Annotated in this window: 50 protein-coding genes and 1 pseudogene (2 of these 51 cut by a window edge); 28 read left to right on the top strand and 23 right to left on the bottom strand. The window is 46.2% G+C overall.

What is annotated here, in order from left to right; genetic code table 11:
• A protein-coding gene (locus QUA97_RS07390; RefSeq protein ID WP_194067958.1) for a DUF6999 family protein crosses the window boundary here: on the top strand, positions 1 to 239 show its 3' portion. 688 nt of this gene lie to the left of the window's left edge; only the last 239 of its 927 coding nucleotides appear in the window; its start codon lies off the left edge, out of view; it ends in the stop codon at positions 237 to 239.
• A 331-nt stretch (positions 240 to 570) separates the two neighbouring features.
• Here the strand turns inward: QUA97_RS07390 and QUA97_RS07385 are convergent, their stop codons facing one another.
• The gene (locus QUA97_RS07385; protein ID WP_255515882.1) at positions 571 to 705 is read right to left on the bottom strand and encodes a hypothetical protein; all 135 of its coding nucleotides are present in this window, start codon (positions 703 to 705) and stop codon (positions 571 to 573) included.
• A gap of 317 nt (positions 706 to 1,022) precedes the next feature.
• On the opposite strand from QUA97_RS07385, the gene msrA reads away from it, so the two are divergent.
• The 4 genes from msrA to QUA97_RS07365 all read left to right on the top strand — a co-directional run bounded on the left by msrA (position 1,023) and on the right by QUA97_RS07365 (position 3,232).
• Complete coding sequence (gene msrA / locus QUA97_RS07380) at positions 1,023 to 1,676, top strand: peptide-methionine (S)-S-oxide reductase MsrA (RefSeq protein WP_333117722.1); 654 nt, start codon at positions 1,023 to 1,025, stop codon at positions 1,674 to 1,676.
• Between the two features lie 173 nt (positions 1,677 to 1,849).
• A complete protein-coding gene (locus QUA97_RS07375) occupies positions 1,850 to 2,155 on the top strand; it encodes a hypothetical protein (protein ID WP_194067960.1) in 306 nt (101 codons plus the stop codon).
• A 38-nt stretch (positions 2,156 to 2,193) separates the two neighbouring features.
• Entirely contained in the window at positions 2,194 to 2,535 is a 342-nt protein-coding gene (locus tag QUA97_RS07370; RefSeq protein ID WP_194009036.1) for a YtxH domain-containing protein, read from the top strand.
• A 118-nt stretch (positions 2,536 to 2,653) separates the two neighbouring features.
• Positions 2,654 to 3,232, top strand: a complete 579-nt coding sequence (locus QUA97_RS07365; RefSeq protein ID WP_194067961.1) for a DUF948 domain-containing protein — start codon at positions 2,654 to 2,656, stop codon at positions 3,230 to 3,232.
• 211 nt (positions 3,233 to 3,443) lie between these two features.
• Here the strand turns inward: QUA97_RS07365 and QUA97_RS07360 are convergent, their stop codons facing one another.
• On the bottom strand, positions 3,444 to 3,872 hold the full coding sequence (locus QUA97_RS07360; RefSeq protein ID WP_228050041.1) for a helix-turn-helix transcriptional regulator: 429 nt from the start codon (positions 3,870 to 3,872) through the stop codon (positions 3,444 to 3,446).
• Between the two features lie 227 nt (positions 3,873 to 4,099).
• Here QUA97_RS07360 and QUA97_RS07355 point away from each other — a divergent pair, with 227 nt between their 5' ends.
• The 4 genes and pseudogenes from QUA97_RS07355 to QUA97_RS07340 all read left to right on the top strand — a co-directional run bounded on the left by QUA97_RS07355 (position 4,100) and on the right by QUA97_RS07340 (position 7,971).
• A complete protein-coding gene (locus QUA97_RS07355) occupies positions 4,100 to 4,312 on the top strand; it encodes a hypothetical protein (protein WP_190738034.1) in 213 nt (70 codons plus the stop codon).
• A 191-nt stretch (positions 4,313 to 4,503) separates the two neighbouring features.
• Positions 4,504 to 5,646 carry a dynamin family protein gene (locus QUA97_RS07350; protein WP_333194177.1) on the top strand — a complete coding sequence of 381 codons (1,143 nt, stop codon included), beginning with the start codon at positions 4,504 to 4,506 and terminating at the stop codon, positions 5,644 to 5,646.
• A 113-nt stretch (positions 5,647 to 5,759) separates the two neighbouring features.
• Positions 5,760 to 6,710 (top strand): annotated as a pseudogene (locus tag QUA97_RS07345) (ISAs1 family transposase).
• Positions 6,711 to 6,813: 103 nt separating this feature from the next.
• The gene (locus QUA97_RS07340; RefSeq protein WP_194067962.1) at positions 6,814 to 7,971 is read left to right on the top strand and encodes a tetratricopeptide repeat protein; all 1,158 of its coding nucleotides are present in this window, start codon (positions 6,814 to 6,816) and stop codon (positions 7,969 to 7,971) included.
• A 110-nt stretch (positions 7,972 to 8,081) separates the two neighbouring features.
• On the opposite strand, the gene QUA97_RS07335 is transcribed toward QUA97_RS07340, so the two are convergent.
• Positions 8,082 to 8,603, bottom strand: a complete 522-nt coding sequence (locus tag QUA97_RS07335) for a hypothetical protein (RefSeq protein ID WP_333194174.1) — start codon at positions 8,601 to 8,603, stop codon at positions 8,082 to 8,084.
• A gap of 315 nt (positions 8,604 to 8,918) precedes the next feature.
• Here QUA97_RS07335 and QUA97_RS07330 point away from each other — a divergent pair, with 315 nt between their 5' ends.
• Positions 8,919 to 9,536 (top strand): esterase/lipase family protein, encoded by a 618-nt coding sequence (locus QUA97_RS07330; RefSeq protein ID WP_194067964.1) that lies wholly within the window; start codon positions 8,919 to 8,921, stop codon positions 9,534 to 9,536.
• Positions 9,537 to 9,538: 2 nt separating this feature from the next.
• Complete coding sequence (locus QUA97_RS07325; protein WP_333194172.1) at positions 9,539 to 10,150, top strand: esterase/lipase family protein; 612 nt, start codon at positions 9,539 to 9,541, stop codon at positions 10,148 to 10,150.
• A 120-nt stretch (positions 10,151 to 10,270) separates the two neighbouring features.
• Here the strand turns inward: QUA97_RS07325 and QUA97_RS07320 are convergent, their stop codons facing one another.
• On the bottom strand, positions 10,271 to 10,702 hold the full coding sequence (locus tag QUA97_RS07320; protein ID WP_194067966.1) for a VOC family protein: 432 nt from the start codon (positions 10,700 to 10,702) through the stop codon (positions 10,271 to 10,273).
• 18 nt (positions 10,703 to 10,720) lie between these two features.
• Between QUA97_RS07320 and QUA97_RS07315 the strand changes: the two genes are divergently transcribed.
• Complete coding sequence (locus tag QUA97_RS07315) at positions 10,721 to 11,533, top strand: TIGR00297 family protein (RefSeq protein ID WP_333194169.1); 813 nt, start codon at positions 10,721 to 10,723, stop codon at positions 11,531 to 11,533.
• Positions 11,534 to 11,833: 300 nt separating this feature from the next.
• Here QUA97_RS07315 and hetR read toward each other — a convergent pair whose 3' ends face one another.
• The 3 genes from hetR to QUA97_RS07300 form a co-directional block, all read right to left on the bottom strand.
• Positions 11,834 to 12,742 (bottom strand): heterocyst differentiation master regulator HetR, encoded by a 909-nt coding sequence (hetR, locus tag QUA97_RS07310; RefSeq protein WP_194067978.1) that lies wholly within the window; start codon positions 12,740 to 12,742, stop codon positions 11,834 to 11,836.
• Between the two features lie 615 nt (positions 12,743 to 13,357).
• Positions 13,358 to 13,585, bottom strand: coding sequence for a heterocyst-inhibiting protein PatX (patX, locus tag QUA97_RS07305; protein WP_194011834.1), 228 nt, complete (start codon positions 13,583 to 13,585; stop codon positions 13,358 to 13,360).
• A 94-nt stretch (positions 13,586 to 13,679) separates the two neighbouring features.
• Positions 13,680 to 15,566 carry an FAD-dependent oxidoreductase gene (locus QUA97_RS07300; RefSeq protein WP_333194167.1) on the bottom strand — a complete coding sequence of 629 codons (1,887 nt, stop codon included), beginning with the start codon at positions 15,564 to 15,566 and terminating at the stop codon, positions 13,680 to 13,682.
• 290 nt (positions 15,567 to 15,856) lie between these two features.
• Here QUA97_RS07300 and cysC point away from each other — a divergent pair, with 290 nt between their 5' ends.
• From cysC to QUA97_RS07260, 8 genes are all read left to right on the top strand, one after another.
• Positions 15,857 to 16,381 carry an adenylyl-sulfate kinase gene (cysC, locus tag QUA97_RS07295; protein ID WP_333194165.1) on the top strand — a complete coding sequence of 175 codons (525 nt, stop codon included), beginning with the start codon at positions 15,857 to 15,859 and terminating at the stop codon, positions 16,379 to 16,381.
• Between the two features lie 37 nt (positions 16,382 to 16,418).
• Positions 16,419 to 18,149: an SLBB domain-containing protein gene (locus QUA97_RS07290; RefSeq protein WP_194067970.1), complete on the top strand. Its 1,731-nt coding sequence runs from the start codon at positions 16,419 to 16,421 to the stop codon at positions 18,147 to 18,149.
• 142 nt (positions 18,150 to 18,291) lie between these two features.
• Positions 18,292 to 20,619, top strand: a complete 2,328-nt coding sequence (locus QUA97_RS07285; protein WP_333194162.1) for a GumC family protein — start codon at positions 18,292 to 18,294, stop codon at positions 20,617 to 20,619.
• Between the two features lie 371 nt (positions 20,620 to 20,990).
• Entirely contained in the window at positions 20,991 to 22,358 is a 1,368-nt protein-coding gene (locus QUA97_RS07280; RefSeq protein WP_333194160.1) for an NAD-dependent succinate-semialdehyde dehydrogenase, read from the top strand.
• A 138-nt stretch (positions 22,359 to 22,496) separates the two neighbouring features.
• Entirely contained in the window at positions 22,497 to 24,134 is a 1,638-nt protein-coding gene (locus tag QUA97_RS07275; protein WP_442922490.1) for an acetolactate synthase large subunit, read from the top strand.
• Between the two features lie 433 nt (positions 24,135 to 24,567).
• A complete protein-coding gene (locus QUA97_RS07270; RefSeq protein WP_194067979.1) occupies positions 24,568 to 26,517 on the top strand; it encodes a long-chain fatty acid--CoA ligase in 1,950 nt (649 codons plus the stop codon).
• 393 nt (positions 26,518 to 26,910) lie between these two features.
• Positions 26,911 to 27,351: a YlqD family protein gene (locus tag QUA97_RS07265; RefSeq protein WP_194011841.1), complete on the top strand. Its 441-nt coding sequence runs from the start codon at positions 26,911 to 26,913 to the stop codon at positions 27,349 to 27,351.
• A gap of 179 nt (positions 27,352 to 27,530) precedes the next feature.
• Positions 27,531 to 28,817 carry a dihydrolipoamide acetyltransferase family protein gene (locus QUA97_RS07260; protein WP_194067974.1) on the top strand — a complete coding sequence of 429 codons (1,287 nt, stop codon included), beginning with the start codon at positions 27,531 to 27,533 and terminating at the stop codon, positions 28,815 to 28,817.
• A gap of 234 nt (positions 28,818 to 29,051) precedes the next feature.
• Here the strand turns inward: QUA97_RS07260 and QUA97_RS07255 are convergent, their stop codons facing one another.
• The gene (locus QUA97_RS07255; protein WP_442922491.1) at positions 29,052 to 30,485 is read right to left on the bottom strand and encodes a DUF3370 domain-containing protein; all 1,434 of its coding nucleotides are present in this window, start codon (positions 30,483 to 30,485) and stop codon (positions 29,052 to 29,054) included.
• Positions 30,486 to 30,584: 99 nt separating this feature from the next.
• On the opposite strand from QUA97_RS07255, the gene surE reads away from it, so the two are divergent.
• Together surE and QUA97_RS07245 are read left to right on the top strand one after the other, a co-directional pair.
• Positions 30,585 to 31,262, top strand: a complete 678-nt coding sequence (gene surE, locus QUA97_RS07250; protein ID WP_333194155.1) for a 5'/3'-nucleotidase SurE — start codon at positions 30,585 to 30,587, stop codon at positions 31,260 to 31,262.
• 1,090 nt (positions 31,263 to 32,352) lie between these two features.
• Positions 32,353 to 33,225 (top strand): pentapeptide repeat-containing protein, encoded by an 873-nt coding sequence (locus QUA97_RS07245; protein WP_194067127.1) that lies wholly within the window; start codon positions 32,353 to 32,355, stop codon positions 33,223 to 33,225.
• Positions 33,226 to 33,504: 279 nt separating this feature from the next.
• Here the strand turns inward: QUA97_RS07245 and QUA97_RS07240 are convergent, their stop codons facing one another.
• From QUA97_RS07240 to QUA97_RS07200, 9 genes are all read right to left on the bottom strand, one after another.
• Complete coding sequence (locus QUA97_RS07240; RefSeq protein WP_333194152.1) at positions 33,505 to 34,719, bottom strand: FAD-dependent oxidoreductase; 1,215 nt, start codon at positions 34,717 to 34,719, stop codon at positions 33,505 to 33,507.
• A gap of 335 nt (positions 34,720 to 35,054) precedes the next feature.
• Complete coding sequence (locus QUA97_RS07235) at positions 35,055 to 36,587, bottom strand: phytoene desaturase family protein (protein ID WP_194067125.1); 1,533 nt, start codon at positions 36,585 to 36,587, stop codon at positions 35,055 to 35,057.
• Between the two features lie 777 nt (positions 36,588 to 37,364).
• Positions 37,365 to 37,850, bottom strand: coding sequence for a CRR6 family NdhI maturation factor (locus tag QUA97_RS07230; RefSeq protein WP_333093443.1), 486 nt, complete (start codon positions 37,848 to 37,850; stop codon positions 37,365 to 37,367).
• A gap of 267 nt (positions 37,851 to 38,117) precedes the next feature.
• Complete coding sequence (locus QUA97_RS07225) at positions 38,118 to 40,076, bottom strand: DUF3685 domain-containing protein (protein WP_333194149.1); 1,959 nt, start codon at positions 40,074 to 40,076, stop codon at positions 38,118 to 38,120.
• Between the two features lie 40 nt (positions 40,077 to 40,116).
• Positions 40,117 to 42,369, bottom strand: coding sequence for a hypothetical protein (locus QUA97_RS07220; protein ID WP_333093445.1), 2,253 nt, complete (start codon positions 42,367 to 42,369; stop codon positions 40,117 to 40,119).
• Positions 42,370 to 42,712: 343 nt separating this feature from the next.
• Positions 42,713 to 42,862 (bottom strand): hypothetical protein, encoded by a 150-nt coding sequence (locus QUA97_RS07215; protein WP_333093446.1) that lies wholly within the window; start codon positions 42,860 to 42,862, stop codon positions 42,713 to 42,715.
• 79 nt (positions 42,863 to 42,941) lie between these two features.
• Complete coding sequence (locus QUA97_RS07210) at positions 42,942 to 43,406, bottom strand: Fur family transcriptional regulator (protein WP_194067121.1); 465 nt, start codon at positions 43,404 to 43,406, stop codon at positions 42,942 to 42,944.
• 362 nt (positions 43,407 to 43,768) lie between these two features.
• Entirely contained in the window at positions 43,769 to 44,740 is a 972-nt protein-coding gene (locus QUA97_RS07205; RefSeq protein ID WP_333117753.1) for an Hpt domain-containing protein, read from the bottom strand.
• A 181-nt stretch (positions 44,741 to 44,921) separates the two neighbouring features.
• Positions 44,922 to 45,176, bottom strand: a complete 255-nt coding sequence (locus tag QUA97_RS07200) for a hypothetical protein (protein WP_333093449.1) — start codon at positions 45,174 to 45,176, stop codon at positions 44,922 to 44,924.
• A 194-nt stretch (positions 45,177 to 45,370) separates the two neighbouring features.
• Here QUA97_RS07200 and QUA97_RS07195 point away from each other — a divergent pair, with 194 nt between their 5' ends.
• Together QUA97_RS07195 and QUA97_RS07190 are read left to right on the top strand one after the other, a co-directional pair.
• Positions 45,371 to 46,054: a DUF1345 domain-containing protein gene (locus QUA97_RS07195; protein WP_333093450.1), complete on the top strand. Its 684-nt coding sequence runs from the start codon at positions 45,371 to 45,373 to the stop codon at positions 46,052 to 46,054.
• Between the two features lie 895 nt (positions 46,055 to 46,949).
• The gene (locus QUA97_RS07190; RefSeq protein WP_194010446.1) at positions 46,950 to 47,609 is read left to right on the top strand and encodes a SanA/YdcF family protein; all 660 of its coding nucleotides are present in this window, start codon (positions 46,950 to 46,952) and stop codon (positions 47,607 to 47,609) included.
• Between the two features lie 129 nt (positions 47,610 to 47,738).
• Here the strand turns inward: QUA97_RS07190 and QUA97_RS07185 are convergent, their stop codons facing one another.
• Positions 47,739 to 47,963 (bottom strand): hypothetical protein, encoded by a 225-nt coding sequence (locus tag QUA97_RS07185; RefSeq protein ID WP_194010447.1) that lies wholly within the window; start codon positions 47,961 to 47,963, stop codon positions 47,739 to 47,741.
• 531 nt (positions 47,964 to 48,494) lie between these two features.
• Here QUA97_RS07185 and QUA97_RS07180 point away from each other — a divergent pair.
• Complete coding sequence (locus QUA97_RS07180; RefSeq protein WP_333194145.1) at positions 48,495 to 49,133, top strand: transaldolase family protein; 639 nt, start codon at positions 48,495 to 48,497, stop codon at positions 49,131 to 49,133.
• 258 nt (positions 49,134 to 49,391) lie between these two features.
• Here the strand turns inward: QUA97_RS07180 and QUA97_RS07175 are convergent, their stop codons facing one another.
• On the bottom strand, positions 49,392 to 51,452 hold the full coding sequence (locus tag QUA97_RS07175) for a serine/threonine-protein kinase (RefSeq protein WP_333194143.1): 2,061 nt from the start codon (positions 51,450 to 51,452) through the stop codon (positions 49,392 to 49,394).
• Between the two features lie 725 nt (positions 51,453 to 52,177).
• Positions 52,178 to 53,299 (bottom strand): calcium/proton exchanger, encoded by a 1,122-nt coding sequence (gene cax / locus QUA97_RS07170; RefSeq protein WP_194067117.1) that lies wholly within the window; start codon positions 53,297 to 53,299, stop codon positions 52,178 to 52,180.
• A gap of 346 nt (positions 53,300 to 53,645) precedes the next feature.
• Between cax and QUA97_RS07165 the strand changes: the two genes are divergently transcribed.
• From QUA97_RS07165 to QUA97_RS07155, 3 genes are all read left to right on the top strand, one after another.
• Complete coding sequence (locus tag QUA97_RS07165; RefSeq protein WP_194067116.1) at positions 53,646 to 54,185, top strand: GrpB family protein; 540 nt, start codon at positions 53,646 to 53,648, stop codon at positions 54,183 to 54,185.
• Positions 54,130 to 54,477 carry an antibiotic biosynthesis monooxygenase family protein gene (locus QUA97_RS07160; RefSeq protein WP_228049908.1) on the top strand — a complete coding sequence of 116 codons (348 nt, stop codon included), beginning with the start codon at positions 54,130 to 54,132 and terminating at the stop codon, positions 54,475 to 54,477. Before QUA97_RS07165 ends, QUA97_RS07160 begins: the two co-directional genes overlap by 56 nt.
• A 480-nt stretch (positions 54,478 to 54,957) precedes the next feature.
• Positions 54,958 to 55,899, top strand: coding sequence for a GNAT family N-acetyltransferase (locus tag QUA97_RS07155; protein ID WP_194067115.1), 942 nt, complete (start codon positions 54,958 to 54,960; stop codon positions 55,897 to 55,899).
• A 377-nt stretch (positions 55,900 to 56,276) separates the two neighbouring features.
• Here QUA97_RS07155 and QUA97_RS07150 read toward each other — a convergent pair whose 3' ends face one another.
• The 3 genes from QUA97_RS07150 to QUA97_RS07140 all read right to left on the bottom strand — a co-directional run.
• Positions 56,277 to 56,738 (bottom strand): hypothetical protein, encoded by a 462-nt coding sequence (locus QUA97_RS07150; RefSeq protein ID WP_194067114.1) that lies wholly within the window; start codon positions 56,736 to 56,738, stop codon positions 56,277 to 56,279.
• A gap of 115 nt (positions 56,739 to 56,853) precedes the next feature.
• Positions 56,854 to 57,192: a hypothetical protein gene (locus QUA97_RS07145; protein ID WP_333194137.1), complete on the bottom strand. Its 339-nt coding sequence runs from the start codon at positions 57,190 to 57,192 to the stop codon at positions 56,854 to 56,856.
• A gap of 151 nt (positions 57,193 to 57,343) precedes the next feature.
• Positions 57,344 to 57,671, bottom strand: the 3' portion of a protein-coding gene (locus tag QUA97_RS07140) for a hypothetical protein (protein WP_333194134.1). 32 nt of this gene lie beyond the right edge of the window; only the last 328 of its 360 coding nucleotides appear in the window; its start codon lies beyond the right edge, outside the window — the gene reads right to left on this strand; the stop codon is at positions 57,344 to 57,346.

Below are 57,671 nucleotides of genomic sequence, written 5' to 3'. Positions count from 1 at the left end.
TGACTAGCGACGAATTTGCGCGAGCAGTGATGTCGCTTCAGTTAGATGAAAACTTCGGAGTATACGTCAGCGAAATTACGGAAAATTGCGATTGGAATCATGTAATTGTGAACCGCCATCCGCTAGCGCCAAACAGTCCGTTTAATGCAGCCCGCGACTTGTTTTTGCACGGGATAATTTCGGAATATCTCTATCGGTACTTGGAACTGCGAAAAGAGATGAGCAATGCTGAAAATTAGAATTCATTAGCTCTCGCATAAAAACAATTATAGCCTTTCTCAGAAAGATGAGGTGATGTCGGGGATTGGGCGGAGCGAAGCGGAGGGATTGGGTATACCTCACTTTTTTGATAACCGCTATAAATAGGTTCGTAGTGAGGACTTTAATCCGCATAAAACCCAAAATAATAAAGGAGAGCATCTCAGTTTTGTAAAAATGAAATGCTCCCAATTTTACTCGGAACAATTGCTCGATATGATAGGATTTGCTTAATCATCGAAAACCTCTAAGCTTATGTACCCAAGGAGTTGCCAAACATTGTTGATTTTTAGCTCGAATCACAAAGAAATATCAAGCTGCTGCTAGCTGTGAATTTTCCGCTACTTTCGACAATTCCTGAACCACAATCCACTTACCTGTAATCGGATCGCGGTAAGTAATAAACGGATTAGATTTTAAAGGTTCACTGCAAGATTTAATTGCCATTTTTCCACACTCCTTAGAAATTGTTTTCCATAACTTCTACTACAACCCCATAATTTAATAATCGGCTATTTTGCCTAAAATCTGCGTGATTTATTTCTCAAGAATAAGTGATATTTTAGGTTATTTTGGGTGATACATAACACGGCTTAATGTGATTGAAAGCTGCATTGGATGTGAGCAGTATCACCAACACTCGGAAAAACAACTCAGCCTTATGCTCCTTAGCCTTTACCTTCAAAAGTGCCACTATTTTCAGTGAATATCTGATATTATTAAGTAAGGTAAAGACGTTTATCAGAGATCGCCCTCACAAATTTATGGTGCTATTTGGATTTGGCAAAAAGTCGAGCCTGCCCTCTCCCCAAGAGGCCTTACCGGGACGGGCAGAGTCGATGTCGGTACCGGCAACTCATTTTGTTAACGGCAATCCGCTCAAACCTCCCTTTCCAAACGGCATGGAGATTGCCCTGTTTGGTTTGGGCTGTTTTTGGGGCGCGGAACGGAAATTTTGGCAGCAAAATGGAGTTTTTTCGACTGCTGCGGGTTACGCGGCGGGGATTACTCCGAATCCTACTTATAACGAAGTTTGCAGCGGGATGACGGGACACAATGAAGTTGTTTTGGTTGTGTTCGATCCGAAAGTAGTTAGTTACGAAACGCTGCTTAAAGTTTTTTGGGAAAGTCACAATCCGACTCAAGGAATGAAGCAGGGTAATGATTCGGGTACTCAATATCGATCGGGCATTTACACCTATTCAGCCAACCAAAAACAGCTAGCTGAAGCTTCGCGCGATGCTTACCAGCAAGCTCTGACGGCGGAAGGTTACGGCAAGATTACCACGGAAATTCTGGAGGCTCCTGAGTTTTATTACGCAGAAAGCTATCACCAGCAATATCTTGCTAAAAACCCGAACGGTTATTGCGGTTTGGGCGGTACTAAGGTTTGTTTGCCTGCTATGTCTCAGGCTTAAAATTTTACGCGCCTTATGGATAGGGACAAATAGATTGGGACACCACAATGTTGCGTCTCTACAACATATTTTATGACACAACATTGTGGTATGTCTAAAAAATATTTGGCGGGCTGTTGCTGCTAGCCCGCCACAAATATCCGGGTAGATTAGTAGTTGAAAATAGGTGAGAAATGCTGACGGGTGTTGTAATTATCAATCTACTAATATCTCTGGTGTGTTTTTATATAGCTGCGAGAGTGTGGAAAATTAGGCGGACGATCGCACTTTTGGAGTTTCGGATTGCAGCAATCGATCGCTGCAGCAGCAATGTCCTCGGTAAATCACCGAATTTTTTTGCTAAAAGGCAACAAGGTGCTCATCAACTGCGACGGAATTATCAACAACTGGAATTGCAACTGCAACAGGTTCGGCAACTTTTGGGATTGGTGGGTTTGGGGCGAATGCTCTGGTCCAGGCGCGATCGAGCTTTGAGGTAAGCTATCCTAAAACCTATGGAGAGAGAGTAGTTATAAAAATGTCATCTAAACGTTCAGGATTATTTATTGGCGGTCTGTTGGTGGGTTCTGCGATCGGGGCCGTGACTGGGTTGCTGATGGCGCCGCGACCTGGTAAGGAGACGCGGCAGATATTGAAAAAATCGGCCGAGGCAATGCCTGCGTTGGCGGAGGATTTATCGAGTAGCGTGCAGTTGCAGGCCGATCGACTTTCGGAAACTGCACTGCGTAATTGGGACGAAACTTTGGTTAGACTCAAAGAGGCGATCGCGGCCGGTTTGGAAGCAACTCAGCGGGAACGCCAAACACTGTCGGAAACTGAAGCCGAAGTCAGTCCTGCGTCGCGCCCTCCCATCCGCTAATTGACTTAGCTGTTGGGGACGGGCAGGATACCCGTCCCACAAGAATTTCATCAAAATTGACGGTAAAATTAGATCCACATTTCCTGATGAAATCCCAAACCCTCCATCCCAGATACAAGTGAGCGATCCCATCTTTTGGTTAGGACTTTCGATTTTGCTAGTGGCAGTTAGCCTGACTGCTGTATTAGTGACTTTAATACCTGCGGTGCAAGCATTGACACGGGCAGCGCGCAGCGTGGAAAAGCTGGCTGACACGCTTTCTCGCGAGTTTCCGCCGACTTTGGAGGCGATTCGGTTGACGGGGCTGGAAATTAGCGAGTTGACGGATGATGTTAGCGATGGGGTGCAAAGTGCGGGGGAGGTTGTCAAACAGGTCGATCGCAGTATTGGTAGCGCCAAGAAGCAGGCGCACAACGTGCAGGTGACAACTCGCAGCGTCGTGAGTGGGATTAGGGCTGCTTGGAAAACTTTAACTCGCAGGCCGTCGATTTCTGGGACAAATCGCCGTTCAGATCGGTTGTCGGCGAGTCAAAAAAGTGCGATTTCGCTGAGGGATTCGGGTTTGGATGACAGGTATTCTGGGAGTTACGGTGCGGCTGCGGGTAATGGGGAATCGCCACGGTTGAGGAATGGCGAGGGTTCTGGTTTACCGGGGGATGCTGAGGATTTTGAGCAAGTGCGATCGAATGATTCTTGATGTTTTGGATAGATTCTTGATGTTTTCGATAGAAGCCTCGGCGGTTGAAACCGCGGCTACACAAACGATGTCCGCCGGACGCCGACGCAAGAGAATATAGAATTGATTGGGATTTGTTTGGGTTGTGCGATCGCACATCTAATCGTTTTTATCTAAGTCTTCTTTTTTCGGAGTTTCTGAAGTTGAGGGGAATTCTAGTCTAATGTTAATATCAATTGATATTGTATTTTTCTCGATCGCACCTATACCAACTATTTTTACTAATGCTTCTCGGTAAAGAATTATTCATTTTAAATTCAGAAGAAGACAGAGTTTTAAATCCTGCTTCCTGTAGCCGATCGCACACATTTCTCCAATTACCCACAGGTTCATTCGGTAAATCTGCGAGTTTTTTAACATATTGGTATAAAGTCTTACACAGATAAACCTCTGCACTTTTGGGAGTCTGAAACATTTTTTTAGCTATTTCGGCGGGACTGCAACCGGAAAGCAGTCCTCGGAGATAGAGCTTTTCAGTGTCTGTGAGTCCCCGGCGCGATCGGGGAGAGATTTGCCGTTTAGCTTCTGCGAAAGCTTCGTAAAGCCTTTCTAAGTCCCAGTGTTTCGCAGCTTCGGCAAATAAGTCTTCTTTTGATGCCATTGTCGGGTGTGGTGAGATGTGACTAACGATAGCATAACCGAAATTGCTAGCGTTTGTTAGTTGTTTGCTAACAATAGGTAGTTTAGTATTAAATTACCGACTCATTGTCTAAGTGCAAATACTTAGATAAGCGGGAAAGTGCGATCTCAATATTTCAAATTTTGCCTGTTTAATTAACTTTCGTTAGTCAAACAGTTAGTTTTTGTTCCTTACACTGAGGTATTTCAATGGCTAAAGGTGATGAAATAGCGAAAGCGGCAGGTTCCGCTGCTGCGGGTGGTGCTGTGGGTGCTGGTGTGGTAGCTGCTACAGGTTTGACGGCAGTTGGTGCCGTTGGCGGAGGTGCTGGTATTGGTGCTGCTGCTGGGCCCGTTGGTGTAGCCGTAGGTGCGTTGGCTGGTTTGGCATTTTACGGGATTAGCAAGGCTTTTTCTGATTAAAGCTTGAATCGCGCCAGGGACTTAAGTCCCTGGCTAATAACTAGGTTGTTGATATTTAGCGCTTGTTCCACGAGTCCGCCAGGAGTTTAAACCCCTCGCGGATAGGTTGGTAAGCGCACAATCTATATCAATTTTAACCGCGAATTTCTAGCTCTAATTTAGCCCGTCTCTCAACTAAAAAGTTTCAATTTATGTCTTCTCAAGAATTTCAAACAGCATACAACAGCATTTACAGTACAGGCACTTTCCTCTTAAAATATCTCAAAGAATTCCGTGACGGACTCCGCATTCAGGGAGATGAAAGTCAAGGGCTACAAAGCATTGAAAACGAGATCAACAAAGCTTTAAATGCTTTGCAACATCAGAAGTATCAAGTAGCCGTCATTGCGGCAATGAAAGCTGGCAAAAGCACCTTCTTGAATTCTATCATCGGTGCTGATGTGCTGGCGAGTGAAACGGCCGCCTGTACCATCTGCCGTACAGATCTCCGACACATTAAACAGGGCGAAACTCCCAAACTTTTAGAGTATCGAGAAGGAGAAAGAAAACCAGTCATTCTTGTTGAGGGTGACGCTGGCGAAATTCAGCAAAAATTCCTGCTGCGTACCCGTGAAATCCGAGAAAAAGGCAATCCCGATCACACTACACGCTTTGAGATAGAGCATCCGATTGAAGCAATTAGCCAATTATCTTCTCTCACAGGCTTTACCTTAGTTGATACTCCCGGCCCTAATGAGTGGGAGTCTGCAAACTTCAACATTAATGAACTGAAGCAAACAGCACTAGAAGCACTCCGAACCTGCAATGCCATTCTGTTTATTTTAAACTACGCTTCCTACAAAGATAATGCGGTTGCCGATTTATTTAAAGATGTTGTCGAAAATCGCAAAGACTTTATAGCCGAGAACACGGGTAAAATTTACTTTATCCTGAATAAAATTGACCAGAAGACAGAGAGAGACAAAGAAATTGCTGATGTCATCAAGGATTTAGAACGAGAGTTGACTGGCTTTGGGTTTCGCAATCCAGTTATTTACCCTGCTAGTTCTCGACAAGGACTTTTAGCGAAACTGATTCAGCAAAGAAAAGCAACTCAAAACGAGATAAAAGATTTTGAGGATTTCTTTAGTGCCAAATATGCTGAGAGAGATGAAAAAGGCAGGAGAGTAATTCCTTTACCTGAAGAGATTGCACCAAGAGCTTTGCAAGATAGCGGTATCCCGACCATTCAAGAAGCAGTAATTCAAAGGATTACTCAAAATTCAGGCTGGAATCTATTGAGTGAGGTGGTGGCAGAAATCGATAAAGCTGCTAAGCAGGGTAAGCTCATCTAATTTGGTATAAATTGTACTTGACAAAAATACGACTATAGAAGATGGGGGATTTAGGTATTAGGGATTCTATAATGTCTTAAAAGCTAAGTCGCCGGCTCGGTGGGTAAAACTCAATGAATCAAGGATTCGCGCCAGTTGTAGGAACGCCTAAATCAAAGCAACCACAAAACCCGCCCCAACCTATTTCCCTGCAAGAGTTACAAGGGAGCTTGTCAAGTTATTTTGACGACGTACCCGACCCAAGAGTGAACCGAACCAAACGCCACCTACTTAAAGACATTCTCGTCATTGCCATATTATCTACAATAGCTGGAGGTGATGGATGGGAAGACATGGAAAATTATGGAATCAGTAAGCAGCAATGGTTGCAAAAATTTTTAGACTTACCCAATGGCATCCCGAGCGATGATACCTTCCGACGAGTTTTTGAAAAGCTAGACCCGAAAGTTTTAGAACAGAAGTTGACTCAATGGGTTAAACAATTAATTGGGCCAGTGTGCCAACAAGTTATCCCGATTGATGGCAAAAGCCTCCGAGGTTCTTATGACCGAAAAAACGGCGTAAATAATTTACATTTAGTGACAGCGTGGGCGAGTGAAAATCGGTTGGTACTCGGAAAAGTTAAAGTGGAAAACCATTCCAATGAAATCACAGCTATCCCAGCCGTATTGTAATTAATTGATGTCACCGGAGCGATTATTACGATGGATGCAATGGGGACTCAAACCGATATTATTCGGCTGATTCGTCAGAAAAAAGCCCATTACATTAGTTTTACCTAAGTTCTTTACCCGTAGATGCTAAAGCGGAATGGTCGCGCTATTCGCCAACATTGGAGTATTGAAAATCAAGAACATTGGGTTTTAGATGTCACTTTCAATGAAGATCGATGTCGCATTAGGTCGTTGAATAGCCCTCGGAACTTGGCTGCGATCAGACGGATGTCCCTGAATGCTGTCAATCAAGAAAGCACTCTCAAGCTTAGTTTGCGACAGAAAAGGAAACGGGCTGCAATGAATGATGAATACATGATGCTTCTTCTCAAATCCTTTTGTCAAGACTGATTGAGATGCTCTTACCCTGAACATAAAAGCCAAACCTATTAACCACTAGCCAAAGCAACAAAACATCAGCCAAGATAGAAACAACCCCATTCCCGCAACCGCCATGACAGACATCCAGGAAATAGTCGCCTCCCTAGAAAGCCAAAACTACAAACAAGCCGCCCAACTCATCAAACAACTGCAAAAAAAATCCCCCGAAAACCCCTGGGTGCAATACTACATCGGTCGCTACTACGAACTCACCAACAACCTCGACAAAGCCCAAAAAACCTACAAACTAATACTCCGCGACATCACCAACCCCAAAATCGTCACCCAAGCCCGCCAAGGCATTCAACGCATTGAAACCGCACAACAAAACCTCCGCCAACAAGCCATCGAAACCGCCAAAAACGACCCCAGCAGCCTCGAACCCGGACTCCTGATCCTCGAACCCGTGAGTCCCGAAGACAAACCCGCAGCCGTCCAAAATATCAGCAGAATCTTCAAAATCGACGCCTACACCACCCGGATGCAAATCCAAAGCCGTGGCTGGAGACTCTACAAAACCGGCCCCATCGCCGAACTCCGAATTTACGGCCAAGAACTTCTCAACGCCGGGATTCCCGTATTTTGGACAACCCTAGCCGACATTCAAAAAATCCAAATTTTCCGCGTTCAACACTTCCAGTCTCTCTCTTCCCCAGCCGTTGTTTGCAAAGATCATCTAAATCGACTCGGTTCTATAGAATTCAAGTGGTCAGAAGTCAGCCAAAGAGTAGAAGGTTTGTTACCGATGTTCATGGAAATCATGGACTACTCGCCCAACCGCAGAACCGATCAATTTCGCCACAAAGAAATTACCCAAGATTACGCTCAAATCTGCGACTTGCACATTCCCAGCCGCAACTGCATCCTGCGAATTTGCGACCAAAGTTACGAATTTAAAGCAGGGGTTGACTTCACCCAAATTTCAGCAGCTATCCCAGCTTCACCGAACCTGAAAAACCCAACTTCCAGAGTCAAAAAATCCCCACAAATTCCTCAAAGTACCACCAGAATTAACTGGAATCGCTTACTGGAAATATTCGATCGCCAGCTTGACGTTACAGTGTGGTCAGAATTTACGCCCTTTGCTGAGACAGTCCTCGATTACACGCATATGTTGAGCAAAATTAAATCTCACGTAGAGGTCGATCGCAAATCCGAAACTCCTTGGGACCCCGCTTTCCAGCTATACAGCGCCCTAGCCTTTCTCAGAAACAAAGGAGATAGGGAATAGAACAAAAAAAAGAGTTAAAAATTAAAAATGAGCAATAGCATTTTTAAATTTTTAACCCCAGCATTTGCAATTGTCAAATGCCCAATTCCCTATTACCAATTTTCTAAATTCTACTTCATTTTCACTTGACGGGCCATTTCGCGGAAATTGTTCATGCTAGGGCCCGGGCTGCGACGAGTGGTAGTTGGTATCGGCATTAAATTATTAGGAGCAAAAGTGCGATCGGATTCAGCTTGACTCGGCACTTTCCCGTTAGTTACAGCAGCAGGAACCTTCGCGGGTTCCGAAGTCTTAGCAGGAAGGCTAGCGACTGCTTCCTTTTCTTTCTTCTTAGACTTTTTCTCTACCTTAGCCTTCTTAGCTGGTTCAGACTTGTCTGACATAACAGCCTCAACTTTTGCAGGTACGGCCGCAACAGCATCCTCTACCTTCGCAACAGCATCCTCTACCTTCGCAGGTGCAGCCTCTACCTTCTTCGCAACAGCAGACTCTACCTTCGCCGCTGCAACCTTAGCGGGTTCCTTCGCGGAAGATTCGCCTAAATCCATGAAATATTCAGACTTTTTCAAGCCCAACAGTCTGCCGAAAAATCCGAAAATACCGCCGAAGAAATTTTTGATAAAACCAAACATTAGATTTACTCCTTTTGTTCTTTTAGAGAAATTTGTACAAGCTTGTCAACAAGGTTAGCCTACGAGGTTGGGCAACTTTTGTCTATATTTCTTAATCAAAATTTACAATTATTTGATTAAAAACAGGGACATTCTAGTAATTTTTACTCAATAATCCTAATCTTACTTTGCACTTGTTTACTATTATCTCAGAATTTATGAGATATTGCCTACTAGCCTGGGATACATCGAGCCGATTCGCTAGCTGTCCCAATATGGGTAAAATTACCTAGGCGATCGATTTATGCTTTAATATGCCAGCAATTTTTTAGTAAAATGAACAGTACGCTCGATCGCAATCCCGTCATCCTGATCCACGGAATCTGGGACACAAAGGCTATTTTCAGCAAAATGTCCGCCCGCCTCACCCAACTCGGATGGTGCGTCCACAGCCTCAACCTCACCCCCAACGACGGTAGCCTCAGCCTCGACTCGCTAGCCAAACAACTAGCAGACTACATCTCTCAAAACTTCGAGCCACAACAGACTTTAGACATAGTAGGCTACAGCATGGGAGGCATCGTCAGCCGCTACTACGTGCAGCGACTCGGAGGAATTAACCGAGTACAGCGTTTCATCACCATATCTGCCCCTCACAGCGGCACCCTCACCGCCTATTGCCTATCTTTACCAGGATACCTGGATATGCGGCTCAATAGCGACTTGCTGCGCGATTTAAATCAAGATGTGATGGATCTCAGACGCATAAATTTTACATCAATTTGGACACCGTTTGACATCATGATTGTACCGTCGAAGAGCTCCAAAATGCCCGTAGGTAAAGAAGTTAAACTCAATGTAATGCTGCACCGACAAATGGTGACAGACGACCAAAGTATTAACGCATTAATTGAAGAACTAAAAGCACCCATTAAAAATAAAATTTCCCATTAAAAATGAATAGCAATTTCAGCCGCAACCCAGTCTTGCTAATTCACGGAATCTTCAGAAAATCGGGAATTTTTCACAAAATGTCTGCCTACCTCAGAGATTTAGGTTGGTCAGTCTACAGCCTAGATCTTTCGCCCCACTGGGGCAATGCCAGCATCGACGAATTAGCCCAACAAATGGCAGATTATATAGACAAAAACTTCGAGCCACAACAGCCTTTAGATATAGTAGGATTGAGCATGGGCGGCTTAGTAACTCGCTATTACTTGCAAAGGTTAGGCGGAATTAACCGAGTCCAGCGCTTTATTGCGATATCTTCCCCTCACAACGGTACTTGGACTGCCTACACTCTCTGGGGAAAAGGCTGCGTTCAAATGCGTCCTGGCAGTGCTTTTCTGGAAGATTTAAATCGAGATGCTGAATTGTTGGCAAAGCTAAATTTTACTTCGATTTGGACTGATTGGGATTTTATCATCGTCCCAGCTTCTAGTTCCCAAATATCCGCCGCCAAAGAAGTAAAAGTTTCAGTGTTCGCCCATGCTATGATGGTGAGACATTCGAGCAGTTTACAAGCGGTCGCCGCAGCACTTTCAGAACCTTTACAAAATCCTAATTAACTTCTGTTCTCAACGCAAAATGCGGATGTCACTTACGAGGCTGAACTTGTAGGGTGCATCAGCAGAAATACGCTCAATTACAGAAAAAATAACACTATGCTGACGCACCCTAGGAGGTGGCTAAACTGCATCGCCGACTTCAGCATATTCGCCCAGGCCAAAAATTGCTTCTGCTTCGCAGTAATACTTGAACTCTAGTATATTGTGGAAAGGGTCTTCTAAGAAGAAGGTGCGGTGCTCTGTAGGCAAACCGACAAATCGCCTTCTGGCTTCTTGATAGAAATTTAAGTTGTTTTGCTGTGCTTTTTCTAGCAATCCTTCCCAGTCAGCTTCTGAAGTGAAAATTAACCCAAAATGCCGGGGATAGATGCCTCGCTGAGGTGTCAAGGGTTCGCGGCTGACGTGGGCGACAATTTGATGGCCGCACAAACCCAAAATCGCAGAATTGGGGGATTCGCGACCTAATTTGCAGCCGAGCCCGTCTACGTAGAAGGCTTTTGTTTGGGCAAGATCCGTTACGGGGAAGGCAAGATGAAATAAGATTTGGCTCATGGAGGTTTAAAGGTTACTGTGCAGAATTCAGAATTGTTCTTTAATTATTTATCTTGGTCTAATCCTTGGTTGGTGGCGATCGCCCTTAATACATTTTTACTCGCGATCGCCACAATTGCTCCCAAAAAATTGCTCACACCCGCCGGACAATTTCACGGCTGGCTGCTAGGTGTGATTATCTGGGCGAGTTTGGGATGGCGGGGCTATGCGGTGGTGATGTTTTACTTTCTTGTGGGATCGGGAGTTACCCGCATCGGTAAAGCCCAGAAAGAAGCAGAAGGGATTGCTGAAAAGCGATCGGGCGCACGAGGCCCGGAAAATGTCTGGGGCTCGGCTTTAACAGCTACTTTTTGTGCTGTGGGAGTTTTGGCATTATCTATTTTCGGAGATACGGGCAATATACCTGTGCCACAAGAGGTGATTTCCCTGTTGTTGCTGGGTTATGCCGCGAGTTTTTGTACCAAACTTTCCGATACCTGCGCTAGCGAAATCGGCAAAGCTTACGGTAAACATACGTTTTTGATTACTACGTTGCAGCCTGTACCTAGGGGTACGGAAGGGGCGGTAAGTCTGGAAGGAACGATCGCGGGCATTGTCGGATCGATCCTGATTGCGCTTTTGAGTTGGGCTGTGGGTTTAATTGACTTGACAGGAGTTGTTTTTTGTATTATTGCAGCTTTTATTGCTACCAACATCGAGAGCGTGATTGGCGCGACGGTGCAATCAAAGTTTGAATGGCTGACGAATGAGGTAGTGAATTTTTTTAATACGCTGATCGGAGCGATTTGTGCGATCGTCTTGGCCTATGTCTGGAAAGCTTTTTTAGTTTAGTAATTTTTGAATGTCGCAAACTCAAGAAACCGGGTTTTTTACGAGCATTCAAGGCATTAACGCAGTATTTGCGGAAAACAACCCGTTTTCTGCCTGCACTATTAGTTATTAATCATTAATCATTAGTTTCGAGCGATCGACTAATAACTAATGACTAATGACTGAATTGTTAGCTGTTGACTGTTGATTGTTGACTGTTGACTGTTGACTGTTGACTGTTGACTACCAACTACCAACTAAGAGGGCGGGCACGGGGGCACCGCCCCTACAAATTGCCAACTGCTAACTGCTTTCCTGATATTAAGCGTCGTCGTCTTGCGGCCCAAAAACCATTTGTACAACCATCGTTGGTTCGCCTCGCTTGTGATAGCGATCGGCCCAATTGCGAATAATTTCATCTAATTCTTCAACAGCTCGATCCAGCCGTTCCGGTGGGATATCCAAAGTCTCCATAACTCGCATCACCTTCGGTTGCTTTTCCGCCCAATCTTTCATCAGCCGGAAATATCTAGCCGTATCCTCCACCATCGTAAACGTGCGCTCTTCCTGCTCTGCAGGAGAGTAGGTAGCGCGGGTGAGAGCATAAAACGGCATTCCCCAAGGAGAATCTATGCGAGTAACTGTTCCCGAATAGATCAAGCGGCGCTTGATGTGTTCTGCTAGAGCTTCGCTCAAAGGCATTCGCCTTTCTGGGTGCATATCTTCTTGCGATCGCCTGTGCAGAAACTCGATCAACTCCATAAACTGAAAAGAATTGATCAGTTGAGCATCAGGCGGATTAGCCGGAACCTTTCCTTCGAGATATTTTTTTTCATCAGCATTCAAGCTGTTTCCCGGAATGCGAGGGCGACCAGGGAACCAAGGATACTGTTCCAGCCAGACATAGGGAAACTGAATCAAATATTTAGGTTCTTGGGAACCCAACATTTTCAGCAATTTTCCCTTAGTCAGAGCTTCCTGGACTTCTTCAATAATCACCTTTACCCGTTTAGGCTCAATGTGATGCAAGTGTCCGGTCATCCGCAGGTTCTGGCGCTGCTCCATATAAGTCATATAAATGGCACACTTAGCCGCCGTTGCGGCCGCGTCTAGAAACGCCCCGTGCCTGTGCCCGCTGGTTCTCATGGCGCTAAACGCCAGATATAGCATGATCTGATCCATTGCACTAGGGCTGAGGCTTTTGACCAGATCTAAAGAGTCATTTTTCATCACAATCCCCGAAATAGCCAAACTAGGAGGCATCTTGCGATCCTCCACTAAATTATTGCGAGATCGCCGAATCTAGCATAGCCGACTGTCGCCGGAAAGCTTGGCAGCTATCCTAATATTCAGGCCTATTAATTTCCCTGAGTTCTCTGGGGCATTGGCTTAAATGCGACCGACACCGAATAAGTGGTTCTTATTGGCGAATTTAAGTAGATTGCTCCACCCTCTGCACTCAGGGTTTACCTATATTTAAGTTAGTTATCGCACGTTAATTATAGTACAGCCGTTGAAAAATTAAACCGCACCTGCTGGCGGAGAACGTAAATAAGTATTGCGAGCGCAGGAATTTGAAGTGGCTCCGACAACGGGCGAGGGTCTGATGGGGCAGAGGAAAGCGTTTTCAAAACAAAACCGCCAAATACTAGAATCTATCTCTAGCTAGATGGCGGTTGCAGATTTATATGCTAACATCGATCGCACACAAAGAATCTCCTAAAAAGTGTCAACAAAAAGTGCAGTTACCGTTTAACCTGAAAAATTAGAATTTCAGAAAATCAGATCGATCGAACCAACGGCCCGAACCAACTCAGTTGTGGCACTCGCTGAGATACCTTAATATTAGAAATCTTGTAGCGCATGAGTCACATTAGGCTCGATAAAGCTTCTGCGTCCGCTGCCTCTCTCTGGGCCGCGCTCGCCCTTTTGTTGAGTTTGCGCTGACAACATATAATATTGGGCGGTAGCAGTTTCGAGCATTGGGGCTGGAGATTCAAAAGCTCGAGCGGCGCTGGCACTCAAGGTAATGCCCAACAGGCTCAGTAAAGCAATTGCAGTGTAGGTTTGCATGGGTAGTATCCGTGTCAGTGTCTATTACCTGATACGGACTTGGCCCGATCGATCAGGATAGATTTCTGCCAATTTCGGAACTTTGCAAAAAACCTTACTCTTGTAATGCTACAGATGTCAGCCGCAGCCAACCACCGGCTTTATTGGGCCAGCCCCACACTACGATCGGCTGTTCGGTTTCGCAATTGTCTAAAAAGCTGTCAGTTTCCCAATCCAAAGTCACGAGTTGCCAAGTTTGACAGGCTAAGGATGCGGGACTTGTCAGGGTTAGCGTCCAGTCTTGCGGACCTTTGCGGCGGAAAATGCCCGAAAATTCGGTGTGGGTATTTGCTGTCTGACTGCTGGGGTTTGGGCAGAAACTAAGTTCAGATGTCAAGGTTCTGGGTTCAAATACAGAAGTTTCGTTGAGAAACCGGGTTTGTCGCGATTTTGGATCTGAGGAAGGACATTCGCCGCTGGCGGGATATGCTTGAGGTCGATCGAGATAATAGCGCTGGCGATCGAGCCAATCCGATCGCTCCAGTGTCAAATTAAATAAAGGAACAACCGCCGCCCTCGCCTCGGAATCTTGCAGCAAAGCTTCCTGCAAAACCCTCACCGACAAATCGCGCGGCCCACATCCAGCTTCCACGCACAAAGCCGCCGCCATCCCCGCCGCCTGTCCGATATTCATCACCACCGGCTGCAAGCGAGTTGCACCGTTGGCGATGTGAGAGACAGAAATATTTTTTTCGCAAACCAGCAATCCGTCTGCACTCGCAGGAATTAGGGCGCTGTAAGGAATTGTAAACGGAGTGCCACTCCAGCGGCCGCCCCAGCGGATGGATTTTGGCTGCAAAGGAATGTCGCCGCAGGGATAGTGATGATCGTTGGCATAGTTGCCGATCGCAATTGTCTCGCAAATTCCCTGAGAATTTATCGGCAATTTCGCGACTCTTCCACCAACAATGGGCAAAATATCTTGTTCTGTGACTGTACAGAGTCCCCGCAAACGGCGGCTTTCTCGGTAGTAAGGATGCAGCGCGAAAGCAGAGGAAAGCAGGGGAGAATTTGGTGAATTTTCGGGCTGGGAAATCGGGAAAATATTCTGTGCTAAACCGTAGCGGCGGCCGAGTTGAGTTTGAATGAAGCGGGCGAAACTTTGACTGTGCCAGAGACTTTCTTGGTAGAATGCTTGTCGAGATGCTGTTGATTCAATTAGTCGATCGACCCCTTCACCATAATCATTACCGCGAATCGGCCAATTAATCATCAACAATCCCCCCGGTAGCCTGCCGTAGTTGAGAAATTGTTCGGGAGTGTAACCGTCCCAAGCACCGAAAAATCGATCGGGATTGTCAACAGGCGGCGCGGGAATTTCTGGTGCCGCAGCACCTTCACCAAAATCCTGCATGACAACCACCCGAGTCGGAGCTTGCACCGAATACCTTTGTGTGAGATCGTTAGGGGCGATCGGCGCGCTGGGTTCTCCCCACTCGGCTTGAAATTCCCAACCCCAGCGGTGCCCGACTTCCGCTAAAGCCAATAAATCTCCTAATTCCGTTGCATCCAAAGTGACTTTTGCCAAAACAGTAACATCTGCAAACCGAACGCCAGAAATTCTGTTACCTTCGCAAATCACATCGCGAGCTATTTGTCCAGAAATCCAGTGCAAGTTCGGCAAACACTTAACCCAATTAGCAAAAATTTCCGCACCGACGCGGGGATCGTAAGTAAAAAAACTGACCCAGCCCCAATCCAAACCTCCCGGCTGTCGCTGCTGAAGTTCCCGGAGAAATGCACCCCACAAACCAGTTTGAAAAGCTGCTAATTCGTTACCATCCGGCGCACAAACGCCAGCGGAAGTCAGCATTCCTCCCAGCCAAGGGAATTCGCTGACTAAAATAGTTTTGGCACCGTGGCGGGCTGCTTGCACGGCTGCTGCAGTGCCGCCGGTGCCGCCGCCGACGACTAAAACATCTGCTTTTAAGAGAGAAGACATGAAGATTTTAGATTTTAGTTACGCATGGGGCCAGGAACCGGGTTTTTTGCGAAAAGACGGCTCGCAGCCGACAGGCGATCGTAAAAATTGTACAACGGATTTTAAGACCACCTATTTTTCCTCTTCCCTCTGACCTCTTCCTCTGCGTCCTCTGCGTCCTCTGCGGTTAATAAAAATCTGAAAATCAGAGCCCATCTCAAATCAAAAACAATCAGAAAATGGGAACCAAAAGATTAAAATAATAAATCGCACAATTGCCCCACTATTCACTACTAACCAAGCAATTAAAAATGGAAAAAGGTTTTATTTTGTGGTTCACCGGCCTGAGCGGTTCCGGTAAGACAACTATCAGCGAAGCTCTCCAACCAGAATTGAAGCGTCGAGGCTGCAAAGTGGAAATCTTGGATGGAGATGTCGTGCGTACCAACTTGTCAAAAGGTTTGGGATTTAGCCAAGAAGACCGGGATACTAATATTCGGCGGATTGGATTTGTCGCTCACCTGCTGAGCCGCAATGGAGTTGCCGCAATGACCGCAGCTATTAGCCCCTACAGAGCAATTCGCGACGAAATTAGAGCGATGGAGCCAAATTTTGTTGAGGTGTATGTCAAAGCGCCCTTAGAAGTGTGCGAAGGTCGCGATGTCAAGGGGCTGTACGCTAAGGCGAGAGCAGGAGAAATTAAGGGTTTTACCGGAATTGACGATCCCTATGAAGAACCGCTCAATCCTGAGATTATTTGCTACACAGAGCAAGAAAGTGTAGAAGAGAGTGTTAAAAAAGTTCTGAACAAGTTAGAACAGTTAGGTTACATTTGATGTTGGCGGGGTAGGAAGAGGATAGGGGCAAAAAGCGATGGTGGTGAAAAGTTCTTCGCGCGGCGTGCAACTTGATAAAAAACCTGACCCTCGGGCTTTCTTGGCTTTGACGGAAATGGTTCGATTGTTCGCTTCTGTTTCGAGGAAAGGAACCCGGAGAGATGTTTCCAGCAAAAGCTGCAAGCTGGGTTATTTGACAAGTAATGCCGTCAAAAATTTGATTGTCCAAAGTTTAACAGTTTCAGTGCTGGGGGCTGTGGGTTCCTCTCCGGCGGCTGCTCAGTTTTTGCCTCCTCCTCCTCCTCTTCCTCCTGTTTCGGGCGAGCCGATATCCGTACCCGTAGCGCCGGGATTTCCGGGACTTCCGGCAAGTGTGCCTGCAAGTGTACGATCGGAAGTTTACACTTTGGGCGCGGGCGATCGCGTTCAAATGGACATTTTCAACGTCCCGGAGTACAGCGGCCCCAACGGTCAACACCAAGTACAGGCAGACGGTTCCCTGAGTTTGCCCTTAATTGGCAGCCTGGAAGTGGCCGGAATGACCTTAGAACAAGCTTCTAATGCTGTCAAGGAGCTATACGGCAAATATCTTAAACGTCCTTGGATTACGCTGAAACTGCTGGCGGCGCGTCCTTTGCAAATTGCGATCGCCGGTGAAATCAACCGCCCCGGAGCCTATACAATATCCTCAGCAGCAGGCCCCGGAGGCACCTCAGAACAAATTGGCACTCAAATGCCCACGATATCGCGGGCTCTGCGAATGGCGGGAGGAATTACCCAATCAGCAGACGTGCGGCAAATCAAAATCCGTCGCCCCCAGCGCAACGCACCGGAACAAGTTATTAGTGTGGATTTGTGGGAATTATTGCAAAACGGCGATTTGCGCGCCGATTTGACTTTGCGCGACGGCGACACGATATTTATTCCCACTGTAACTAGCCTCAACCGTCAAGAAGCACCGACTTTAGCAGTAGCTAACATTACCGGACAAAGCACTCAACCAATTAATATTGCTGTGGTGGGCGAAGTAACTCGCCCCGGTACTTATACTCTGGCAAAAGAGGTTCAAAGTAGAGTACAAGACAATGAAATAGGTGCAAATTCTGGTTTGTTTGCTGGCGCCAGCGAAACTCCCGCAGGTGGGGAAACTCTCGTACAGCAAACTGTAACTAAGGCGATTAAAATGGCTGGCGGCATTACGCCGGTAGCCGATATCAGACAAATACAAGTTCGCCGCCTGACTCGCGCGGGTACGGAACAAATTATTAATGTGAATTTATGGCAACTTTTGGAAGGGGGAGATGTATCTCAAGATTTAGCGCTGCAACAGGGAGATACGGTAATTGTTCCCAAAGCCGACAATCTTGATGCAGTCGAAGGCGAACAAGTGGCTAATTCTACTTTTTCACCGGATACGATTAAGGTGAGCATTGTGGGAGAAGTCGTGAAACCCGGATCGTTTGCGATGGTGCCCAACACTTCTTTAAATCAAGCGCTGGTAGCAGCCGGAGGTTTTAATAAATCGCGCGCCGAAATGGATTCTGTAGATTTAATTCGCCTGAATCCTAACGGTACTGTTTCCCGGCTAAGTGTTAAGGTAAATTTTTCCGCAACAGCCAATGAGGAAACTAATCCCAAACTGCAAAATAATGATGTAATTATGGTAAGGCGATCGGGCCGTGCTACCTTCTCGGATAATGTAGGCGGGACTCTCGCTCCTTTGAGCCCGCTGTTGGGAATTTTTCGGTTGTTCAATATTTTTCGGTGATTTGAATAGACTAGCGCTAGGGCTTCAAAAACCAGTTTTCTAGAAACATTTTCAGTTGGGTAACTAGATATCTAGTCAGAAACCGGGTTAATGAAACGACTCCAGCCTTACAGACGTTTAAACTAATAAGTTGTAAAATCAAATGAAACCAGGGAAAAAGTCTCAAATAACACAGTTTAATAACAATAGAAAAATTTGGGAACGGCAAAACATATCAACAGCGGTTTATCAAGACAATCAATTTTTAGATAGGGAAAACACAGAGGAAGAAGAGTTAAGTTTTTGGGAGATTTGTCGCAGGCGTTCCCTCTTAGTCATCGGCGTAGCAGTGGCAGTGACAACAGGAGTTTTTGCCTGGACGTTGACTCAAAAAAGCGAATACGAAGGGCGGTTTCAATTATTAGTAGAAGCCCCTATTACGCAAAAAACTTTAGCAAAAATCTATGCCGGCGAACTGAAAGTGCAACCAGCGAGTCCCGGAAGTGCGGAAAATCCTGGTTTTGACTACGAATCGCAAATTCAAGTTTTGCAAAGCCCGCAAGTGATGTTGCCAATTATTAAACAATTGCAGGCTAAATATCCCGAAATAAATTACAGCTACCTTTTGAACCAAAAAGCAGATAATTTACCGTTTTCGGGACAAACCAGGCTGTCAGTCAATCGGTTCAAAAATACCAAAATTATCGAAGTTAGATATCGAGATTACGACCCGAAAAAAATTAATTTTGTTTTGGAAAAAGTGGCCGTTGGTTTCCGCAACTACAGCGTGCAAGATACCAAATCACAAATTAACCAGAGTCTGGATTTTGTGAAATCGCAACTTCCCAACCAAAAAAAGCGCCAACAACTTCTGCAAACCGAAATTCAAAAGTTGCGGCAGCAGTACAATTTCATCGATCCGCAAATTCAGAGCCAACAATTAGCGCAACAAATTAGTCAAATTCAAGCGCAACGATTGGACGCGCAAACACAGTTCAACCAGCAGAGATTGCTCTATGCTAACCTGCAAAATCAGCTCGGATTGAACCAGAAACAAGCGCTGATGGCTTCGGCTTTGAGTCAAGCTCCCCGCTATCAAGCAATGCTGACTCAATTACAGCAATTGGAAGGGCAAATTGCCATTAATTCGGCTACATATACAGACCAAACTCCACAAATTCAATTGTTGCGAGAACAGCGCAATAATTTGATTCCTTTGTTGCAGAAAGAAGCCCAACAAGTTTTGGGAACTGATTTGGCTAAGGTGAATTCGCAGGTGCTGGCTTTTCAAGATCCGGTGCGGATTAAGTTGATCGAGCAGTTTATCGGTACTGCTAATTTGATTCAGGTGCTGGGGGTGCGAAATGTGGTTTTGGAACAAGCTGCTAAGGAGTTGAATCAATATTCTCAAGGATTTCCGGTGATTTTGCGCCGCTATTCGGATTTGCAGCGGGAGGCGGAGTTGACTAATAATACGCTGAATAGTTTGCTGGCGAAACAGCAAGCTTTGCAGCTAGAAGCTGTGGGTCAAAAAGAGGTGGCTTGGGAGGTGATTGCGAAGCCGGAAATTCCGCGCTATAGAAATGGCGAGTTGATGGCTGTTGCTCCGATTATGCCTTTGAATTTGGCTTTGGGGGGATTGGCTGGTTTGGTGTTCGGTATGCTGATGGCGCAGTTGGCGGAACGGTTTAATAATAAAACGGTGTTCGAGACTCCCGAGGATGTCAAACATTCGATTCACCTGCCTTTGTTGGGGATAATTCCTGCTAGCGATAAAATTTTGAGACTGCCGCCTGCTGAGAAGACTTCGGTGGATGTGGAAATTTCGCCGATGCCGACGGATGCTTTTCAAGAGGCTTTTCGATCGCTCAATGCTAATATTCGGTTGCTAAACGTTGATACTCCGATCAATTCTTGTGTAATTTCGTCTTGTCAAGTAGCTGATGGCAAGTCTACTGTGGCAGTAAATCTGGCACGGGCGGCGGCTGCAATGGGCCAGCAAGTGCTGTTGGTGGATGCGGATTTACGGCGGCCGCAGGTGCACGAAATGCTCGGTTTGCCGAACTGGCAAGGCTTGCACAACGTGATTGCTGAGGATTTGGATGTGGAAGATGCGATCGTGCGATCGCCCAGGGATGAAAACCTATTTGTGTTAACATCCGGGCCAGTACCTCCAGACCCCACCAAGGTACTTTCTTCGCGAAAAATGCAGCATTTAATGGCAGCTTTGGCAAGTCATTTTGACTTAGTTATTTACGATACTGCGCCGCTTTTGGGTTTGGCAGATGCAAATTTGTTGGCCGGTCAAACTAACGGATTGATGCTGGTAGTTGGGCTGCATCAAACTGAGCGGGAGGCGCTGTTGTTGGCTTTTGAGGATTTGAAAATGGCAGGAATTCCGCTGTTGGGAATGGTGGCTAATAACGATAAGGGCAGCAGGTATTACTATCAGTCTTACGTGCAGAATTACATTGAGGAGAAGTCTGTTTAGGAGCGTGTAGTTACTCGTTTTTTACTCGTTACCAGGCTCTACCTGGTAGCGGAGATCCGGAGGCTATGCCTCTATTTTCGATTGTCCCAGCCGAGGCTCTTCCTCGCTTATATGGGTTCCCAGGCAGCTCCTGGAAGTTGCCACTTCGATCGCAAATATAAACTTTAAAAACAAAATTTCTTAAGATTTGCGATTAATACCTTGCACTATAATTAAAAACAGAGAGATTTAAACAAATCCCGGCACTGGCAAGTTAGCCAAACCTAAAAGTATGGCCGATCGATCCCAATTTTGTAATATATCAATGCAACTCCCGAGGTAGCTTCACAACTATCAGGGAGTTTTGTGTTTTTTGAAAAGGAGATGAAACAATGACTATTGCTACTATCAATCCAGCAACGGGAGAAACGCTCTCAACTTTTGAGGAGATAACGGATGAGGCAATTGAAGCTAAGCTGGAATTAGCACAGCAAGCTTTTAACAATTACCGCGACTTGCAGTTTGAGCAGCGAGCAATTTGGCTGCAAAAAGCTGCGGATATCTTGGAGCGCGATCGCGAAATTTACGCCGAAATGATGACGCTGGAAATGGGCAAAACGTTCAAATCGGCGATCGGCGAAATAGAAAAATGCGCCTTAGTTTGCCGCTACTACGCCAAAAATGCCGCTCAATTTATGGCAGACGTAGCCGCAACCACAGATGCTAGCAGTAGCTTTGTCCGCTACCAACCGCTGGGCGTTATTTTAGCCGTCATGCCCTGGAATTTCCCATTTTGGCAAGTTTTTCGGTTTGCCGCACCGGCGCTGATGGCAGGCAATGTCGGCTTGCTCAAACACGCTTCCAACGTGCCGCAGTGCGCTTTAAAAATCGAGGAAATTTTCGCGGAAGCTGGCTTTCCCGAAGGAGTTTTTCAAACTTTGTTAGTGGGATCTGAGAAAGTAGCTAAGATAGTTGCGGACGATCGCATCAAAGCAGCAACTCTCACCGGTAGCGAACCCGCCGGGGAAAGTTTGGCAGCAAATGCCGGCAAAAATCTCAAAAAAGTAGTGTTGGAATTGGGAGGAAGCGACCCATTTATTGTAATGTCCAGCGCCGATTTAGAATTAGCTTTATCAACAGCAGTCACATCGCGGATCGTGAATAACGGCCAATCTTGCATCGCCGCCAAACGCTTTATTTTAGCAGAAGAAATCGCCGACGAATTCATTAAAGGATTTATCGAAAAATTCGAGCAATTAAAAGTAGGCGATCCGATGTTACCCGAAACCGATATCGGCCCTTTGGCTACCCCAGCAATCCTCAAAGAATTGGACAGTCAAGTGCAAACCTGCATCCAATCGGGCGCCAAACTTCTCACAGGCGGCCGCCCGCTGTCAGAGAAGGCGGGCAATTTTTACTTACCAACTATCCTGTCAGATATTCCTGCGGATGCTGCGGCGCGTCAAGAAGAGTTTTTCGGCCCGGTAGCCTTGGTATTCCGGGTTGCAGGCATCGATGAGGCGATCGCCCTAGCTAACAGCACATCCTTTGGCTTGGGTGCCGCAGCTTGGACTACAGTAAGAACAGAGAGCGATCGGTTTATTTCCGAACTAGAAGCCGGCGCAGTATTCATTAACGGCTTAGTCAAATCCGACCCCAGACTGCCCTTTGGCGGCATCAAACGCTCCGGTTACGGACGCGAATTGAGCATCCAAGGAATTCACGAATTTGTCAACATCAAAACAGTGTGGGTAAAATAAACAAAATCTGACAAATTTTTCGTCAAAACATCAATTAATCTGCGTCAATACCCGTTCATCAGCGGTTAAAATTAATCTAGTATTTTGACGAAAAATTTGTCAGAAAATACCGCCCCATTTAAACAGGAAAAAACCGAAATGAACACAGCTCAACTACTTGTCAAATGTTTAGAAAATGAAGGTGTAGAATACGTATTCGGACTTCCCGGAGAAGAAAATTTAGAAGTTTTAGAAGCCCTAAGAACCTCTTCAATTAAATTTATTACTACTCGCCACGAACAAGGCGCAGCCTTCATGGCCGACGTTTACGGTCGCCTCACAGGCAAAGCCGGCGTTTGCTTGTCCACCTTGGGCCCCGGCGCAACTAACTTAATGACAGGAGTTGCTGATGCCAACTTAGACGGCGCTCCTCTAATAGCAATTACCGGACAAGTCGGTACAGACAGAATGCACATAGAATCACACCAATATTTAGATTTGGTAGCTATGTTTGCGCCTGTTACTAAGTGGAATGCTCAGATTGTCCGCCCCAGCACGACCTCAGAAATCGTCCGCAAAGCTTTTAAAGTTGCTCAAAGCGAAAAGCCAGGAGCAGTTCATATTGACTTGCCAGAAAACATCGCCGCAATGCCTGTGGAAGGAGAGCCGCTCACCAAAGACAACCGCGAAAAAACTTTTGGCGCTTACAAAAGCCTGAATAAAGCAGCCATAGCAATTTCTAAGGCAAAAAGTCCTTTGCTGTTAGTAGGAAACGGCGCAGTCCGCGCTAACGCCAGCGATACTTTGACAGAATTTGCTACTCGATTAAATATTCCAGTAGCTAATACTTTTATGGGCAAAGGCGTAATTCCTTACACTCATCCTTTGGCACTTTGGACGACGGGATTGCAAAAGCGAGATTACATTAGTTGTGCTTTTGAAGAAACGGATTTAGTGATTGCTGTTGGCTACGATTTAATTGAATATTCCCCGAAAAAGTGGAATCCTGACGGGAAAATTCCGATTATTCACATTGGAGCTTTGCCTGCAGAAGTTGATAGCAGTTATATTCCTATTGTAGAAGTTGTGGGGGATATTTCTGATTCCCTCAATGAAATTTTGCAGCGCGCGGATCGCATGGAAAAAGTAGACCCTTTTGCGAAGCAATTGCGGGCGGATATTCGCGCTGGGTACGAACAATATGCAGCGGATGATGGTTTCCCGATCAAGCCACAAAAAATCATTTACGATTTGCGGCAAGTTATGGGCCCGGAAGATATTGTCATATCTGATGTGGGAGCTCATAAAATGTGGATCGCGCGGCACTATCATTGCGATCGCCCGAATACCTGTTTAATTTCCAACGGATTTGCGGCAATGGGAATTGCGATTCCCGGCGCGGTGGCGGCAAAACTCGTTTATCCCGATCGCAAAGTAGTAGCAGCCACCGGCGACGGCGGTTTTATGATGAACTGTCAAGAGTTAGAAACTGCGTTGCGCGTCGGTACTAATTTTGTGACTCTCATCTTTAATGACGGCGGCTACGGGTTAATTGAATGGAAGCAGGAAGATCAGTTTGGCCATTCAGATTTCATCAAATTTGGCAATCCCGACTTTGTAAAATTTGCCGAAAGTATGGGTTTAAAAGGCTACCGGGTGGAATCTGCTAGCGATTTGATTCCTATCCTGAAGGAAGCGCTGGCTCAAGATGTCCCCTGCGTGATTGACTGTCCGGTAGACTACCGAGAAAATGCCCGTTTCAGTCAATTATCTGGGGATATGAGTTGCAATATATAACATAAATTCGATCGGGCGGGTTCGCGATTATTCATACTTTAGATAGGTGAGTATTCGTCAACCCCTCTCAAAAAGCTGAGATACAGGTTCAATAGGGTTTACTGAAGTTATAAGTTGTAGGGTGCGTCGCTGGTTTGATCCGGCGTTGTGGGGCGAGAGTTGTGATTGGCGATGCACCCTAGGTTGACTTTCTCAAAAAGGTGAGGTTTAGGTTTTAGATTTTAGATTGGGGATTGAGAGATTGGGGGGATCTATCAATCCCTCATATTTGTGAGAAGTGCTATAGCGATGTTTATTTACGAAATACCGCTACCAAACCGTCAACTTATATTTTTTCGGCAGAAAGGTATTATGCAGAAAGGTATTATGCACAAAAGTAGAGATGCTAAATTTACCAAATACTTCGATCGCCCAAAACTCACAAAAAATAACTATGAACGACCCAGCGTCTTACACATTGTCTCAAATGACCGATCGCGATCGCGCGAACCTCAGCCGCCTGATCGATTACAGTTCCATTAAATCCGTACCCGAAATTTGGGCGATCGTCAAACAGCGATTTCCCCAAACCGTCGCCCTCCACGACCCCCACAGCCAGCCCGAAATCAAACTCACCTACACCGACCTCTACCACCAAATCCAGCAATTCGCCAGCGGCTTGCAAGCCCTCGGCATCCAATCCAATCCCGAAGAAGCAATCCCTCCCCGCGTCGCCCTCTTCGCCGACAACAGCCCCCGCTGGCTGATAGCCGACCAAGGCATCATGACCGCCGGGGCCGCCAACGTCGTTCGAGGCGCGACCGCCGACCCCGAAGAACTCCTCCACATCATCCAAGACAGCGGCAGTACCGCCTTAGTAGTCGAAAACCAGGCATTACTCAAAAAACTCCAACACCGCCTCCCCGACTTACCCATTCAACTCGTCGTCCTCCTCTCCGACGAAGAATCGGAAACCAACCAAACCCTCAACACAGTCAAATTTTCCGAAGTCATGGCCACAGGGGCAAGTAGCACCCTCAAACCCACCAACCACAACCCGCAAACCCTCGCCACTCTCCTCTACACCAGCGGTACCACCGGCAAACCCAAAGGCGTTATGCTGACCCACGGCAATTTGCTGCACCAAATCACCACCTTCGGGACAATTCTCCAGCCCGAAGCCGGCGATGGCGTTCTCAGCATCCTCCCCAGTTGGCACGCCTACGAACGCACGGTTGAATATTTCATGTTTTCCCAAGGATGCACCCAAATTTACACCAGCATTCGCTATTTCAAACAAGACTTTAAAACTTACAAACCCCAGTACATGGTCAGCGTTCCGCGCATCTGGGAATCGATTTACGAGGCAGTACAAAAGCAATTTCGGGAACAGCCTCCCAACAAACAAAAATTGGTGAATTTCCTGTTATCTGCCAGCCAAAAATACATAGAATCCCGCCGGATTGTCGAAGGATTAACTCTCAATTTACAACCTGCCTCAGTTGCTGAAAACTTGATCGCCCGGATCAAAATTATTCTGTTGTCGCCCGTTTACGCCCTTGCCGAAAAACTCGTTTACCAAAAAGTCCGGGAAGCTACGGGAGGACGTTTTAAGTGGGCAATCAGCGGTGGCGGTTCTTTGGCCGCGCATTTAGACAATTTCTTTGAAATTGCGAATATCGGTTTGTTGGTGGGATACGGTTTAACCGAAACATCCCCGGTTTTGACAGTCCGTCGCCCTTGGCACAATCTTAAAGGTTCTGCCGGACAGCCTATTCCAGGTACGGAAATTAAAATAGTAGACTCGGAGACTCGGCAGCAACTGCTTCCGGGCCAGCGCGGCTTGGTATTGGCAAAAGGGCCGCAAATCATGGCGGGCTATTATCTCAATCCCCAAGCTACCTCAAAGGTGATGGACTCGATGGGCTGGTTTGACACCGGCGATTTAGGCTGGCTGACACCGGGAAACGACTTAGTTTTGACCGGGCGGGCCAAAGATACGATCGTCCTCAGCAACGGCGAAAATATCGAACCGCAGCCGATCGAAGATGCCTGCATCCGCAGCCCCTACATCGACCAAATTATCGTAGTAGGTCAAGACCAGAAATCGATCGGCGCCTTAATTGTCCCCAATTCAGAAGCCGTACTGAAATGGGGCGAAACTCAGAGTCCGCCCATACAGGAAATTGACTGGAATAGCAAGATAATTCAAGACTTATTCCGCCAAGAGTTGAACCGGGAGGTGAAAAATCGCCCTGGATACCGCGCGGACGATCGCATCGGCCCGTTCCGGTTGATTCAGGAGCCATTTTCAATGGAAAATGGAATGTTGACCCAGACCCTGAAAATTAAGCGCCCGGTTGTGACTGAACACTACCGCGATATGATTGACGGGATGTTTTGAAAATATTCGCAGGACTTGGGGAATGGAAAAGCAAAAATGATCCCAACACCCGAGTCCCAATTGGTGTCAACAATCGCCTGAAAACCTTTGTATCTCTGGTTGATAGCAGAGGCCAGATCCCCCTCGCATCCCCCTTAAGAAGAGGGGTTGACTTTGAGAAGATTCTTATCCCCCCCGACCTAGGGGCGTGCGGGCCCTGGGCTAGGCGGGATCTGGCCTAAATCGCCAGACAGAAGACCGATCGTAGGTTTGAGGTTAAGTTGACACCAACGCCCTAGTCTCGAATCCGAGTCCTCAGTCCTTAGGAAATGTTTGCGAACTAATGACTAATGACGGATGACTTAGGACCAATGACTAATGACTAATTCCCCTTGATAATTGACAAGCAACAACATGGAACCACAATTACTCTTGAAGCGATCGATTAGCGTGAAAGTCATCGTTACTCCCCGCTGGAAAGAAGAAGCTCAACAACAGCTCCAAGGCCAAATCAACCAAATAGATTCTCAGCTACAACAGCTAGAAATGCAAGGGAGCCGGATGATTTCTGAAATCCAAAAGCAAAACCTGCAACCCCCAGGCCCGCAAGTAACGCAGCAAATAGAAAACATTCAAGTGCAAGTGAATCAAAGAAAGAGCGAACTGCTAGAACAAAAAAACCAAAACCTGCAACAACTCCAACAAGTACAGGTTTTAGACCTCGAACAAGAAGTTAGTCAAGGTCAAATTGACGGCACGTTCACCGTCGGGATGGGAGAAAACTTGATTCAAAAAATGCAAGTAGAAATTCTACTCCGCGACGGCATAGTCGAAGAAATTCGAGGTGATATTTAGAAGTTAGAAATTGGTAATTGGTAATTGGTAATTGGTAATTGGTATGTAATTTTGAGTTGATAGTCGCACATCTTCGGACTAGAGGCTGGCATCATAATAATTATTGCCGATTGCCGATCGCCAATTATCAATCGCCAAATACCGATCGCCAATTACCAAATCAAAAGGACTTTTTACAGATGATTCGCGAAGTTTTCATGCCAGCCCTGAGTTCTACCATGACAGAGGGCAAAATTGTTTCCTGGGTCAAATCCGCCGGAGACAAAGTAGAAAAGGGCGAAACCGTAGTCGTAGTTGAATCCGACAAAGCCGACATGGATGTCGAATCTTTCTACGAAGGCTATCTAGCAATAATTATTGTACAAGCTGGCGAAGTTGCGACGGTGGGAGCCGCGATCGCCCTAGTAGCAGAAACAGAAGCCGAAATTGCAGAAGCTCAGAAACAAGGAGCAGGTGCAACCGCAGCCTCCGCCCCAGCCCCAGCAGCCTCCGCCCCAGTCGCAGCTACCGCATCAGCAGGTTTGCAGCAAAACGTCAGCCGCCAAAACGGCCGCAGCGTCGTTTCTCCCCGCGCTCGCAAATTAGCCAAAGAATTTAAAGTAGATTTGAATTCGATCAAAGGCAGCGGCCCCAACGGTCGCATTGTTGCAGAAGACGTGGAAGCAGCAGCCGGTAAAGCCCAACCAGCCCCGGTTCAGCAACAGGTAACAGTCCCCGCAACTCCCGCACCCGCAGCAGCCGCACCCGCAGCAGCCAAACCTGCACCCGCACCAGCCCCAGCAGTGGCGCTTTCCGGTAACAGAGTACCGATGAACGCGCTGCAAAATGCGGTGGTACGCAACATGGAAGCAAGTTTGAGCGTGCCCTGTTTCCGCGTGGGTTACACAATTACTACTGATAATCTGGACAAACTCTACAAACAAATTAAGTCGAAGGGCGTCACGATGACGGCTATGCTGGCGAAGGCTGTAGCAGTAACTTTACAAAAACATCCTCTGCTGAATGCTTGTTATGTAGAGTCGGGAATTCAACACCGCGCTGATATTAATGTGGCGGTAGCGGTGGCGATGGAGGGCGGCGGTTTGATTACGCCGGTGTTGCAAAATGCCGATCGCCTCGACATATATTCTCTCTCCCGCACTTGGAAGGATTTAGTCGATCGCGCCCGCGCCAAACAGCTAAAACCTGACGAATACAGCACGGGAACTTTTACTCTTTCCAATTTGGGAATGTTTGGAGTAGATAAGTTTGATGCGATTTTGCCGCCGAATCAAGGCTCGATTTTGGCGATCGGCTCTTCGCGGCCGCAAGTAGTAGCAAACGAGGAAGGTTTGATGGGAGTGAAGCGCCAAATGCAAGTGAATATTACTTGCGATCACCGAGTAATTTACGGTGCTGACGCTGCATCTTTCTTGAAAGATTTAGCCAAATTGATTGAGACAAATCCTCAGTCTTTGACACTTTAATTAGGAGTCAGTAGTCATTAGTCAGTAGTCATTAGTGAGGAGTCATTAGTCATTAGTTATCGGTCATTAGTTGTTAATTGTGATTTTGATTTGTCAATCATGAGTTTTTTAGGAGTGGTTGCGTAATTACTACTAACAACTAACAACTAACAACTAACAACTAACAACTAACAACTGACTACTAACAACTAACAACTAACAACTAACAACTGACTACTGACTACTGACTACTGACTAATTACTCGATCGCACAGTCAGAACTTGCGGCGGCGTCGCATCCGGCGGATACAAAAAATCCACCTGCACCAAACGGCGTTCCCCCGGCTTCATATTCACATTCACCAAAGGTTCCCCCTGCTGTCCCCGGCGCTGGACAATGTGAATGTAGCGCGTCAAAGTTTTCCCCGTATCGTCATTAAATATCACCCGCACCGTACCTCGGAAAAATATCCGATTTTCCGGCGGATCGTAAAACATCAATCCCCCCGATTTTGTATTTGTTTTAATCGGTGTTTGCATTCTAATACTCACCGATTGAGGCTCGCGAGATTTGTTATAAAGCGGAAAAGTTAAGTTGTATTGAATCCCGTAATTACCGTGAGCAAAATAAGCAGTATCGGGATAGCGAGCTAACATTTTAGCGCTTTGAACTTGACCAGTTCCAAAAGTACCCGTATCCGTAGTGCTCAGAGCATAGGAAAATGACTCGCCGCGCTTAGGAACAGTTAAATAATCGGTTCTCGAATTATCAGTAATTTTAGCTTTCCACTCCGAACCTTCAGCTACTCCCGCCACGCGGCCGTAAATTTTTTGCAGCGGATTTTCGTCTTGCGGAGTTGGTGCCAAATCTCTCGGCCCCGCTAAACCTTTGGTATTTAAAATATTTTCCCACTGTTCTAATGTCGGAGATTGTTCGACTCCATTTTTAGTTGGAGGAGCAAACATTGCTAAACTAGCAACATAAACCGAATTGCTGCTCGACATTCGCATCAAAGTCGATCGCCCGTTGGAAGCAGGCCTAATATTCCCCACAGGTATCGGCAAATTCATCAGCATTCGGCTCTGCATGGCCGGAATTTCGATCGCAGCGGGCAAAATGGCTTGTCTGTACCCCCGCAGTACATCGCTGGTAATCCGGCTTCCAGGCCCCGCAAACACTGTGCCGAATCGATTTTCTAAATACGAGGGCAAATCGACAAACAACGCATCCGGCTGAGTTAAATAGGTAGCTCCTTGCAAGACTTTTAAAGTAACAGGTTCCGAGTTGGGATTGTAGACAATTATTCCTTGAAATAAGGTGCGAGTTTCGTTGCGATTTTTAGCTTTGGCGATGTGGTGGGCGAAGATATCAAATCGATTTTTGAAGGGAAAGTTTAAGTGTGCAGAAGGTACTTGTTTACCTTCTTGGGGAAATGTGGAGAGCAAAATGCCTTCGGTTTGCACGACTTCCGGGCTGTTGCTGTTGAAAACGGGAATGTTGTCGAGTTTTCCCGGCAAAACGCGCACTTGCTGGGGCACTGTCACAGTATTCAGCGGGCTGCTGCTTGGCGGCGGCGGCTGCACATCCCGTTCGTTTTCCGGTAGGGGGACTTCTGGCTGGATAATCAGTTGCTGTTGGGTGGGAGGTGCGGCAATTGCTTGAGCTAAGGGTAGAATTGGTAAAAACATAGCTGCGATCGCGTTTAACTGAACTTGTGCTGATAATTCGATCGGGCGATCGACACAAAACTTTACCACAAGTTGGTTGAGAGCTGCGACAATTTTTTAATGACAATAATTTTAACCAACGACGACGGCATCGACGCTCCGGGGATTCAGGCACTTTTGCAGGCTGTAGAAGGCAAGACAATTATGGTGGCTCCCCAGGGGCAGTTATCGGGCTGCGGGCATCAGGTGACGGCTCACAGTCCGATTCATGTCGATCGGCGATCGGAATTTGAGTATGCTGTGGGGGGAACACCCGCAGACTGCGTGCGAATCGCTCTTCATCACCTTTGTGCGAAGCCGGATTTGGTGCTTTCGGGGATTAACGCCGGTGGCAATTTGGGCGTTGACGTGTACATTTCGGGTACGGTGGCTGCGGTGCGGGAAGCTGCAATGCACGGTATTCCCGGTATCGCAATTTCCCACCGGATTAAAAGGCCGCTCGAAATTGACTGGGATGTCGCGACTCGCTGGACATCCCGAGTATTGGCGGATTTGCTGCAACGGGAATCAAAGTCTGGGTGTTTCTGGAATGTAAATTTTCCGCATTTAGCGCCGGGAAGTGCGGAACCGGAAATTGTGTTTTGCAAGCCTTCGACTGAGCCGCTGCCGGTTGAGTACAAAATGGAGGGAGAATACTTTTATTATGTTGGAGAATACGGGAATCGCGATCGGGCGGCGGGGACTGATGTTGACGTGTGTTTTGGCGGTAATATTTCTGTGACTGAGATATCTCTATGAGCGGATTTTGAGCTGTTTGGGCGATCGAGATATTTTTTTATTAGTAAATTAATAGAATGTGTTAAATGCGGCAAGGAAACATTTGATATTCATACCTAAAAACTGAACTGCACATACCCTAAATAAAATATCGCGTTCGCTCAATTACCAATAATAAACAAGGTTTGTAGTGAGGACTTTAATCCTGATAAGCAGAAGACTAAATTCCTCACTACATACGAATCTGATTATTAAGTTTCTTCGAGCCACATGACATAAGAAACAGATTTTCGGATTATCCCAAAAAGGGATATTTCGATGTTGGAAATTGTAGTAATGACCATTGCACAGCATTAATAGCCATCCCGAAATCGGCTGCTATCTCTACTTGCTGCCGTCACTGCTACCATGACTTTTTTTTGTCATCCTTCGGCTTAGCCGCAGCGTCAGGCTGTTTCTTGGGCTTTTTGACTTCTTTGTTGCTTTTTCTTTCTTTTGACATAATGATTCCTCTGTTTTGACTCAGCATAACATAGATTGAAACATCTGTCTAACTGCCCTTAAAACCGGTTGCCTCAAACTGATTTGAGAGTGTATCCGCTAAATTACCCTGAATAAAATAGGTTTGTAGTGATGACTTTAGTCCACAGCATTTTCAGAGAAATTTAGTCCCAACTACAAAAGTATTTCTTATTTCATTGCATATTTTTAGCAGACACAAGATTGCTTGCGGTTGATTTTTGATAATTTTTGGTAGATGACCGACCCGATTTTGCACAAAGAGCATCTACAGATATCATCGGTAAAATGTCGGAAATTACTTTTAACCGAACAGTTTTGATGTCGCAGCCTCAAACCCTTTATTTACCGGACAGCCTATAACGTGCCTCGGCCAGCGCTGCCTTCGTACCCCTCCCCTCAAACCCCTCTTCTAGGGTTGACTGTCCAAAACTGTCCGCAGCGTTGCAAAAAAAACCGAGTATCTTGAGAAATATCAAGTTAGTTTGTAGCTTGATCGAAAGTGCGATCGCCTCCGCTCGATTAGATATAAAATATTTATTAAGAGTTAAGAATTTTTAGAGAAATTTTCGCTATTAGGAATCTAACCGCTATGGAAGTCACTGAGCTACTCAAAGACTACGAAAATGGCAAAAGAGACTTTGCAGATGCCGAGCTGAGCGGAGCCAATCTCAGCGGAGCTATCTTGGACGGAATAAATCTTTCGAGGGCTAACCTTGCGGGAGCTAACCTGAGTCGGGCGCATCTGACCAAAGCAGCACTCAACGGCGCAAACCTTTGCAGGGCAAATCTGAGTTTTGCCAAAATGGGTCAAGCCAGACTAGCCGACGCAGATATTACGAAAGCCAATCTCAGCGGAGCTTTCCTCGTCAAAGCAAAACTCCCCAGGGCCAAGTTGACCGGAGCTCAACTCATAGGTAGCAACCTGCGGAGCGCCATTCTCTGGAACGCCAATCTGTGTACGGCAGACTTGCAATTCGTCAACCTGCGGGGAGCAAACCTCACGGGAGCAAATCTCAACTGGGCGCACTGTCCAGAGGTAAAACTCAGCGGTGCAAAGCTTTTTGGCGCTCAACTCACAGGCATCTATCTCAGGAAAGCTTACATGAACGGCATCGATCTCAGCAGGACAGACCTCAATGGTGTCAATCTCAGCGAAGCCAAACTCAACGGGGTCAACTTGGAAGGCTCCAATTTGTTAGCAGCAAATCTCAGCGGGGCTCAGTTGCGCGGCGTTCAGTTGAAGGGAGCAGATTTAACCAGAGCGAACTTGGTGGGAGTTTCTTTGGTGCAGGCAAATCTCGATTGGGCTAGGCTGTGTTATGCAGACTTGAGCGAGGCAGACTTGAGCGGCGCAACATTCTTGGGAGCTAACTTTGAGGGTACTTTGTTAGCCGGCTCGACAATGGCCGCATCTGTGAGCCTTGATGTCTGCTTAACTGCGACTGGTTGTGTCGCAGCGTAAGCATTCGGGAAAAGTTACTATGGCATTGATTCGACTTGTGTTACCTAAATATTCGATATGTTAAGTAGAAAGGCGTAAATATTTGTAGTTGGGATGAGGCAGGAGTCAGGAGACAGAATGCAGGAGGGATTGGGGTTTTAGCCTCATTTATCTTTCTTAACACAGTTGTGTTTTTCCCCACCGACTTACTTAACCGCAGATTTCCAGCGGATAAACACTGATGGATGCAGATAATTCAATTTTGTCTGCGATGCAGAGTGCAACTCAAGTCTATTCAACTCACCCGATTAATTTTGCGACTCGCAAGGCAGAGGTAATCGCTCCTTCGTGCAAACCATCCCCCAAATAAGCTCCCGCATGATAAGTGTGGTTCTCGCCGTTAGTCTCGATAACTTCGTCTCGGTATCGAAAAGACTCGACACTATACATGGGTGTATGATGTTTTTGAATGTGAATAATCTGGTTTTGGTCGATCGACTGTTCCAGTCGAAATGCTAAACTGTACTCTCGCGGTGACGAAATGCCACAAAGCTGATTCAAGCTCGCATTGTAGCCCCATCCTTTGTCCGTCTCGAAAAAATCAAATTCTGATAACTTGCGGATGCCGTAGCGATCGTACATCGAAGTATCCGAATGCAGCACCGTCGTGGCATAATTGGGTTTCCAGGCCGCAAACCGCTTCGTTTCCGCCTCCGTCGGGTCAGCCAACAGCCTCATTACTTGGTCTGGCGGCATCGCAAAAACCACCTTATCAAACTCCTGAATCTCCCCATCAGAAAGCACAATTTTTACAGCATCAGCACTTCTAAAAATCTTGGCAATCTCCACATTTAGCAGTATATCGCCCTGAAAGCGCTCCAGAATCTTTTCAATGTAAGAATACACTCCCCCTTTAATCCTTACCCAGTTAACCAACGCATATTCCCGCAGCATGGGAATCGCCAACTCTGCCGGGAAATCGTCGAGCAATTCAAACGGTATTGAGTAGCTGTACATCGTCAACAACTTCAGCCAATCGTTGCGGATGCACGAACTTTTCAAAATCTGAGAAAGCGCGATATCGTAGAAATCGTGCTGTTTGGCAAACCGCATTTTTAAAATAAATCCAGCCGAACGAGCATAAAGAGCATCCAGCCGCAAATATTCGATCAGACGTTGAATTCCCGTGAAATTCTTTTTGATTGAAACCGCAGACAAAAAGTGACTGCCATCTTTTAAAAATAGCGCCGAACCAATCTGCACTGGTTCTAATTCAACGCCTAACTCCTGCATTAAATCCACAAAATTGTAAAACACTGTGGGAAATTCCAGCACCCCATTTTCTAATATTTCATTGCATTCAGATTGATTTGGCAAAACATTTTTATTGAGCGTGCGTATGTGTCCGCCTAAAATCGGTTGCTTTTCAAACACTGTAACATGATGCTTCTGTTTATCGAGCCAGTAGGCTGTGGCCATACCGCTAGCTCCGCCCCCAACAATTGCAATTTTCATAGTTCGCTCCTAGATTGATAGAAGGAAGAAGTCATTAGTCATCAGTCATCAGTCATCAGTCATTAGTCATCCGTCATTAGTCATTAGTCATTAGTCATTAGTCATTAGTCATCAGTTATTAGTTATTAGTGCTGTCACCTCCGAGCTTTCCGTACAATGTCATCAGGAAGATGGAAGATGGAAGAAATTTTCGTTTCCAGGTAGAACCTAGGAACGTATTTCACTCTTGCTGTGCCTCGTCATTTTTAAGAGGAGGCAGAGCAAGAGTGAAATTCATTCCTTGGCTCTGCCAAAAAAACGAGAGAAACAGGAAAATAACCAATTGCCAATTTTCCTTAGCCTAAAATCGCATCGCCGGATAAACGTTGATAAAGCAGCGCCCCCGTCCAAAATGTCGGCGCAAAGCCTGGATAGCCCGATGAGGCGTTGCAGAAATAGAAATTGTTGAGGGATGTTTCGTGATTTAGCCGATCGACTCCCATGTTTTTCGGGGTCAGCCTAGAACCGTAGGAATTGCCGTTAGGACACCAACAGAAGCGCTCGTTAGTTGTAGGACTTCCGGTAATGTGAAATACCATGTGTTTGCGAAAATCTGGAACATAGTGTTTTTCAACTACGTCTAAAATCGAGTCCAGAATCTCTTGTTTTTTCTGTCTGTAAGCTTTGCGATCGGTATCCCAAAGTTGTTTAAAATAGCTGTAATTAGCAACAGTCAGGAATTCCACAATTTGACAATCTTCAGGACAATCCCCCCGTGCTTCTGTGAGTAAAGTGGGTGTGGTAATTGCAAAACTAGGACTAGAAAAATCATTTTTATCGTACATTTGAGCAAAAGCTTCATTCAGATTCAAATGTTCGGAATGAAATGTATTCCACTTACCAAATCCATAGTCTCGCAGGTCGATATCTTTGACAACACAGTAGACCATGTAATTAGATGCAGAATACTCGTAGTCGAGTTTCCGCCGCACTGTTTTCGAGAACAGTTCCTCCCCAATCATCTTGGCCGCTCGTTTGGGATCGAGGTTGCAAATCACCGTGTCGCCGGTGAATTCATGGGTTTGATGCGTGGTTAAATCCATCGCTTCAACTCCCGTTACGCTTCTATCTTTCACCCTAAAATTTGTGACTTCGTGGTTTAGAGAAACCTTCCCGCCGTTGGATTCAATGACTTTAACTAAAGAATTTATGACATCTTCAAAATGCTGCGTCGGGTAAAACGCACCTTCTTGATAGCCTCGAAACAAAGCAATCCAAGCATAGAAAGAAAGCTGGTTCGGAGGTAGCAAAAAGTCCGGCCATTGCAAGGCTAATAGGGTTTGGGCTGCTTGCGGGAGTTGGAATTTGTCGAACACGTCTTGAAGCGTGCTGTTGAGGTGCTGGACAGCGCAGAATACCTCGCTGAAATTTTTGATTAATTCAATTGGTTTGACGGGAGGAGCGAGTTTTCTGAGTCCTTCGCCGGTTTTTTCGACTTCGTTGACGAATTTGCGAATTCTCTCGCTTGCTTCGGGAAACAGGGCCGACAATCTGCGGATCAGTTCTTCTGATTCCGAGGGAATATCTAGTGCGTACCCCGGCATTCTCATGTGGTCGAAGCCATTCGGATCGTACCGTTCAAAGGTGACATCGCGATCGAGATTGAGTTTTTTGAGGACTCGATTCACTGTATGTCCTTCGCCGCAGTCCCAAACGTAGTGGAATTGGGCATTAAAGGTGTATTTTTTGGCCATTGTAAAGGTGTGGCCAAAGCCTCCGGGGTGTTCGTGAGCTTCAAGGATGTGTACGGTTTTGCCGGAGTTTGCCATCAAAGCTCCGAAAACCAGTGCTGATAAACCACTGCCGACGATGAGGTAATCTGTTTTCATGGGATATTTCCTCGATCGATATGAAGATGGAAGAAGTCATTAGTCATTAGTCATTAGTCATTAGTCATTAGTCATTAGTCATTAGTCATTAGTCAGTAGTCAGTAGTCAGTAGTCATTAGTCATTAGTCAGTAGTCATTAGTCATCAGTCATTAGTCAGTAGTCATTAGTCAGTAGTCATTAGTCATTAGTCAGTAGTCAGTAGTCATTAGTCATTAGTCAGTAGTCATTAGTCATTAGTCATTAGTCATTAGTCATTAGTCAGTAGTCATTAGTCATCAGTCATTAGTCAGTAGTCATTAGTCATCAGTCATTAGTCATTAGTCAACAGTTAACAGTCAACAGTTCACAGTTAACAGTCAACAGTTCACAGTTAACAGTCAACAGTTCACAGTCAACAGTCATTAGTCATTAGTCATCAGTGCTGTCGCCTCTGAGCTTTCCGTACAACGTCATCAGGAAGATGCGATCGACCACATGGGTTTCATTCCTAAGAACATTCTCACTACTTATTTATCTAAGCTAACTCTCAATTCTGAGGAAAACGTGAAGTCAAGCAACAAAATTGCTAATGGCGCTGGTTAAAGCATTGTATTAAAGCCATTTTGCGGTTGCTGTTAAGATTAATTAAGCTTTTTTAATCTAATTTATAGCTTGTAGGGCGAGCTTTCCAGGTCGCCCCACCAGGGAAAAAACCGGGTTTATACCTTTGTGCGTAAGTCTTAAGGTATAGATTTATCTACCTAATTAGGATGATATTAATGAGATGTCCGATCGCTTATTTGTGCGGTACTATGACATCAAAAAAAGCGTCATCTAGATCGTAACCAAACATTTGGGACATCGCCATCAACTTCGACTTGCTGGGAATTCCCTGCTGGTTCAACCAATCAGTCAACACAAAGATTTTGCTCATCAAAAACATTTCTAAAGCTTCAGGATTGTACTGAATGCCTTGGGTGCGGTGGAACTGATGCGGCACCAACATCGCCGCGTAGCGGGCCAATTCTCCACCTTTCCAATCTAGCAAAAAGGGCAGCCAAGGATAACAAGCATCCAAGCGGATAAACCACAGCCGCACTTCGGGAATTTCGGAGATTTCTCGCGGATCTAATTCTTCGCGCGGATACTCAATTTCAAATTGTACCTGTTGTTCGTTTTGGGCGATCGCCCCGGAGGCCAGCCACTGTTCGATCACAGTCCGCACCGGAGACAAATCTAAACTGTTTATGCGATCGGCATCAATCGATATCATAATACTCATAAAAAGTCAACCTTATAACATTAAGTTTTAGATTAATCCCACAGATAAATCCGGGAGTCCAGCACCCAATTGCTTGATAGTCAACTGTATACCGTTTAGTTATCATACCACCAGCTATAAATATTTTAGCTGACTAATGACTAATGACTGCTGACTGCTGACTACTGACTACTAAGAGGGCGGGCACGCACCATCCACTGCCCCTACCAACTGACTAATGACTAATGACTAATGACTACTGCCAACCACCAACTGCTAACTAACTAATTACCCATTTTTCCCAAATTTGCCATCCTGCAAAGAATTACCAATTCCCTGAATAATTCCCCGCCCGATCAAACCAATTCCCCGCCCTATCACCTGCGTCAAAACATAAACAACAGCAGCACCCAACAGCGAAATCACCGCGCGAACCCTAGGCGCGATCGCATCCCTAGCTTCCAGCAGCAAAGTCAACACCAACTGCAACCCAGAAAGCTGGGCCAACTCCCGATTTCTCGGAGCATAAATAGAAATTCTCTTAATTCCCGCATCCCCCAAAACAAACAGCCAAAATCTGCTTTCAAAAATGGCTTTTGGTTCTACAAAATAGCTATCCCAGCGATATCTCCAGGATAAATTATTCCGAAACCGCTCAATTTCCCGCGTCGAAATCAACTTTTCATCGTAAAAGTTTTGCTTGATTTCCTCAATATTTGCAAAATTATTCAGTAGGGGCTGCACTACTCCGCTAGCAATTTGAATTGCCAAATTTTCTAACAAAGCTTCCGCTCGCTGCATTGCTTGCGGGCTGCCAGCAACACAAGAAAGATTGCCAACTGTCAGAGGAATTTCAAATAATAAATGGGCAAAAAAATCAACAGTCATCGGTATTTTGTCAAGAATTTCTGCCGCCACGGCTGTTTCTTCTGCCAACAGCACCGGCACCATTTCTACGCTACTGCCGTTTAATAAATTAGCAGCGGTTATCGCTGGATTTTCTGACAGTTTCAAGTTTGTTGGACTGTTGTCTAAAAGCAGATTTTCTTCTGTTTGTAGCGTATAATATTTGCCAAAAAAATCTATGATTGTTGCTTCCCACAAATCCCGCAAAATAGCAGGCATTTTTTCTGACAATTGAGTTGGCTGCACTTGCGAAAAGCGCAATTCCTCTAGCAAATCCTCTAACTTCCGCAGGATGGAACTCATCAATTCGCGCTTTTGAGCCGATCGCAAAATATCGATTTCCAAAGGCACGCCAGTCAAATTCACCAAATCAAACTGTAATTTAGCAGCCGCCGAATCAAACAAACTCCCTTGCCAATCATTTGCCACCACCAAAGATTCCGCCGCCACTTGAGATTTCGCGACTTGCAACTGAGAATTATTCAACAAATTCTCTGCTTTTGCTTCTGCCTTCTCTCTTCTTTTTACCTTGAGCGAAGCCCGATCGCCCTCTTGCTTCTTTTTACCTTGAGCGGAACCCGATCGCCCTCTTGCTTCCAATAATAACTGACTGACAATCCAGCGAGCAGCCAGCAATTCTCGGCGGCGTCCGCTGACTATAACCCGGTCTAAAATAGAGGGCAAATCCGTCGCATCTGCCGCTTTCACCTCTTCTAAATCAGCTTTGACAAGCGCCAAAGCTGAGTCTATTTCCCGCAATCCAGACACAAAAGCATCAGTCAGGATGTTTTGGCGTAAAGGGCGATCGACTATCGGATCATCTAGATTTTCCTCAGCAGCAATTGCTGCTGAGTTTTCTATTGCTGCAACTACGGCTGAATTTAGTTGTATTGTCGAGTTAGCTGTCGCATCCGCCGGCCAATAAGTGCTGCCCGAACCAACCGCGCGAATAGCTTCCATTGTCACAGAAATATCTCTACCTTTAGGACAATAGCCATTCGCGCCCGCAGCTTGTAAGACCGCCAACAACTCCGGTGTCAGCGGTTCGCCTAGCAGCAAGAGCGGCAGGTTAGGGTACAAACTTTTGAGTTCGCCACAAGCTGCCAGCGCCGAATCTTGACCCGATCGCAAATTTAAGGTCTCAACACCCAAAATTGCCAAATCTGGGGGCTTCTCGGCCACTTCAGAGTCGAGGGAGCGAGCTTCTAAAACCTCCACAGCCTCCGAGACAGTCGAAACCTCTGCGACAACCTCCAAGTCTGGAGATTGTTCGCAGGCGACTCGCAATCCCAGCCGGAAAATGGGGTCGTTATCGATCGACAGCAGTTGCAAATTACTCACTCGATTTTAGATGTTAGAGGTCGATCGCCAGAAAACCCAATTACTCGGGGAGCAAATTAGCATCAGGAGGCCCGGCTGATTCAGGAATCGACGGCGGAGCCGGAGCCGGAGCCGGAGCTGGCTCTGGAGCTGGAGCCGGAGCTGGCTCTGGAGCCGGAGCCTCTTGTCTGGCGGGCGGATAGTAAGGTTCAGGCTCCCTCGCCGGAGGATAGTAAGGTTCAGGCTCCCTCGCCGGAGGATAGTAAGGTTCAGGCTCCCTCGCTGGAGGATAGTAAGGTTCAGGAGCCGGAGCCGGAGCCTCTTGTCTGGCGGGCGGATAGTAAGGTTCAGGTTCAGGAGCTGGCGCGTACTCCTCCTGTCGCGGTGCTGGTGCGTACTCTTCCTGTCGCGGAGCTGGCGCGTACTCCTCCTGTCGTGGTGCTGGTGCGTACTCGCGAGCGGGTTCAGGCGGTGGTGCAGTGTTGGCTCTGAGTTCGGCACTCCAGCGCCCGATCGCCCCTGCCGCCTCTGAATGCAGCGCTCTACCGTAACCGATTTGCGAAGCCATATCGATCGCCGCCGACAGACTACCTTGAGACGCCAATTCAGCAGCTCGATCCAGAATCGGTCTGTCTCTAGCAATTTGCAGTTCGCTCACCCACTGATAGATATTATCCTGAGCTTTGGCGTACAGAGTCCTACCGCTCTTAATTTCCGAAGCTTTATCAATAGCCGCGCTCAGTTTTCCTTCCTTCGCCAGGGCGATAGATTCATCCAAAAAAGGCTGATCTTCAATCACTTCAATGCGTTTCGTCCACTGAGCCAAGAGAGTTTGCGCCTCTATTCTCCGGGGCCGGTTGAGAGCCACCAAACGTACCTGAGCAATGCCGCCCTTGAGTCCTTCAACCGTTCCCGACTCTGCCAACTGCTTCGCCAGAGTCACAAAAGATTTGTCTTCGATCCGCTGAATTTCCCGGCGCCAAGTAGCCACCAAAGTTTGAGCGTGAATCCGCCGCGGCTGAGAAGGGCCGATGGTTTGCGCTTCAGCGATCGCTACCTGAAATGCCCCTATCTGACCAAAATCAGCGATCGTGCTCGCCATTTGCAGCCGCACCAAATCTTGAAACTGCACCTGTAAATTTTCAATTTGAACTTGAGCCTGCTTGTACAGAGGGCGGCCCGGAGCAATTTGGCTAGCAGCGCCCTGCCCTTCGAGCAAACTAAAAATATGTTGTGGTAGCGGTGTGGAAATCGACTGATTCCACGTCACCGCCTGAGCTCTACCCAACTGCATCAAATCTTGAGCTTCCGCAAACAGCGGCGTATTTTGTGGCACGACAGAAGCCGCCTCGATCGTCCCCGGCAAGTCTTTCGCCTCCAACCGCTTAGTAGCCATTGCCAGCAAAGTCCGGCTCCAACCCTCAATTTCCTTCTCTGCTTTCGCGCGCGCAAAAAGCTGCGAGTCTATTTTACGAGCTAGGACGATCGCCTCAGCGAACTTTTGCGGAGTCCCATCCTGCGCCAAATCTCTCGCCTCTTGCAAGCGCTGCCAGCCGTTTCTTTCCAAAGAAATCTGCTGGATCAGCTCGTTGTAGCGCTTCTGACTCCAGAAAATATTTTCCAGCTTGAACAAAGCTTGAGCGTAATCCCAAGCCTTCTTTAAATCCTCGCTTTTCAAAGCTGTTAAGGCTGTATCGTAGAGTTTTTGACCCTCCTGCCAATTTTTTTCCCAAGCAGCAACAGCTTCCTCTACATCTGGGTAAGACGGACTGGTTTTGGGAATTTTCGCCACAATCTCCAGAGCCCCCTTCAAATCCCCTTGCTCAATTTTTGCCCTGGCAAAACGCAGCATGGCTTTTGACCATTCTCCGATCAAATGTTGCCCCTGCGAGTATAGCGGGTGTTCTTTGGGCCAAGCCTGCACCAGTGCAATTGCCGATTCTAGCTGTTCTAGTTTTCCCGACTTAGCCGCTTGTTGAGCGCAGTAAAGTCGCTCTCCATCCGCCGCCAGCGGCGACAGTTGTTGGCAATTTGGTGGTGGAGGCATAGTCAGCAACCACAGGAATGCGGCCGCACCGGTGACTCCAAATCCCACTAGGAGACTCAGCCAGATGAGCTGCCACTGCCAAAAAGTTCTCTTGCCCTCGTTGCTCGGCAGCACCCTTGCTGAGGTACTCGCATCGCCTATCGCCTCTGCACTCAATTGTGCTGTCGGCTTGGGTGATGGGTTGTACTGCGGTGCTCTGTGGAATTGGTCAGATTGTCGTCTCGCCATTACTTCAGCTTGTCCTGTAATGCGCTCTATGCGTGACACTCCCACATCAAATCCATAGATTGTGATGTGGGATTCTGACTCCTGTTAAGGAGATCGAGAACTTCCTTCAAGGTACTGGCAATCTTTCCCTTTACGGCATTTTATAGTGAGGTTTGTGTCCCGCCCCACTGCTGGCTTTGGAGTATTTTAGGCTCTGTAAGCACGTAGATCATACCAGTTATCAAACTGTTATTCACAGCTCTCGCTGGCAGTTTAGCAGAAAAAACTGTATTAAGCCCCGTCAGTAGATTTTAGATTTTAGATTTGACTCTGCTTTTGAATTAGGGAGTTTCACTAAAGTTTTAACTTTTTTACCCGAAAAAATGGGTTTAAAGCCTCTCCCTTATAGCGTGCAAGGAAAAATTAATTTCCCTAACAGACAATCTCCTCGCGCGATCGCCCGAAGTAACTGTCCCAGCTCAGCAGTCAACTGTTGAACGTACAGAATTGCTCTGCGCCCGACGGCGATCGATCGCCGTCGGGCGCAGAGCAATCATACTGAAATCATTTTATACTGCCGACAGGTTTATTTCCAACATTGCTTTAACAGCAGGCAGCCTAGGGATTTCTGGTTAAAAAGCCTTTGGTGTCTCGCTAACACTCGATGCTTCCGCCTCTGCCCCGGCCGAGCGGTATCCGTAGAAATCTATCCGGTAGTCTACAATTTTGACACCAGTTTGCTGTTGAATTTGTTCGATCAACTCGATCGGCAATTCCACATGAACGTCGAGAATCTGAGCCGTATCCAGACAGTTGACATGAGAGTGAGAGTCGCTGACATTCCCGTACAAGCGTCCCTCCGAGCGTTCTATGCACTCAATAATCCCTTCTCTCGAAAGGGCTTCCAGATTTTGATAAACAGAAGTATGACCGATCGAATGCGCTTGTCGGTTCAGGCGATCGTAAATTTCTCGAGCCGATAGGTGTTCTTTTGCATCCCACAAAAGCTCTAGAATAAATCGACGCTGGCGGCTCAAGCGCATTCCCGCCGCCTGACAGCGGTTTAAAGCATCTTCTAATGAACGAATTGGTTTCACAGCTACCGCCTTCTAGAGCCTGCTCGATGTTTAATTCTGGTACAATACTGCACGCCGATCTTAATATCTAAATTCTAACGCAGGGTTGCCCAACAGTAGAAGATAGAAGGCAAAAATCAAAAATCCGTAAATCTTCAATGCCCCTATCGACTAACCGTTGCTGCACTACACCAGAGTTGCACTCAATCGCTTTCAATTATTGAATTATCTGCGTCCATCAGTGTTTGTACGCTGGAAATCTGCGGTTGACAGATCGATCGAATACTTGTGCAACTCAAGTCTACGAGCCTGCTGTGAGCACGCAGCAGAAAATTTCCGTCTCAAAAATATTGCTTTGACCTTATTTTCTACTGCAACAACTCCTATTTCGAGGATTTGATAGCATGAACCAGTAACTTGGCGATTTCCGAAAGTTGCTTTTTGTTGAAAGTTTTGAGCAAAAGCTTTACTACCGCCTTCGGGTCGGCGGGAAGAGCTACTTCCTTCGATGCCGGTGGTGCTGCGGTTGCTGGGGCGCTTGCTTCTACAGTTTTTGGGCTTGCTGCCAAAAGTAGCAAATTTTTACTTGGAGCGATCGTCTTAACTTTCCCCCCTTGCACCAAATCCCCAGCCTCCTTGAGTTCTTTGATAATCAGCGGAGCTAAGACTTTATAAGAGTTTTTGGGATTAACGATCGCCCCTCTAGCTATTTTCACTAAATTTTGCCAAGTCTCAATTTTACCTCCCAACTTATACAGGCGAACGCACACAGCCGCCAACTGCTCGCGACTAGCAGCCGATTCTTTCTGTTTGAACCCCTGCAACATTTCTTTCAGTAAAACCATCACTTCCGCAGCAAAATTCGCCGGCACACCGCCCGCGGTTTGAGCGGCCCCGGCCCCGCGAGCCACCGCAGCAGCAGCCGGAACTTTACCCGCAGCCAAGTTTTTGAGATGAGTTTCCAGTTGAGCAAAAACTGGCATCACCTGTTGAACGAGTTTTTCTCCCTCTTCATTCCTCAAACCAAAAGGCCCTTCCAGTCGCGCCAGCAAATCTTTAAGCGTATCAACTCCCTTTAAAAATAGGGATTCTGCCGTTTGGTCAACCTGCTTTACGGGCCCGTCCTTGAGTACCTTAAAACAATCTTCCAAGCGGTGAGCGGTTGTTTTGATACTATCCAAACTGAGCATCGCCGCCCCTCCTTTGACGGAATGGGCGGCTCGGAACATCTCTTGAACGCTTTCGGGGTCTTTCATCGTGGACTTCAAATCCACTAAACCATTTTCTAGAGTATCGAGGTGCTCCTTAGCCTCCTCGATAAACAAACGCATAATTCGATCTTGCTGATCTGACACGACAGTTCTCCTAACAATCTCAGCCCCCCCTCCAGAAAGCACCATCTTCGCGGGAGGAAACAGGACTCCTGCCAAAAGTCAGAAGCTTCCATGCAAAATATTCTAGCCTGACTAACCTAGCAGGCTCAAAATACTGTCGGGCCAGTCTGAATCTGTAAAACTGGTGCGGTGCAGATTAAACCTATAGTTCTGAAGGAGTATCGGGAGCGATTTCAATGCCCCTGCCTTGTTTCATCATCTGCTGATCCGTAATTAAATCGCTCAATTCCTTAACTTCAACGCCGATGTTTTGGCAAGCCTGTTTCAATTCCCGCTGGAAGCTGTTGAGGTCGGCTTCGTAGCCGCAAAGCTGCGCGGCTGTGACGATTCCTTGTTGGGCGTTTGCTTTGGCGCAGTCGATCAATTCAAGGCCTGTGAGGGGTTGGGAGGATGCCATAGTGTCAAACCACAATTTATATTTTGTCCCACTGTACCGAAAATGTTGAGATCGATCGATCTATCAAAAGGCATGAAACATCCTTTCTGTGCTGCGCGTTATCAATTCTTACCTTTTTTTGGGGAGTTCCTGGCAAGATAGCAGTAATTGGCATTTTTTAATCTAGATTGTGCCTAACTTAATCTTGAATCGTAGTGAAAAACCTTCGCTTATCCAAAATGCACTGGCTTTGGAGCGTCCGGCACCGCCTTTTGGTGTCTGTTCTGTTCGCTATAGCAGTTACTGTTGTCCTGCCGCCTGACTATTTCCTGCTGACTCGGATGCTTTGCATTTGGAACGCGGGCGCTGTCAGTTTCCTAATTTTAACTTGGATGCTGATGCTGCAAGGCACTCCAGAACTGATGCGCCACCACGCTCAGCAGTTGGATGCAGGTCGCTTGACTATCTTGAGTACGATCGTCGCAGCCGCTTGTGCTAGCTTGTTGGCGATCGTCTTCCTGCTGCGCGATACCAAAGGCTTGCCCCCCCATTTGCTATTTTTGCACTTGGGGCTTTCTGTGCTGACAATTGTTGGCTCTTGGATGCAGGTTCACACTATTTTCACCATGCACTATGCCCGCAGCTACTACGGAAACAGCAGCAAGCAGCACAGCAGCCATTCGCAGGCGAAGGGTTTGGATTTTCCCGGCGACGAGGAACCAGACTACAAAGATTTTTTATATTTCTCCTTTGGGATTGGGATGACTTGTCAGGTTGCAGACGTGCAGACAACTTCTCGTTCCATGAGGTATCTCGTGCTTTTTCACAGCGTGTTGTCGTTCTTTTTTAACACTGCTATTTTGGCTATGAGCGTCAATATTATTGCTGGATTGAGTTGATAGGAATCAGTAGAATTGGCAAACAGAAAAATTGGTATTATATGAAATTCGCTAGCATAGAAATTATTAGCTATCATCGTTCCCACGATTGCAGATCGAACAATATAATTTCAATGGAACCGGAAAGGATATTCTGAAATAAATTTAGCCAAATTACCCAGATTTGCCTGACGCAATATGAATAACAACCAAAATTATAGCAACTAGCATTTTGCACAATTTTAATCGCTTTGAAGATCTCGATTGTTGACGTTGCTGAGTTAAAGTATGAATAGGAAAAATATCGAGTTGCTCGATCGGAATATGAGATCGCATCCGGTCAATTAGGATCGAAAACTTAATAATTCAAGCACCTCCTACAGTCATCTCTCCTGTAGGTTGCCACATCAAAGAAGGCAGAGCGAAAGTAACGAGTAATCGCTTAAGTTATTAACTTTTTATTCCTTGCCAACAAAAATTATTCGTTCGTAGTGCGGACTAAATTCCGCACTACGAACCTGATTTAAATCTGTCAATCGACCGAACACGAGTTCAAAAGTAACCGTAGAAAAATTCAGATTTTTTGTAAACAGTAGTTAGTTGTGGGATTTGTATATTTAGCCGTTCATACTCTAACTCAGCAACGCCCGATTATTTGGCTGCGATTGTTAACGCTGTATTTGCCGCATAACTTAGCAATATCGTCAATATTGTTTTTCAACCATAAAGCGATGAGACAGTTAGTTTAAGGACGCATCTCCTGCATTGGATAAATTATTTTTTGCTTGATTGCTGTCCCCGAAGAGCGAGTTGTATAATAATAATTGCGAGCGGAGACGATCGCACTGTAAAAAAAAATGCTTTTTGTCAACCCGGAGATGCTCCCGAAAAAGTTCCCTCAAATAAGCTTAAATTTATGGTACTTAAATCGTTTCTATTGCAACTGCGCTTAGCCTTACCGCTGTTAATACTAGCCTGTGCGCTCACATCCCTAGCGCTCAACTACTACGTCAGACTTGTTACCAGCAACTACCGTCACAGCGATATAGCTAAGGTTCCAGCAGAACCTATCGCCATTGTTTTTGGTGCTGGAATTTGGGAAGATGGCACTCCGACTCCAATGTTAGCCGATCGAGTACAAGCGGCGGTCGATTTGTACAAAACTGGGCGAGTGCGCCAAATTTTGATGACAGGAGACAACAGCAGCCCAGATTACAACGAAGTCAAAGCAATGCAGGAGTACGCCCAAGCACAGGGCGTACCGCTAAATAATATCACTCTCGATTATGCTGGTTTGAGCACTTACGAAAGCTGCTATCGGGCGAAAGAGATTTTTGGCATCACCCAGGCTGTTTTAGTGACTCAAAACTTTCACATAGCCCGCGCTGTTTATACCTGTCGCCAGTTGGGCGTACAGGCGATCGGCTTAGGAACCCCCGATTGGGGGAAATTTCGCCAATCTAGCATGATCCGTTACAGTTTTCGCGAATTTTTGGCAGTCCTCAAAGCGCTTTGGGAAGTGCGCGTTTCCCGTCCCAAACCGACTTTTTTGGGGCCGTTTGAAGGAATAAAATAAAAAATATGGGCGATGGGCTGAAGAGTTAAGTCCTTAGATAGAGGAATTTAGTCCGAACGATCGAACTAATTTGCTTAAAAAGAAGCCGTAAGTTTTGATTGAAGCAAAATTCTCAATCCAACTCACAGCTTACTTGGGTTTGGAAAGTCCTGCCAGCGACCAAGTTAGGCTCACCATCATCAAACGGCCCAGAGCCTTCATACGGTCTTCGGCGTTATTTTCAACCAATTGAGACAGAGTTTCCGAATTCAGATTTATCGAGGATTCTTCAGCGACTGCTGGTTCTTCTAACGGGACTTGTTCCGAAAATGTCTCAAGGCTGACTTGTCGCTGCTGATTTTCTTGTTCGGTCATTTCTGAGTCACCTCCTGGAGCGATCGCATACATAACCCCTACTACAAATGTAACTTATGTGTATCCGGGATTTGGTAATTAAATTTTTCTGTACCCAACAATCACAATTACCAACAAACTTCTAAGCTTTGAGCTCATTTATAAGTTATCTTCATCAAAACTTATGCACTTTCCCTCAAAAACCTGGTTTTTTGATGTAAATATTGTTAAATTCCCAGCTTGTATTATGTCCGGGGAAATAACCTGCGGCGCGTTGGTAGTGAGGATTTTAGTTTTGTGAATTTTCTGGGGACTCATCTGGTCACTACAAAACCAATTTAATTGTAGTCGTGACTGCAGACACGATCTTACGCATTCTCGGCTCGCACGCTACTGCTTGTGATGCACATCACTGAATTGTTATATTTACTTAAGAGTAAGATTTCCGAGATTCTGATATTGTTAAAGCTTGTCTAATGAATTTTGCTCAAATTTATCTCAAGCTGAAACCAAGCGTCTGGAAATTATTAAGAAACTAAAGGTGTAGAGCCGATGGCAATTTATGTTGATACTGCAATTATAGCAACTGCCGCACGGGCGATCGAGTTCGGATGGATAGCGGGAATTACTACTAATCCGACACTTTTGGCAAAAAGCGAGCTATCTGCTGATGAGACACTAAAACAACTGGCACAACTGACTTCTGGAGAAGTGTACTATCAGCTAACGGCATCTGATTTTGATGGCATGGTAGCAGAAGGAAAGGGTGCTTTTGAGTCGATCGGGCGGCAAACAGTTTTGAAAATTCCAGCAACAGCGGCGGGCTTCCAAGCAGTAGCTTATTTGTCGGGGGAAATTCCTTGTGCGGTGACAGCTATTTACAGTGCCGCCCAGGCCGTTGTGGCGGCAGAAGCGGGGGCCAAATATGCGATCGCCTACGTGAATCGCGCCACCAGATTATTGGGAGACGGTTTTTCCTTAGTGCAAGATATGGCAAATGTGTTGCAGAGAAGTAATACTGAGATTTTGGCAGCTAGCATTAAATCGCCGGAAGAAGCGGTAAAAACTTTGTTAGCTGGAGCACATCATTTGACATTGCCTTTTGACGTGTTGCAGGCGATCGCAGTTCACGAATTGTCCCAGCAAACAGTTGATGAATTTGCGAAAAACGGCCGGGGAATTTTTGGATAATACCAAATTTATTTGCATAATCTATTGATTATTTTAAAATTGCAAATAGGGGATTAGTTATTGGTCATTGGTCATTGGTCATTGGTTTAGAATAACTCAGTCCTGGACGCATGGGGAGCTATAAACCCGGTTGATTCCTAGATTTATGGTTAATAAACCAGATATTTTTTCGTAGAAACCGGGTTGAGCAAGGCAAATGTGCGTCCTGGAGTATCAATATTAACAAATGACTAATGACTAATGACTACTGACTGCTGACTATGGCATTCGCCAAATCTTAATAGTGCGATCGGGACTGGCGCTCACAAAAGTCTTGCTATCTCTGGAAATAGCAACCGAACTCACAAACTGACTGTGACCAGAAAGAGTGCTTCTTTCTTTTCCTGTCTTCAAATCCCAAACTATAATATCTCCGCCCCCGCTGATCAAAGTGCGACTGTCCGGGCTAAAGGCGATCGTCCTCACCCAGCTCGAATGCCCTTTAAAAGTGCGGGTGCGCTTCCCGTCTTGCACGTTCGACAAACGGATCGTATTGTCGGTGCTAGCAGTAGCCACAATTTGCCCGTTCGGGCTAAAAGCCACAGCATTAACCGGGCCCCCGTGACCTGTGATAATTCTTCTGACTTCTCCGGTGCCGAGATTCCACAAACGCACAGTCTTGTCCTGGCTGCCACTAGCGAGAGTTGTACCGTCCCGGCTCAAAGCGATCGCATTTACTCCTCCAGCGTGGCCGGCCAAAGTCCGCAACCTGCTGCCGGTTTTGGTATTCCACAAACGCACAGTTTTGTCATCGCTGCCGGTAGCCAGAGTTTTACTGTCACTGCTAAAAGCGATGGCGTTGACGGCGGCTTGGTGAGCGGCAATTGTCCGAATCCGCCGCCCAGTCTTCAAATCCCACAAAATCAGATTCTTGTCGTCGCCACCGCTGGCAAAAATCGAGCCATCCGGGCTCACCGCCAGCGACTTGACCGATTTTTTAGAATGCACCCCATTCAGAGTCCGCACGAGTAGTCCCGTCTTCACGTTCCACATCCTAATTGTCCCAAAGCTGGCGCTGACTAAAGTTTTACCATCGGGCGACAGGGCGATCGCATTTACACTCCCGACATTATCTAAACTTCTTTCCAAAAACCTACTGCTAGGCAAACTAGAAAGCAGCCACACCGGGTTTGCCGGAAACAACCCGTAACGCATCGAACCGTAAATTTGAGACGCACCAATACCCAGCATCAATACAGCAGCGCCTGAGAGGAACTTCTTTTTCCAATCAAAAACATTTTTATCGGCCTTGTTCAAGCCCGAATTCAGAGGTCTGAGGCGCTTCATCAAACTCTGCTTCGTCGCCCCAGCTCCGGCGGAACTTGCGCGAATTTTAGTTTGCCCCGTCGTCGGTAACTGAGTTGGCAACTGAGTTTCTGCCGCGTCTAGATTAATTTCCTCCAAGCACTGCAAAACCATTTGCGGACTTTGAGGTCGATTTCCCGGAAAAGGTGCCATCAGGTAGTCGATCACATTAGCCAAGGGGTCAGAAACTTGAGGAGCTCCCTTGCGCCACATTAATCGGCCCGTGCGCGGGTTTTCGGGAAACGCAGTCGGCGGCTTCCCTGTCAGCAAATAAACAAAAGTGCGACCCAGAGCAAAAAAATCGGACTGCGGAACAGCTTTGCCATTAGTTTGTTCCGGCGGTGTGTAGCCAGGGGAAACAATACCAGTGACATTTTGTCCCTGGCCCACCTTAGCGAAATAAGTCGCCGACACTTCCCTAGCAGTCCCGAAATCAATCAGCACTAACTGCCCGTTGGGCTTGCACATAATGTTGTGCGGCTTGATATCTCGATGAAAATAGTTGAGTCGGTGAACTTGGTCTAAAATTTCCGACAGTTGTTTGAGCCAGTTGAGAGCTTGTTGTTCGCTGATCGGGCGGCCCCGATGTTTCAACCAGTCTTGCAAATTTGCACCAGCAATTTTCTCCATCACCAGACAGTGAAAAGACTCTGTGCTGTGAGCTGGCGAAAATGTAAAATAACCGTCGCGATCGACTTTTGGAATTCCTGGATGTCTCAGCCTGACCAATACGTCGGCTTCTTGCTTAAACAGTTCTACAGCTTTGGGATGTTCTTTGAGCAGGACTTTGATCACTTTTCGGGTGCCGTTGTCGTCTACTTCAAAGGTTCTGCCAAAGCCGCCGCTTCCGAGAGGCGCGACTAGGCGATATCGACCTTGCAACAAAAGTTCTGACCCGCAGTGGATACACGCGGGTTTACCAGAGTTGGCTGGATCGGAGGGATTCGGGCATTTGGGATTGAGGCAATAACTCACGAAGCCACATAACCCTGATTGAGGTTGCTCTATCAAGTTTTACTCGGGCATTCTCAGCACTGTGTTGTGACTGAGATTCTTGCTTGGGCGAACTCACTTACTGGCAACTGGATTGCTCCAGCCTTCGGTAGAGGTGTTTTCTCCTCAAGCGTCAATTCCGGTATGCCCTACCGTATTCGATTAGTCGTTTTTATCTAGTTCGGTTTTTTTGCGAGTGCCAGCTTTCCCAGAGGGCAACACTGTTAGGTGTGACTGCACGCTCAACAACCTAGTTAAATTTTTACGTGGTCTACTTATACTCAATCTTCAGATTGTGACGATCGTAGCACACCTAGTACAACACTCATCAGCACTTGCTGATTGAAGTCCAGAAGGGTCGATCGAGCCAAGCAGACGGACTAAAGTTAAAGTCTCGATCGCGAGTGCGAATCCAATCTTTTTCTAGAACTTACGGCAGCTATATTTCAATTGTACGATCGCCACGACCACTTTCAAAAAAAAGAAGTCCTGCAAGCAGAGCGTCCGGGGAACATCGAGCGCCCAAGCATTTGTAGTGCCAGCGTCCTCTTCGAGAGATTATATACTCCCTCGAAGAGGAAGCTGGTAAGTAGTCAAAAAAATACTGGAAAACCGAGAGGCTTTTGAGTGGGAGAGTGGAGGAGAGTTGGAAAATCCACCATCTTCCTTCTTGCATCTTGGATCTTCCTTCAGCACGAGAAAGCCTGTTAAACAAGTCCCTCGATTACCGGATGGAAGTAGAAAGCCAGTGCCAAAACCGCATAAGCTGCCAAGAGCAAAGTACCTTCGAGCCAGTTAGAGTTGCCGTCAGAACTGATAGAATTGGCGATCAGCACCGACACCGCCACCGCTACAAGTTCAAACGGGTTGAAGTTCAAGTCCATCGGTTTGCCCAAGATAAAACCTGCCAAAACCAACACCGGCGCAACAAACAAAGCAATTTGCAAGCTCGAACCCACGGCCACAGAAACCGACAAATCCATTTTATTTTTCATCGCCACAGTCACCGCCGTCGTGTGTTCGGCTGCATTGCCAATAATCGGCACTAAAATCACCCCGGTAAACAGTGATGTCAGCCCCAAAGTGGCGGTAGCTTCTTCTAGGGTACTCACGAGCAATTCTGACTCGATCGCTACCATGACAGTACAGGCCAACAGCACACCAATCCACAGCGGCAGATTGACCTTGTGGTCGGGACTGTCTGGTGCTAAGTTACTTTCGGCTAATTCTTCGAGCATTTCTACTTCTGCCACGCCAGCATCGTAGAGATAAGTGTGGGTTTTCATCGAAAACAGCAGTGTCAGCACGTAGACGACAATCAGGATTACAGCCACAGCGCTAGAGAGGTTCTGCATAGTTGCCTCTGGAATGCCAATAGAGGTGGCATTAACTGCCGTCGGCACCAAAATGGCAATCACGGCTAAGTTCATCGCTGAAGCGTTCAACCGAGCGACTGTGGGCTGAAATTCTTGTTCTTTGTAGCGCAAGCCACCTAGCAGCATTGCAAGTCCCATCACTAGCAGCAGGTTGCTCATAATTGAACCGGTGATGCTGGCTTTGACAACATCTATTAATCCGGCGTTGAGGGCGACGATGCCGATGATCAATTCTGTGGCATTTCCGAAGGTGGCGTTGAGCAAACCCCCCAAATTTGCGCCGAGCACCACGGCGATTTCTTCGGTAGCCGTGCCCATCCAGGCGGCTAGGGGGATGATGGCTAGGGCTGATGTAATGAAGATTGTGGAGGATTCCCAGCCGAGAAAGTGTCCGGCGATGGAAACTGGGATAAATATCAGCAGGCTGGAAATTATTGTAGTTGTGTTTGGCATTTAGATTGTTAAAAGCTCGCAACTGTCAATCATAGCCTGCCACAAAGTTGCAAGAAGCGGGAGGAAAAGAAATTTGGGTTCGCTCAAAGCTTGAGGTGGCGCTCTTCTTTATTGGCCTACTCCTTTGTCGGGCTTTCCCTGTCGCGACGCTGGCGGGAGAGCAACTTTACACAAAGGGCGATCGGGCGATTTGAAATTTCGCTCCCAAACAGTCAGTTTTTCCCCGTTATCCGTATGTTTAAGAGTTTGGCGCGCAGCCGGTAAATGAGTAATGATAAAATCAGTGTCGGTTAAATGCGATCGTCAACTCATCTGAAATCACAAAAGTCGCAAATAATTATCAGTCATGTCAATAAAACTAGATTTTTTCAAAGTAGAAGTCGTCCCCCACGATCCAAGTTGGCGAGACGCTTTTGAAACTGAGTCGAAACAGATTGCACTTGCACTTACCGAAAATGCGATCGCTATACATCACATCGGTAGCACAGCCATTCCACAAATTTATGCAAAGCCGATTATCGATATGCTAGTTGAGGTCAAAGATATTATGAAAGTCGATGCACAGAGTTCAGGACTTGAGGCCTTAGGTTATGAAGCAATGGGTGAGTTTGGGATACCGGGCCGCCGTTTTTTTCGTAAAAGTAATGAACTAGGGATTAGAACGCACCACATTCACAGGTTTGAAGTGAACTCAGCACAGATATATCGCCACTTAGCGTTTCGAGATTATCTGATTTCCCATCCTGAAGACGCGCAGCAATACAGCGAACTTCAAAGAAAACTCGCAAACACTTACCAGGATAACATTCAGGGGTACATGGATGGAAAAGATGAGTTTATTCAAGAAATCGATCGAAAAGCAGCAAATTGGCGATCGCCTGATTAAATCTATGATATTAGAAGTTGCTATTCTTGATGTTAAACCTAATATGGCTGCTGAATTTGAAATTGCTTTCAAAACAGCTTCAGCTATTATTTCTTCTAGGCCGGGGTATATTTCGCACGAGCTGCAACGGTGTATCGAAATTAGAAATCGCTATATTCTGCTGGTGCGATGGCAGAATTTGGAAGACCATACTGTGGGATTTCGAGAATCGCCAGATTATCAAAGGTGGCGTTCTTTATTGCATCACTTTTACGATCCTTTTCCAACAGTGGAACATTACGAAGTCATTTGATCGTGACTTATAGAACCCATTTGATATCTTGGAGTTTTTGGGTTGGGTGATGAGGAATATAGAGAGAAACTGGTTTATGAGATTTACGCAAGGGGCGATAAACCGGGTTTCTACGAGTTTTGGGTGGATCACGAGAAATATAGAGAGAAACCCGGTTTCTGAGATTTACGCAGAATATATATCAAATGGGTTCTAAGCTGTTGTGCAAATAAACATTGTATATTTTGATGACAATCAAAAATCGTCAAATTCTCTCCCCCTCTCCCCTGATCCCCATCGGACCCTCAATCGCCATACACAATCTATATGAGCAACAGCTTATATCCTATAGGGTAGATTGACAGGTTTCGGATTGGTTCGTATTCGGACTTTAGTCCGCAATAATGAGCGGGAGATGTTCATCTAAATCAAATATTTATGCAAGAGGTTTAATATGTATAATTGCATGATTGTTCGCTTTGTTAACGGATATCGCACACAATGAATATCTCTATTCGACTACTTCAAGAAAATGAGTTGGCGGCGGCTGAACATATTTTTCGACTGGCTTTTGGTACTTTTATTGGATTGGCTCAACCGACGGATTTTGGTGGTGATGCGAACTATGTTCAAACGCGATGGTTAGTCGATCGCACGGCGGCTTTCGCAGCGGAGGTTGAGGGACAGCTAGTGGGCTCGAATATAGCTGTTTGTTGGGGGAGTGTGGGTTTTTTTGGGCCGCTGAGCGTTCATCCTGACTTCTGGAATCAAGGTGTTGCTCAAGGTTTGATTGAATGTGCGATCGGCAAATTCTCGGAATGGGGGACGCGACAGGCGGGGTTATTTACTTTTCCCAACAGTCCAAAACACCAGGGGCTTTATCATAAATTCGGGTTTTACCCGCGTTTTTTGACTTTCATTATGGCAAAACCAATTCAGTTTGTGGATCGGGATTTTCCGGTAATAAAATATTCTGAATTAAATTCACAGGAGCGATCGCACTTTCTGAAAGAATGTTATGAATTGACGGATGGTATTTATGCAGGGCTGGATTTATCGCGGGAGATTTTGGCGGTTGAGGCTCAAAATTTGGGCGATACGGTTTTATTGTGGGATGACAAGGGTTTGGCGGGATTTGCTGTTTGTCATTGCGGTGCGGGTAGCGAAGCTGGTTCTAATGTATGTTATGTCAAATTTGGAGTTGTGCGATCGGGTGTTGGCGCAGGCGATCGATTTGAACAGTTGCTGGATGTCTGTGAAGCGTTTGGGGCGAGTGAAAAAATGTTGCGTCTGATGGCTGGAGTGAATACGAGCCATGATGTGGCCTATGGTAAAATGGTCGATCGGCATTTTCGCACAGAAAGTACAGGTATAGTAATGCACAAACCAAATGAGCCTGGTTACAATCGATCCGAGGTTTTTGTATTAGACAATTGGCGCTAATTCAAGGTTTTTTGGCGATGTTTAACAGACATTTACTACCTGTTATATCAAATCTTCTCTTCATTGGAATAGTAAATTCAGTGTTGACTGTTGACTGTTGACTGTTAACATCATGAGGAGTGCAACCGGAATTGATATTAATCATATTTTTAGGAGGTTCTTCCTCACTTACTATCCTAAATCAAGAACTCAATCTTTCTCAAAATTTGAATAGATGTGTAATAAAGTAAATCAAGTTTTTGTCTGGCTTGACATTTAGGCTGGTTTAATTGTCAACTCTCAAGAGACACAAGAATTTTTGAGAGCGAATTACAGTCACGAGCCCAAAAAGGGTATTCATACCAATTCATTGGTTCATGACTTTAGCTAACTATCAATCATTTTGGCAAAGAAGGCGGTGCGGGTGGAGACTGAGAAGGTCGGGGAATATAGCTCGGTTTAGGACGGCAAGCTTCTATTATTTCGTTTCTAAACTGGTTAATTTTATCACTTTTTGAATAAAACAGAATTAAATTATTGCTACTCGTATAAATAACAATATAACGCTGTTTTACAACGAAAGCCAATACAATGAAAATAATACCAATAAAGAAGATTCCCAGGGTCAAAATTCCAAGTCCGAGCAGCCACCAAGTACAGCCTTCCCCAATTTCAACTGCTTTGACATTTTGAATGGGAATGACAATTTCTTTGATTTCTAAGCCAAAAAATGAAGTAAAATTTCCTTGTAAGGTGTCTCCAACTATTTTAATAGTTCCTGTACCGCTGGTTCGGAGTGGAACTGCACCGACTAATTGACCGGGAAGACCGCTGATTTGCGTAACTGATTTAGACTTCATTTTTTTTGATAATTGTTGTAATAAGAATTACCGGGATTGTACAATTTTGGTTTTAGATGTTGCTTCCTGTTGCCTCATTCAAAAATTTTATAAGACAAGTATTTGCAATCAACTATTAGGTAATGGTGTAAAAGTAGCATCGACCTTCTTTACTTAAACTTGCTTTACCTAATGCCACCAATACCACCAATACTTCCTGAGCGTAGTAGTCAAGTTTATGACCGTAATTATAGGGGAAATTAAAGTTTTTAGCAACGGGAGCGAGAACGGTAGAAGCATCTTTTACTCTAACTTGACGACCTTTAAGTTCGTTATATAGATACTCCACAGCTTTGTCAGGAATGTCGCAACAGTAAGTTTCTTTAGAACTGATTTGCTCTACTCGGTAAGCATCCTCTTGGTAGTAAACTCGGCGAGAGTTACGCAGTTCGACTTGTCCAATAAACTTAATCAATGGTTCCCCCTCTTTTAGTTGAGCGATCGCACTTTTGTAACTTCTCCCTGTAGCGGTAAGGTGGCATTTCCCACCTACATATAGAGCTTGGTGCGTAAATGCTGTTCCTATTTAGCAAGAGAGGGTTGACAAGCCTAATTCTAGCTATCTATTAACGGCCCAACTCTTGGTCAAGTTTGCGTTTCATGTCCCCAGAGATAGGTAAATTACGAATTTCTCCGCACAGACGCGATTTGGATTCTCCGTTTTGAAGGCGCTGTCTGTAAATCCCGATTAGCACTGCTTCAAGACCATACTTAGACAAGGTTTCTGTAGCTAAACCGATGATTCCCAGCAGTGCAATTCCGCCTAACATACCTGCTGGACCACCCACAGCGGCGAGTGGGACACCTAACAATGCTAAAGCTGCTGTAATTGCAGCCCCACCTGTTAAGCCTGTAGTTGCCATTACAATTAGCAGAATGATTGCGGGTAATCCC

The sequence above is a fragment of the Microcoleus sp. CZ3-B2 genome (genome assembly GCF_036705055.1).
Taxonomy (GTDB): Bacteria; Cyanobacteriota; Cyanobacteriia; order Cyanobacteriales; family Microcoleaceae; genus Microcoleus.
The sequence above is the reverse complement of the archived record's forward strand: the minus strand, read 5'-3'. Positions and strand labels throughout refer to the sequence as shown.

What these genes read in the sequence shown, in the direction of transcription:
- patX (WP_194011834.1), bottom strand. Translation starts at nt 13,585, where the DNA reads ATGCAAACCTACACTGCAATTGCTTTACTGAGCCTGTTGGGCATTACC.
- QUA97_RS07375 (WP_194067960.1), top strand. Translation starts at nt 1,850, where the DNA reads ATGCTGACGGGTGTTGTAATTATCAATCTACTAATATCTCTGGTGTGT.
- QUA97_RS07180 (WP_333194145.1), top strand. Translation starts at nt 48,495, where the DNA reads ATGGCAATTTATGTTGATACTGCAATTATAGCAACTGCCGCACGGGCG.
- QUA97_RS07290 (WP_194067970.1), top strand. Translation starts at nt 16,419, where the DNA reads ATGGTGGTGAAAAGTTCTTCGCGCGGCGTGCAACTTGATAAAAAACCT.
- QUA97_RS07240 (WP_333194152.1), bottom strand. Translation starts at nt 34,719, where the DNA reads ATGAAAATTGCAATTGTTGGGGGCGGAGCTAGCGGTATGGCCACAGCC.
- QUA97_RS07300 (WP_333194167.1), bottom strand. Translation starts at nt 15,566, where the DNA reads ATGTCTTCTCTCTTAAAAGCAGATGTTTTAGTCGTCGGCGGCGGCACC.
- QUA97_RS07280 (WP_333194160.1), top strand. Translation starts at nt 20,991, where the DNA reads ATGACTATTGCTACTATCAATCCAGCAACGGGAGAAACGCTCTCAACT.
- QUA97_RS07325 (WP_333194172.1), top strand. Translation starts at nt 9,539, where the DNA reads ATGAATAGCAATTTCAGCCGCAACCCAGTCTTGCTAATTCACGGAATC.
- hetR (WP_194067978.1), bottom strand. Translation starts at nt 12,742, where the DNA reads ATGAAAAATGACTCTTTAGATCTGGTCAAAAGCCTCAGCCCTAGTGCA.
- QUA97_RS07200 (WP_333093449.1), bottom strand. Translation starts at nt 45,176, where the DNA reads ATGGCATCCTCCCAACCCCTCACAGGCCTTGAATTGATCGACTGCGCC.
- QUA97_RS07320 (WP_194067966.1), bottom strand. Translation starts at nt 10,702, where the DNA reads ATGAGCCAAATCTTATTTCATCTTGCCTTCCCCGTAACGGATCTTGCC.
- QUA97_RS07360 (WP_228050041.1), bottom strand. Translation starts at nt 3,872, where the DNA reads ATGGCATCAAAAGAAGACTTATTTGCCGAAGCTGCGAAACACTGGGAC.
- QUA97_RS07165 (WP_194067116.1), top strand. Translation starts at nt 53,646, where the DNA reads ATGTCAATAAAACTAGATTTTTTCAAAGTAGAAGTCGTCCCCCACGAT.
- QUA97_RS07270 (WP_194067979.1), top strand. Translation starts at nt 24,568, where the DNA reads ATGAACGACCCAGCGTCTTACACATTGTCTCAAATGACCGATCGCGAT.
- QUA97_RS07260 (WP_194067974.1), top strand. Translation starts at nt 27,531, where the DNA reads ATGATTCGCGAAGTTTTCATGCCAGCCCTGAGTTCTACCATGACAGAG.
- QUA97_RS07340 (WP_194067962.1), top strand. Translation starts at nt 6,814, where the DNA reads ATGACAGACATCCAGGAAATAGTCGCCTCCCTAGAAAGCCAAAACTAC.
- QUA97_RS07330 (WP_194067964.1), top strand. Translation starts at nt 8,919, where the DNA reads ATGAACAGTACGCTCGATCGCAATCCCGTCATCCTGATCCACGGAATC.
- QUA97_RS07230 (WP_333093443.1), bottom strand. Translation starts at nt 37,850, where the DNA reads ATGAGTATTATGATATCGATTGATGCCGATCGCATAAACAGTTTAGAT.
- surE (WP_333194155.1), top strand. Translation starts at nt 30,585, where the DNA reads ATGACAATAATTTTAACCAACGACGACGGCATCGACGCTCCGGGGATT.
- QUA97_RS07275 (WP_442922490.1), top strand. Translation starts at nt 22,497, where the DNA reads ATGAACACAGCTCAACTACTTGTCAAATGTTTAGAAAATGAAGGTGTA.
- QUA97_RS07355 (WP_190738034.1), top strand. Translation starts at nt 4,100, where the DNA reads ATGGCTAAAGGTGATGAAATAGCGAAAGCGGCAGGTTCCGCTGCTGCG.
- msrA (WP_333117722.1), top strand. Translation starts at nt 1,023, where the DNA reads ATGGTGCTATTTGGATTTGGCAAAAAGTCGAGCCTGCCCTCTCCCCAA.
- QUA97_RS07185 (WP_194010447.1), bottom strand. Translation starts at nt 47,963, where the DNA reads ATGACCGAACAAGAAAATCAGCAGCGACAAGTCAGCCTTGAGACATTT.
- QUA97_RS07150 (WP_194067114.1), bottom strand. Translation starts at nt 56,738, where the DNA reads ATGAAGTCTAAATCAGTTACGCAAATCAGCGGTCTTCCCGGTCAATTA.
- cax (WP_194067117.1), bottom strand. Translation starts at nt 53,299, where the DNA reads ATGCCAAACACAACTACAATAATTTCCAGCCTGCTGATATTTATCCCA.
- QUA97_RS07335 (WP_333194174.1), bottom strand. Translation starts at nt 8,603, where the DNA reads ATGTTTGGTTTTATCAAAAATTTCTTCGGCGGTATTTTCGGATTTTTC.
- QUA97_RS07235 (WP_194067125.1), bottom strand. Translation starts at nt 36,587, where the DNA reads ATGAAAACAGATTACCTCATCGTCGGCAGTGGTTTATCAGCACTGGTT.
- QUA97_RS07285 (WP_333194162.1), top strand. Translation starts at nt 18,292, where the DNA reads ATGAAACCAGGGAAAAAGTCTCAAATAACACAGTTTAATAACAATAGA.
- QUA97_RS07265 (WP_194011841.1), top strand. Translation starts at nt 26,911, where the DNA reads ATGGAACCACAATTACTCTTGAAGCGATCGATTAGCGTGAAAGTCATC.
- QUA97_RS07370 (WP_194009036.1), top strand. Translation starts at nt 2,194, where the DNA reads ATGTCATCTAAACGTTCAGGATTATTTATTGGCGGTCTGTTGGTGGGT.
- QUA97_RS07160 (WP_228049908.1), top strand. Translation starts at nt 54,130, where the DNA reads ATGAGTTTATTCAAGAAATCGATCGAAAAGCAGCAAATTGGCGATCGC.
- QUA97_RS07245 (WP_194067127.1), top strand. Translation starts at nt 32,353, where the DNA reads ATGGAAGTCACTGAGCTACTCAAAGACTACGAAAATGGCAAAAGAGAC.
- cysC (WP_333194165.1), top strand. Translation starts at nt 15,857, where the DNA reads ATGGAAAAAGGTTTTATTTTGTGGTTCACCGGCCTGAGCGGTTCCGGT.
- QUA97_RS07350 (WP_333194177.1), top strand. Translation starts at nt 4,504, where the DNA reads ATGTCTTCTCAAGAATTTCAAACAGCATACAACAGCATTTACAGTACA.
- QUA97_RS07385 (WP_255515882.1), bottom strand. Translation starts at nt 705, where the DNA reads ATGGCAATTAAATCTTGCAGTGAACCTTTAAAATCTAATCCGTTTATT.
- QUA97_RS07155 (WP_194067115.1), top strand. Translation starts at nt 54,958, where the DNA reads ATGAATATCTCTATTCGACTACTTCAAGAAAATGAGTTGGCGGCGGCT.
- QUA97_RS07190 (WP_194010446.1), top strand. Translation starts at nt 46,950, where the DNA reads ATGGTACTTAAATCGTTTCTATTGCAACTGCGCTTAGCCTTACCGCTG.
- QUA97_RS07255 (WP_442922491.1), bottom strand. Translation starts at nt 30,485, where the DNA reads ATGTTTTTACCAATTCTACCCTTAGCTCAAGCAATTGCCGCACCTCCC.